Raw genomic sequence first — 55517 nt, forward strand, 5'->3', positions numbered from 1 at the left:
AAGGTCGACCCCTATCCCGGTCCCAGCGGCGAACGCGCCGACTGGTGGTGGTACACACCCTTCGAACCCAAAGCACCACCGAGCAGCAACTAACCCCCGCCGGGCGCCGTCAATACCTATTGACGCACAAGGCAGTTGGTCGACATCGATGGCTCTGTTGACGCGCCCCGGAACACGGTCCTGATTCCGCAGGCACGTCGGTGCCAACGCATCGCGCCCAAGATGCCGCGGCTGATCACGTCAACCGCCGTTGACGCGCGATAGAGCGAGTACCCCACCCCAGACCGCCGACCAATCTCACACAGCCGCAGGCGAGTAACAGTGCTTACGCTGGGTAATCCGTGGGTTCAGAAACTGCTCGGAGGAGACATATGCGTCGGCGGCTGCCGCAGTGGGCGATGACGGCAATGGCGATCGGCGGCGCGACGCTGCTCGTGAGCGGCTGCGAGGCGCAGGTCTGGGGCACGCCACCGGCCACCGACAGCGCCCCGCAGGCGACCTTCCAAGCCCCGCAAGCACCGCAAGCGCCACCACCCCCGCAGGCCCCACCGGCGGCGCCCTTCGACGGACTGGAGGCGCGCGTCCAGCAGGCCACCGCCGACATGGACGCCAACGGCGCCGACGTCGCGATCGAGGTCCTCGACCGCACCACCGGCCAACGCGTCTCCAACGGCAACGGCAGACCCTTCCCGATCGCCTCGGTGGTGAAGCTGTTCATCGCCGACGATCTGCTGCTGCGGACATCCGAAGGCGACACCGAGCTCTCCCCCGCCGACCGCAAATCCCTCGACGTCATGCTGCGCTCCTCCGATGACAGCGCCGCCCAGATGTTCTGGGACCGCAGCGGCGGCAACGCCATCATCGGCCGCATCGTCGACCGCTACGGACTGACCGGCACCACCGCCCCCTACAACGGCCACTGGGACGTCACCCAGAGCACCGCCGGCGACCTCGTCACCTACTACGCCAAGCTGCTCGACGGGTCCGGCGGTCTCCCCAAGGAGCAGGCCGACATCATCATCGGCAACCTCGCCCAGTCCACCCCGACCGGAACCGACGGCTACCCGCAGCGGTTCGGCATCCCCGACGGCCTCAACGCCGAACCCGTCGCCGTCAAACAGGGCTGGTTCTGCTGCTGGAGCGGCGCGAACCAACTGCATGTCTCCACCGGAGTCGCCGGCCCCGACCGCCGCTACGTGATCGCGATCGGCTCACTCGATCCCACTGACGCCGCCACCGCCCGCGAACACGTCACCGAAGTCGTCCAGACGATGTTCCCCGGCGGCAAGGTCTGAGCGGAGAGCTCAGCGGCGCGGCGTCGTCGTGATGTGCACGTGGTCGTAGTGGCCGTAACCGGTCGCCTGCGGACCCGCCGGCGTGTAGTACGTACCGCGCCAAATCACGTCCTGGATCCCGAACCGGCCCGGGTCGCTCAACGCGAACGCAAGAATCTCGTTGCCGAGCGCGATGCCCTCGGGGCTCTCCGGGTTGGGAATCATGATGTCGATCGCCAGACCGCTGGGATGCCACGGCTTCGAGTCGGGACGCACCCCGCCGATCTCCGATATCTGGGGGAACCGCGCGCTGACCGCCCTGGCGGCCATGATCGTGTTCGGCTGCAGCCCCGCCTCCGACGCGACGCCGACCGGCAGCGACTCCGGCAAAGCCGCGGCGGGCGGCGGGGCGACATCGCCGGGCGGCACCCCGGGCATCGCGGCGATCACCGGAGCCGGCGCGCTCTCCACCGCCGCCTGCTGCTGCGGTGTCAGCGCCGCGTACTGCGCCTCCGCCGCCGCGATCTGACGCAGCAGCTCACCCAACTTGGCCTGCAACTCTGCGCGCACTGCGGCGGCGGCCTCGGCCGCGGCGTCGGCATCGGCGGCCGACTTCTCCGACCCCCGCGCGGCGGCGGCCGCACGCTCCCGTGCGGACTGGTAAGACGCCATCTGGTCGGCTGCCACCGTGGCCACCGTCCGTCGCACCGACAGCTGATCGATGAGGTTCTGCGGCGAGGTCGCCGTCAGTACCGCCGCGGCCTGCCCGCCGCTCCCACTCATGTAGTGCATGGCCGCCACCCGGTTGACCGCCTCCTGGAACGGCGCGAGGGCGGCGTTCGCGGCTTCCAGTGCCGCCAGGTCGGCGCGGTGACGCTCGTCGGCCGCGGTCTGCTCGGCCAGCTTGGCGTCCGCGTCGCGCTGCGCCGCGGTGAGGGCTTCGCGGCTCTGCACCGCCCGCTGGGACAGCTCGGTGAGTTTGGCCATCGCGTCGGCCGCCGGATCCGCCTTGACGTCGCCCAGCGATACCGAGACCACCAGGGCCGCGGTCGCGAAACCACACAACGTTCGACGGAGGCAGGTGCGAACTCCGGTCACGCGGATAGTCACGATCCTTCGCTCTTGCGGCCCGTCCCGGCCCGGCTGTCGATGTCCCGGGCAAGGCTACGAACTGACACCGAAGATGTCCACCCAGCAAACGCGAGTCACCCCACCGCCGACGACGATGGTGGCGCCGAACCACCGTGCGTCTTACCGGCTTTCATGATCCGGATGATCTCCTCGCAGTCGGCCGCCGACGGCTGACCCATCGCCGGGGTGTAGCCGTACACCTCGTGCAACGGCACCGCGCTGGCGCGACCGTCGAGGATGTCCACCGAATCGGTGCCGATCAGGCCCGGATGGTGCACCCCGCACGCCTCGGCCACCTTGACCAGATCACGACGCAGCGTCTTGATGTAGTTCGCGACCCGCTCGGCCTTCACCTCCGGCACCAGACCCCGCGCCAGCCACGCGTTCTGCGTGGCCACCCCGGTCGGGCACGTGTCGGTGTGACACTTCTGCGCCTGGATGCAGCCGATCGCGAGCATCGCCTCCCGCGCGACGTTGACCATGTCGCAGCCCAGCGCGAACGCCACCACCGCGTTGTCCGGCAGCCCGAGCTTCCCGCCGCCGATGAACGTGACCCGCTCATGCAGCCCGCGGTCGGCGAAGATCCGGTACACCTGCGAGAAGCCCAGCTGGAACGGCAGTGACACCGAGTCGGTGAAGATCAGCGGCGCCGCACCGGTGCCGCCCTCACCGCCGTCGATCGTCACGAAGTCCACCCCGCGGTCGGTGTCGCACATCAACTCGGTCAGCTCGTACCAGAAGTCGAGGTCGCCGACCGCCGCCTTGATCCCCACCGGCAGCCCGGTCTCGGCGGCCAGCAGTTCGACCCAGTCCAGCAGGCTGTCGGTGTCGGAGAACTCGGCGTGCCGCGACGGGCTGACGCAGTCGCGTCCGGCCGGGATGCCGCGCGCCGCCGCGATCTCCGCGGACACCTTCGGTGCGGGCAGCAATCCGCCCAGGCTCGGTTTGGCGCCCTGGCTCAGCTTGATCTCCAACGCCCGCACCGGCGCCCCGGCCACCACGTTCTTCAGCTTCTCCAGGCTGAAGCGGCCTTCGTCGTCGCGGCATCCGAAGTAGGCGGTGCCGATCTGGAAGATCAGGTCCCCGCCGCAGCGGTGAAACCGCGAGACGCCGCCCTCGCCGGTGTTGTGCAGGCATCCGGCCATGGCGGCGCCCCGGTTGAGTGCCTCCACGGCGTTGCCCGACAGCGATCCGAAGCTCATCGCCGAGATGTTGACCACCGAGTCCGGCCGGAACGCCAGGCGACGGCCGCGCGCGGCGCCCAGCACCTTCGCACTCGGCAGGTCCACCTCGTGCCCGGCCGTCGGCGTCGACGCCGGGCCGTTACGGCCGAACGTGCGGTGCTTGATCACCGGGTAACCGCTGGTGTGCTCGACGTCGTTGTCGGTGCCGAACCCGAAGTAGTTGTTCGCCTTCTTCGACGACGCGTACACCCACCGCCGCTGGTCGCGGGTGAACGGGCGCTCCTCGTCGTTGGCGGCGACGATGTACTGCCGCAGCTCCGGGCCGACCGATTCGAGCAGGTACCGCGCATGCCCGACGACAGGAAAGTTGCGCAGCAACGCGTGTCTGCGCTGGAAGAGGTCCCGTACGCCGACCGCTGCGACCGCCGAGGCGGCCGCTGTGGCGAGACCCCGAACGGCCCGGCTCATGGCCGCAGGGTTTCCGGGCGGCCCGAGACCGAAACCCCGTCAGATCGGCCCGACGCGTCCGGTCAGCCAGCGGATCGTGCGGGCCTCGCTGTCGCGGTAGGGCTGACCGTCGGGCCGCAGCAGGTCGTGGAACCAGACCTCCGGCGTCGACGTGTACGGCTTCTCCCAGGAGTCCCATGGCAGGTGGGTCTGGGTCTTACCGCGCATGAACCCCCAGTTGTAGGCGCCGACGCCGAGGCGTTTGGCCAGCGGCAGGATGGCCTCGATCGTGCTGCCGAACTCGCGGGCGAGGTACTCGGTGCAGATGATGGGCCTACCGAGGGGCCGCAGTTCGTTGATGCGCGTCTCGAATTCGCCGGGATCACCGTAGTTGTGGAACGTGATCACGTCGGACTGGTCGAGCTGGGTCCGGACGATCGCGCTGCGGCGCGCGGGATCGGCCCATTCCCCGTCCCACACCCCGCTGGTGAGCGGGTGGATGACGTCGACCTCGCGGGCCCAGCCGAACACCTGCGGCAGCAGTTCGGCGACCCGGTCGAGTTTGTCCCTGCGCTCCACGTGGCGGTACTGCGGGGCAGGGTTGTCGGGTTCGTTCCACAGGTCCCAGCCGAGGACGCGCTCGTCGTCGCGGAACTGCTTCATCACCCCGACGACGTAGTCGCGCATGATGCGCCGGTACCGCGGGTCGGCGATGTAGTCGGCACCGGGCCCCTGCACCCAGCCGGAGTTGTGCACCCCGGCTCGCGGGTCGCGTTGCCTGCCGAGTTTGGGGTGCGGATCCCAGCACGAGTCGAACAGCACGAACAGCGGGCGGATGCCGTGCCGGGCGGCGGTCGCGACGAACTGTTCGAGCCGGCGCTGGAAGCCGTTGCGGTCCTGCGCCCACAGCTGGTCGTGCAGGAAGACCCGCATCGTGTTCAGACCCATCCGGCGGGCCAGCAGCAGTTCGCTGTGGATCCGGCGCCGGTCGAACGTCGCGCCCTGGAACATCTCGAGCTGGTTGATCGCGTTCGAGGGAATGTAGTTCGCTCCGACGAGCCAGCCCTGCTGCTGGTACCAGGCGTTCGCGCGGGCGGCCGACCACCGGCCCGATGCCGCCGATGCGGTCGGCAACTTGGACGCCGCCACTGACGCCGCGATCAGCGCGGGCAGGAACAGCGCGCGTCGGCGGGCCAGGACGCGACGGCCCGGGTCGGCCGGTGTTTCGGGTGTGGAAGTCAAAGTGCAGCTCCGGATCCCAGGTGATGGCGGTGAGCGTCGGCTCGACGGAAGGAGGCAGCGCAGCGCCCGCCCTCTTTGTCGTACCCGGGGGGTGGGGACGCTACAAATCGGTGATCATGAAAATGCGCTAAAACCCCTATGGCGCAGGCGATTCGGAAAACCGGTGTGTTCTTTCTCACTGCCGACCCCGAAACCGGCCGCTTCATGATTCGGGTGCTCGGAGGCGGATCGAGGCGGTAACGTGAGCAAACACGCATCGGGGCGTGTCGCCATTGGGGAGCCGTTGATGCACTGGTTGAGCAAGTGGTGGAATCAGCCTGACCACTTCGACTGGCTCAGCGGTTATCTGCAGACCCGCGGTTTGGCCACCCCGCTGCGCCGGGCGTTGGCCGTCGTCGCCGCGTCGCTGGCGTTGGTGCCGATCAATGCGCTGTGGGGCCCGACGTGGGTGGACCGCCGCATCGGGCTGGTGCTCGCGGTGGCGGCTTCGCTGGCCGGGGTCAGCCTGGCCGTACTGTGGCTCAAGCGGTGGCCCACCAAGACCGAGTCGATCGTGTTCGCCGCGGTGGGCAGCGCAACCATCGCGGGCGGGTGTCTGTGGCAGGCCGAACCGCTGATCGGGCTGATGTCGTGCACTGCCCTCGCAGTCTCCGGCGGGTACATCGCGTTCTTCCACACCGCCCGCTACATGTTGCTGAACTTCCTGCTGGCCGTGCTGGTCGGGGCGTGGCAGGCCTACCAGGTGGCCGTCCAGGGGCAACCCGTGTTCGCGCTCACCGGATACTTCCTGGTCCTGGAGCTGAACCTCGGGGTGCCGTTCGCGATCCAGGTCGTGGTGCGCGCGCTGGGCACCGACCTGCTGCGCTCGGACCGGGATCCGCTGACCGGACTGCTCAACCGGCGGGCGTTCACCCACGCGGTGGTCGGGCGGCTGGTGGCCCGCGCCGACCGGGCCCACCTGGCGGTCGCGCTCCTCGACCTGGACCGGTTCAAGTCGATCAACGACCACTACGGGCATGCCAGCGGGGACACCGCGCTGGTCGACGTCGCCGAGGCGTTGACGGCGGCCTGCGCCGAGACCGCGCTGCTGTGCCGCATGGGCGGTGAGGAGTTCCTGATCGCCGACATCGTGACCACGCCCGCGCCGACCGCGTGGGCCGAGCGGCTCTGCGCCGCGGTGCACTCCACCCCGTTCCGGCTCACCGCCAGCGTCGGCACGGCCACCGTCCCGTTGCGGGAAGCCATGCCCGACGCGGCCGACGAGATCTTCCAACGGCTGATCACCGAGGCCGACACCGCGATGTACGCCGCCAAGCGGCGCGGCGGCAACCAGATCCAGCACGCGGGCGACGCGCGGGCGGCTAGCTGAGCGCCGCTGTCCATCGCAATGTGTCGCCGATGTTGGTGACGATCCAGTCGGCGGCCGAGCGCGGGTCGTGGGTGGCGATGAACGCGTCCTCCTGGGTGGCCCAGCGGTCCCAGTGCGCGGCGAAGACCTCCCCGTCGCGCCGCAGCGCGCGGCGTTTGCGCTCGTCGTCGGGCGCGTCGACCCAGATGCCCTGGTCGGCGAGCGCGCGGTTGGGTGCGGTCAGCGCGCCGACGCCTTCGACGATGATCCGCCGGTCCGGGTCGACGGTGCGCCACCCGCCGGGGGCGTCGGTCGCCCAGTCCCAGGTGCGCCACCGGCCGGGCCTGCCCACGGCGCGCGGTTCCAGCAGCGCCACCCGGACGTGGTCGACGGCCCACGCCAGCCCGCCCCAGCCGGGATAGATGTCGTCGAGCGCGACGATCACGCTCGACTCCCACGCCAGGCTCAGCCGCGCGGCCAACGTTGATTTGCCCGAACCCGACCGGCCGTCGACCAGCACGGTGCGGGCGCCGCGCTCGGAGAGGCGGCGCGCGAGGTCATCGACTTCCAATGAAGTTCCAGTGGCCGGTGGCGACGGACACCGCTATCGCGGTGGCGGCGATGCCGACTCCCGCCAGTACCAGACCGGTCTCGCGGGTCCCGAACCGCGACGGCCGGGCCCAGGTGCGGGTGGGATGGGCGCCGAAACCGCGGGCCTCCATCGCCGTGGCGAGCATGGAACCGCGGCGGATCGCGAACACCAGCAGTGCGAAGGCCTGACCCGCGGCGCGGCGGACGCGGTTGTGGTCGGCGACGCCGCGGGCGCGGCGCGCGTAGCCGAGGTAGTTCCAGTCCTGGCGCAGCAGGCCGACGGTGCGGACACCGGCCAGCGCACCCAGTACGAACCGGGCGGGCAGCCGCACCACCTGGCCGAGGCCGTCGGCGAGTTCGGTCGGATCGGTGTCGATGAACAGCAGCACCGACGGCAGCGCGATGGCCAGCACCCGCAGGAAGGTCGCGATCGCGAGGCTGATGGAGCCGTCGCTGACCGTGATGAGCAGGAACTGCCAGTGCACGGTGCCGCTGCGCTCGCCGTAGAGCAGGATCGTCAGCGCGGTCAGCCCCGCCGCGACCATCAGCAGGGCGCCGCGCACCAGCACCGCGCGCCACGGGATCCCGAGCGCGAGGACCAGCACCAGTTCGAGGGCCACCGCGGTCAGCGCCGACACCCAGTCGAGGCTGGCCACCAGGCCGAGCGCGATCACCAGCGCGGCCGCCAGCTTCGCGACCGGGTTGATTCCTGGCTGGGTGGTGTCGACGGTGGTCACGGCGCCACCGGGGTGCGGGTGGGCATCTCGATGCGGCGCTCCCCGAGGACCGCGGCGAAGTCGAGGTCGTGGGTGACCGCCACCACCGCGGTGCCGTCGTCGGAGAGTTCGGCGAGCAGCCGGACCAGCTCCGCCCAGGTGTTGCGGTCCTGACCGAAGGTCGGTTCGTCGAGGACGACGATCTCCGGCCGGGTGGCCAGCACCGTGGCGACCGAGAGCCGCCGCTGTTCACCGCCGGACAGTGTGTAGGGGTTCGCGTCGGCGAGGCCGACCAGGCGCAGCCGTTCCAGCAGCGCATCGCAGCGCCGGGTCACCTCGGCCGCGTCGGCGCCGAGGGCGCGCGGGCCCAGCGCCAGTTCGTCGCGCACGCTGCCCGTGAGGAACTGGTGTTCGGGGTTCTGGAAGACGCTGCCGATGCGGGTGAGCAGTTCCCGGGAGCGCCACCGTGCGGGCTCCCGACGGTCGGCGGCGGGGGCGAATCCGTCGTGCGCGCGGAGCAGGCCGCCGCGGGGTGGGATCAGCCCGCCGAGGGTGAGCGCGAGCGCGGTCTTGCCCGCGCCGTTGGGGCCGGTGACGACGTTGACCGTGCCCCGCGGGATCTCGAAGTCGAGTGCCGCGCCGCGGGGACCGCGCGGGTGGCCGGCCGACAGTCCGGCCGCTTCGAGCAGGGGCGTCCCGGGTGTACCGGTGCGTTCGACGGACGGCAGCTCCGCGCCGGGCACCCACACCCCCATCCGGCTCAGGGCGGCACCGTCGCGGGTGACGATCTGATCGGGTGGCCCGTCGGCCACGACCTCGCCGCCCGCACCGAGCACGATCACCCGGTCGACGACGGGCAGCCACACCCCGGTGCGGTGTTCGACGACGATCAGCGTCGCGCCGGTCCGCCTCACGACGGCGGTGACCGCGTCGCGCACCTCGACCACGCCGGCGGGGTCCAGGTTGGCGGTCGGTTCGTCCAGCACGATCAGTCCGGGATCCATCGCGAGCACGCCGGCCAGCGCCAACCGCTGCTGCTGACCGCCGGACAGCCGGGCGGTGTCGTGGCGCAGCGGCAGATCCAGCCCGACGGCGCCCAGCGCCCGCCGCACGCGCGGCCAGATCGCGTCGCGCGCGACGTTGAAGTTCTCCATCCCGAACGCGACGTCGTCGCCGACCCGGGACAGGATCACCTGCGAGTCGGGGTTCTGCAGGACCATGCCGATGCGGTCGCGGCGCTGTGAAGGCGCCACCCCGTCGACGAGCAGACGGCCCGCTTCGTCACCGTCCTCGCGGCCGCCGAGCAGCCCGGCCAACCCCTTCAGCAGCGTCGACTTCCCCGATCCGCTGGCGCCGAGCAGCAGCACCCGCTCACCGGGTTCGACGGTCAGGGTCAGATCGCGCACCGCCCACGACGGGCGGCCGGCGTGCCGCCAGTGCCAGCCCTGCGCGGTGACGGCGACACCGCAGGCGGTCATGGCCGCGTGCCAGTCCTGCCCGACGAGAACGAGGACAGCGCACCGGTTTTCGCGAGCCCGCGGACCACGAACCAGGACAGTGCGCCCGCGATGACCGCACCGGAGACGACGCCGCAGACGGTGTAGATCGCGGCGAACGTGGGGCCCGAACCCGCGTACCAGAGCACGAGGTCGTTGATCGCCATGGCCAGCCCCGCGGCGGCCCCGGCCAGCACCGCGACCGGCAGGTTCCACGCTCGGTACAGGAAGATCGCGAACACGATCTCGGCGGCCAGGCCTTGCACCACACCGGATTCCAGCGTCAGCACACCCCACTGGTTGCCGACCAGCGCCGACACCGTCGCCGCGACGACCTCGCCGTACAGCGCCGCACCGGGTTTGCGGATCACCAGCGCGGTGAGCACGCCCGCGAACAGCCAGCCGCCGCCGATCAGGCCCTGCAGTCCGGGCAGCAGCGCCTCGAGCGGCGCCCCGAGCGGGTTGGAGGCGACATTCCACAGCACGAACACCAGTCCGGCGGCCACGGCCAGCACGCTGGCGACGACGATGTCGACGACCCGCCAGCGGTAACTACGGGTGGTCTTCAAGTCAGGACCCGGGACGGGTGGGGACACGTCGGTCATCAGTTTCACTCCCTACGCCGGCATTACCCGGTCAGGTTCATACGGTCGACGGCCGCTCAGCCGTCCTCTCAGCGCACTCGGTGTGCACTCCCGCGTGGGTTGTCGCTCCAAAGGTAGCGCGGCGTCGTGGCCGCTCACAACAGACGCATGTCGCAATCGGAAACGCCGAAGTGTCGGAAGTCGTGATTTACACCGCCGCGCCGCGGCGCCCAAGCTGTTCAGCGATGGCACGGAAGGCGGTTCGCCCATGACGATCGACGTCGCCGAACGGGAGGCGCTGCGGGAAGTGGTCCGGGACCTGCTGCGCAGCCGGTGCACCGAGGAGGACGTGCGGCGGGTGGCCGCCGGTGACGACGGTTGCGACCGCGACCTGTGGCGGCAGTTGGCCGAACAGGGTGTCACCGGGATCGTGATCGACGGCGCCTACGGGGGCGTCGGGCTCGGCCCCGCCGAACTCGAGGCGGTGGCCGAGGAGACCGGTGCGGCGCTGCTGCCGTCGCCGTTCATCTCCAGCGCGGTGCTCGCCGCGACGCTGGTGCAGGCCGCGGGTTCCGAGGACGACAAGCAGCGGCTGCTGCCCGGGCTGGCCGACGGCACCGCGATCGGGACGGTGGCGCTCACCGGACCGGCGGGCACCTGGACCGCCGAGGGCGTCGACGTGCGTGCCGACGCCGACGGCACCCTGACCGGCAGCGCGAACTACGTGACCGACGGTCAGGCCGCCGACGTGCTGCTGGTCGTCGCGCGGGGGCCCGAAGGGGTCGGCGTCTACGAGGTCGCCCCGGACGCCCCGGGATTCGAGCGGACCGCCGCGACGGTGTTCGACCCGACCGTGCGGCTGTCGACGTTCACCTTCGCGGGCACGCCGGCCCGTCGGCTGGGCAGCGCGGGCTGGGACGCCGTGCAGCAGGCGCTCGACCTCGCGGTGGTCGCGCTGGCCGGGGAACAGGCCGGCGGCGCGCGACGGATCTTCGACATCACCGTCGAATACCTCAAGACCCGTATCCAGTTCGGCAGGCCGATCGGCAGTTTCCAGGCGCTCAAGCACATGGCCGCCGATCTGCTGCTGGAGGTCGAATCCGCCACCTCGGCAGCCCAGAACGCCGCGGCGCGGTTCGAGGACGACGAGGCCCGCGCCGGAGCGGTCGCGCTCGCCGGGTTCGCCTGCGCCGAGGCGTATGTGACCACCGCGATGCAGGCCGTTCAGATGCACGGCGGCATCGGCTTCACCTGGGAGCACGCCTGCCACCTGTACGTCCGCCGGGCCCGCAGCGGCCTGCAGCTGTTCGGCGACTCCGCATCGCACCGCGAACGCTACCTGCTCTCGAAAGGCGCATGAGTCATGAGCGACAACAATCTGCCCAGCGCCTTGCCCAGCGCCGAGGATCTGCGCACCGAGGTCCGCGAGTGGTTGGCCGAGAACTGGACCGGCGTCACTCTGCCCAAATCCGACGATCCGTGGGTCAGCTCCCCGGAGCGAATCGCCTGGCTGGAGAAGGTCGTCGCGGCCGGCTACGGCGCACCCACCTACCCGACCGAGTGGTACGGCCGCGCCTACCCGAACAAGCTGGCCAAGGTGATCGCCGAGGAGTTCCGTGCGGCCGACGCCCCGGGCGCCTGCCAGGACAGGTTCAGCATCCCGGCCAACACCACGCTGGCCTTCGGCACCGATCGGCTGAAATCGGATCTGCTGCACGAGTTCCTGACCGAGAAGTCGCGCACCTGCCTGCTCTACAGCGAACCCGGCGCCGGTTCGGATCTGGCCGGCGTGCGCACCACCGCGGTGCGTGATGGCGACCAGTGGATCATCAACGGCCAGAAGGTGTGGACCTCGGGCGCCAAGACCTCGCAGTACGCGCTGCTGATCGCCCGTACCGACTGGGATGTGCCCAAGCACAAGGGTTTGAGTTTCTTCATCGTGCCGATGAACCAGCCGGGCATCGAGATTCGGCCGCTGGTGCAGATCACCGGCGACGCGCATTTCAACGAGGTGTTCATCACCGACGCCAAGGTGCCCGACGCCTACGTGGTCGGCGGCGTCGGCAACGGCTGGCGGGTGCTGCAGACCGCGCTGGCCTACGAGCGCTCCATCATGGGTTCCGGAACCAGCCTGCACCGCAAGCAGTCCCGCGGGAACAGCCTGGTCGAGATGGCCCGTGCCCACGGCAAGCTGGACGACGCCGCGATCCGCAAGTCGCTGGCCGATGTGCTCGCGCTGCGAGAACTGAACAGCCTCAACAACGCCCGAGCCAAGGCCGAGGCCAAGCAGGGCACCGCCAGCCCGGTCATGTCACTGGGCAAGCTGGCGACCTCGCGCATCCTGCACAGCGAGGCCCGACTCAAGACCGACATCATCGGCGCCGAAGCGCTGCTGGCCGGACCGGACAACGCCGCGGCCGACGAGGTGAACTTCCTGACGCTCAACGCGTTCTTCACCTCGATCGGCGGCGGCACCGATCAGATCCAGCGCAACATCATCGGCGAACGGGTGCTCGGGCTGCCCAAGGAACCCGAGGTCGACCGCGACATCCCGTTCCGCGACGCGCGCCGGAACTGACGCCGATGAGCGACACCTACGACCCGCCGCTCGCGGGCATCCGGATCCTCGATCTGTCGTCGGGTCCCATGACCGCGATCGGCCGCCTGCTCGCCGATCTCGGCGCACACGTGACCGCGATCGACCTGGCCGGGGTGACCCGTCGTGACGAGGTGGGTCCCCGGATGGGGTCGGTCGCGCTGGCCACCGCGATCAACCGCCTCGGGGTGGCCGCGGTCGCGGTCGATCCGGCGACGGAACAGGGTCTGCGGCAGTGGGACGAGTTGCTCGGCACCGCCGACGTCCTCATCGAGGACACCCGACCCGGCTCGCTCGCCGACGGACTGCTGGCCGTCGACGAACTGCGCTTCGCCCATCCCGGACTGATCGTGTTGTCGCTCAGCGATTTCGGCCGCGACACCGAGTTCCGCGGCTGGCAGGCCACCACCCCGGTGCTGCACGCGCTGACCAGTGAGCTGTCCCGTTCGGGTGTCCCCGGTCGCGAACCGCTCGTCCCGCCCGGCGAGCAGTTGCCGTACCACGTGGCCGCCGCGCAGGCGGGCGTGGCACTGCTCGGGGTGCTGCTCGACCGGTTGCGCACCGGCGCGGGCGATCGCATCGACTTCGCGATCATCGAGGGTGCGATGCAGGCGCTCGACCCGCCGTTCGGCACGATGGGCACCGCATCGGCCGGGGTGCCCACCGCCCAGCAGCAGCGCAACGTGGCGGCCGAGCGGTTGCGGTACCCGATCGTGCCGTGCGCCGATGGGTTCATCCGCATCTGCCTGCTGGCAAAACGCCAGTGGCACGGCATGTTCGAGTGGATGGGCCGGCCCGAGGAGTTCGCCGACCCCCGGTTCGAGAACATCGTGGACCGGCTCACCTCGGCACCGCTGTGGGCGGCCATCGAGACGTTCTGCTCGGACAAGACCCGCGAGGTGGCCGAGCGCGAGGGGCAACAGCACGGTGTCCCGACCGCCGCGGTGCTGGACATGACCGAGGCGCTCACCGCCGAACAGGTCACCGCCCGCGGCTTCTTCGGCGACGTCGAGTTCGCGCCGGGCCTGGTCGGTCCGGTCCCCCGCGGTGTCGTCGAGATCGACGGCTGCCGGGCGACGCTCGACCGCGCCCCCGAGGTCGGTGGACCCGTCGACGCGTCGATCCTCAAGCAGCGCAAACGAACCGACCAGGGGCTGCCCCTGGAGGGTCTGCGGGTCCTCGACCTCGGCGTGATCGTCGTCGGCGCGGACAGCGGCAGGCTCTTCGGCGATCTCGGCGCCGACGTCATCAAGATCGAGAACGCGGCGTTCCCGGACGGAATGCGGCCGAGTCGCCGTCCGATGAACGCGAGCTTCGCTGCGGGACATCGCAACAAGCGGTCGATCGGTATCGATCTGCGGTCCGGGGAGGGTCAGGCCGTGGCGCACCGCCTGGTGCGGGAGGCCGACATCGTGCTGACCAACTTCAAACCCGGGGTGGCCGCGGGTCTGGCCATGGACTACGACACCCTCAAGTCGGTCAACCCCGGCATCGTCGTCGTCGACAGTTCGGCGTTCGGTCCCACCGGGCCGTGGGCGCAGCGCCTCGGCTACGGCCCGCTGGTGCGCGCCGCCGCCGGATTCACCAAACAGTGGGTGTACCCGGACGCCCCGGACGAGTTCTGCGACACCGTCACCGTCTACCCGGACCACGTCAGTGCCCGCATCGGGGTGCTCGCGGCGCTGAGCCTGCTGGTGCGCCGCGAACGCACCGGGCTCGGCGGTGCGGTGAGCGTCGCGCAGTCGGAGGTCATGCTCAGCCATCTCGCCGCCGAGATCGCGGGTGAGGCACTCGTGCGGGCGGGCCACGAGCGGTCCGACGGACCGGCCCACGACGCCCCGTGGGGTCTGTTCCGCGCCGACGGTGACGATGCGTGGGTGGCCGTCACCGTGCGCGACGACGCCGACTGGCAGGCGCTGTGCCGGGTGCTCGACCGTGCCGACCTGGCGGGCGATGCGGAGCTGGGCACCCGGATCGGGCGGGACCGCAACAGGTCTCGCATCGACGCCGCGGTGACCGAATGGACGTCGCAGCGTTCGCCGCGCGCGGCCATGGAGCTGCTGCAGTCGGCGGGTGTGCCCGCGGGTGCGGCCATGCACGCCGCCGAACTGCCCGGGTGGGAGTTCTTCGCGCAGCGCCGCGCCTTCCGTGAGGAGCTGCATCCGCACGGCCGGGAGCCGTATGTGCTGGAGAACGCGCAGCTGCACGCGCAGCGCATCGCCGATCCGCCGCTCGGTCAGGCGCCGCTGCTGGGTCAGCAGACCGGCGAGATCGCGACCACGCTGCTGGGGTTCGACGATGCGGAACTGCGGGACCTGCTCGCGCGCGGTGTGCTGCAGACCGCGCCGCAACCCTGAGGACGTCCTCGGTCCACGCCCCTGAGGCCGGTCCGTACCATTGCGGCCAAACGGACCGTCGGACGAGGTGTCGTGGAACTCGACTTCACGCGATTGAGGTATTTCGTCGCCGTCGCCGACGAACTCCACTTCAAACGTGCGGCCGACCGGCTCCGCATCACGCCGCCGCCGCTGAGCAAGCAGATCAAGCTGTTCGAGCGGGAACTCGGCGGGCCGCTGTTCGAGCGCAACTACCACGAGGTGCGGCTGACGCCGCTGGGTGAACGGCTGCTCGGTCCGGCCCGCGACCTGCTCCGGCAGGTCGACGAGTTCACGGCGACCGCGGCCCGCGCGCTGCACGAGGCGCCTGCGCTGCGGATCGGCGCGACCGCGTACGCCCCGTCGGATCTGCTGACCCAGGTGGAGGCGGCCGCGGCGGAGCTGCCGAACCCGTCGGTGTTCAGCGTGCCGGGGTCGGCGGCCGAGGTGATCGCCAAGCTGGTGTCCGGGCATCTCGAGATCGGCGTCATCCACCTGCCCGCCAAGGACAATCGCCTCGCCCACCGGGTGATCGCGACGTATCCGGGTGCGGTGGCGGTCCGGTTCGACGATCCGCTGGGCGCCTACGACACCGTGACCGTCGAGCAACTCCGCGACCGCGAGGTGGTGATCGACTTCGCCCGGCCCAACCCGGTCGTGCTCGCCGCGCTGACCCGCCAGCTCAACGCCCGCGGTGTGCACCGCATCGTCCGGACCACGACCAATCAGCGCGGCGGGGAGTTGGAGATGGCCGCGCAGGTGGCCAACCGGCATCTGGTCGCGATCATGAGCTACGCGCCCGCATCGGCGATCGGGCGCATCTTCTCGCCGCCGGAGTTCAAGCTGATCCCGATCGACGGGAAGACATGGCCGGCCGCCGAGATCGCGCTGGCGTGGTCGCGGGAGCGGGCGCAGGCGATGCCGGAGATCGAGCGGGCGGTGGACCGGTTGGCGGACGCGGTGGCGCGGGTGCGGTCAGTCGAGTCCGCGGGCGGCCAGCGCATCGGCGAACCCGTCGGCGGTGCGCAGCGCGGAGACCACGACCGGGGCGACCACGATCCGCGGTGAGAACCGCAGCCCACGGGCACGGCGGGCCTCCTCGACCTGCCGCACGGTCTCGATCATCAGCGGGATCGCCCGGATCGTCAGCGCGAGTCCCAGCGCGACCTGCTCGACCGGGAACCCGAACCGCGCAGAAGGCCGCATGGCCCGCGTCATCGCGGTCAGCATGTCGGTGGTGCGGGTGCTGAACGTGACCGCCGCGGCCAACGCCACCGACAGCGTCAGGATCCCGCACACCACCAGCGCGCGGCGCCAGTCAGTGAACAGCAACTGGAAACCGAAGATCACCAGCACCACCCAGAACACCGGACGCAGCTGTGACACAACGACTTTCGCCGGCATCCGTGCGGCGGCGAGGACGCCGAGCACCCCGAGCACCGCGACGCCGAGGTGCACCGGCGTGTCCACGAACACCGACATCGCCGCGATCAGGGCGCCGAGGCCGAGCAGTTTGACCCCGGCGGGCAACCGGTGCAGCAGTGAGCGCCCCGGCCGGTAGACCCCGAGCACCGTCATGCCATCAACTCCCGGTAGGCCGGCAGCGCGACGGCGGGCACGTCGTCGGCGCGCACCTCCCCGTCGTCGAGCACGATCACCCGGTCGAAGTCGTCGACCAGGGTCAGGTCGTGGGTGACGACGATCAACTGGGTGTCCAGGGTCGCGAACGCGGCGCGCAGCATCGCCGCGTTGCGCAAGTCCAACAGCGTCGTCGGTTCGTCGGCGACCACGATGTCGGGTTCGGTGACCAGCACCGACGCCAGCGCCAGCAGCTGCTTCTGACCACCCGACAGCAGGTGGGCGGGGTGGTCGGCATGTCCGCCGAGACCGAACCGCTCGAGCACCCGTCGGGTCCGCTCGGCACGCTCGTCGCGGCTCAGCCCGTGCCGCGACAGCGACAGTTCGATGTCCTCGGCGACGGTCGGCATGAGGATCTGCCGGTCGGGATCGGTGAACACGAAACCGACCCGCCTGCGGACCTTTCGGGTCGCACGGCGGGTGTCCAGTTCACCCACCCGCACGGTGCCGCGGTCAGGCAGCACCAGACCGTTGATCATGCGCGCCAGCGTCGACTTGCCGCTGCCGTTGGCGCCGAGCACCCCGATCCGGCGTTCGGCGAGGGTCAGCGAGACGTCGCGCAGGACGGGGCGCTCGCCGTAGGAATGCGACACCCCGTCGAAGACGACACCTTCGGTCACTTGATGAGTCCGGGCCGGGCGCGGTGCACCTGCGCCGCCACGAACGCCGTCACCACCGCCTTGGCGACGTCGCCGGGCACGTAGATTCCGTTGGTGGACAACGCCGCCCACCACGACAGGTCGGTGCGCAGCATCAACCCGACGGTGCCGAACGCGTAGATCACCGCCATCCCGCCGACGACGTTGCTCACGATGCCCAACCACACCCGGTAGCGCGGCATCATCCGCGCGGTCAGCGCCCCGATCACCACCGCGGCGGGCAGCCACCCGACGAAGAACCCCGCGGTCGGCGACGACAGCGACACCAGACCGGTGCGGGCGCCGGCCAGGATGGGCAGCCCGGCGATCGCCAGGATCGCGAACAGCGCGACAGCCAGCGCACCCTTGCGCGGCCCGAGGATCGAACCGGCGAGCATCACCCCGAGCGTCTGGACGGTGATCGGCACGCCGCTGGGGCCGACGGTGATCGTCCCCGGCAGGCCCAGCGCCGCGATCAGCGCGGCGAACACCGCCGCCTGGGCGAGGTCACCCGCCGTCACGACCCGCCGCCGGGGTGCGTCCACCTTCCCGTCCATGCGGGAGATTATGGCCGTGCCTCAGCGCGGCACGTCGGGCGGTGTGATGCTGCGAGGGATGAGCCCCAGGCCACGGACGTGTTCGGCGATCGCGCCGAGGTTGGTCGTCCACACGTCGTCGTGGTCGAGGACGTAGCGCATCAGATCGTCGAGTTCGGCCGCCCGCGAGGTCCGGCCGGTGAGGAACGGGTGGTTGGTGAGCACCCAGCAGCCGCCCGCCCGGCGCAGCCCGTCGAACTCCAGCTGCCACAGCTCTCGTGCCTTGCGCGGGCTCTCGATCAGGCCGCTGCCGGAGATGTCGGGCAGGAAGCAGTACTGCTCCCAGTCGTCGAGCGCCCACTGGATCGGGATCTCGACGAGGGACTGCCCCGCGCCCGGAGTTACCGCCAGCTCGTAGGGATGGTCGGCGTCCATCAGGCTCGAGTCGTAGAGGAACCCACGTTCGGCGAGCAGCGCGGGCGTGCGCCACGACAGATCCCACATCGGGGCCCGGTAGCCGACCGGCCGCACCCCGGCGACGTCGGCGAGCGCCGCGAGGCCGCGGTCGATGACGTCGATCTCCTCCTCGAGGGTCAGCGCCGTCGGCTGCTCGTGCAGGTATCCGTGGTGGGCGATCTCGTGACCGGCGGCGACGATGCTGCGGATCGCCTCGGGGTAGCGGTCGGCGGTGTGGCCGGGCACGAAGAACGTCGACGGGATCTGGTGACGGTCCAGCAGATCGAGGATCCGCGGGATACCGACCAGCGGACCGTAGGCCTGGTGGCTCATCACGCTCATCCGCGCGCCGACGGCCTCGTTACCCCACAGCACCGCCGACTCGGCGTCGACGTCGAACGTGAACGCCGCCGCGGCGACTTTTCCCTCGGCCCAACGCAATTCGCTCATCGGTCGGCCATCAGCGTGACGAGTTCGTAGGCCAGGTTCGCCCCGGCCACCGCGGTCACCTCGGCCTGGTCGTAGGCCGGCGCCACCTCGACGATGTCGGCGGCGACGATGTTGAGCCCGCGCATGGCCCGCAGCACCGCGACGAGTTCGCGGCTGGTCATACCGCCGATCTCGGGGGTGCCGGTGCCGGGGGCGAACGCCGGGTCGAGCACGTCGATGTCGATGGACACGTAGACCGGATGCTCACCGACCCGCTCCAGCACCCGCTCGATCACCCCGTCGACGCCGATGCGGTCGATGTCGCGGCAGTGCACCACGGTGAACCCCAGTTCGGCGTCCTCGAGCAGGTCCGCCCGGTCGTAGAGCGACCCGCGGATCCCGACGTGCGCGGAATGGTCTTTGACCAAGAGCCCCTGTTCGGAGGCACGCCGGAACGGGGTGCCGTGGGTGCACGGGGCGCCGAAGTAGGTGTCCCACGTGTCGAGGTGGGCGTCGAAGTGCACGAGCGCCACCGGACCGTGCACGTCGTTGACCGCCTGCAGGGCGGGCAGCGCGATGGTGTGGTCGCCGCCGAGCAGCACCACCCGCTGCTCCGGCCGGGTCAGCAGCCCGCGCACCCCGGCGCGGATCTCGTCGACGGCCGCGGTGATGTCGAACGGGTTGGCGGCGATGTCGCCCGCGTCGACCACCTGCGCCGCGGCGAACGGCGCGACGTCGAGCGCGGGGTGGTAGGGCTTCAGCAGACGCGACGCCTGCCGGATCGCGGCCGGGCCGAACCGCGCGCCGGGCCGGTAGGTCACCCCGCCGTCGAACGGCACACCGACGACGGCGACGTCGTAGTCGTCGACCTCGTGGCGCTGCGGTAGCCGCGCGAACGTCGCGATGCCCGCGTACCGCGGCACCGCCTGCGCGTCGACCTGTCCCAGGTTCCCCGACGCGGACTGTACGTACTGCACGTGCGCTCCCTCTGTCGTCATGCTCTCCCCCTCGTCGATCCGCCGTTGCACGAGATCACCTGTCCCACCACGGCTTCGAGATCGAAGTCGCAGAGCAGCTCGACGGCGGCGGAGACCTCGTCGGCGTTCCCGATGCGGCCCAACGGAATTCCTGCCGCGTACCGCTGATGCATGGTCGGCAGATCGACGCCCGCCGCGTCGGCGTCGACCTGCAGCTGCGGGGTGTCGGTCACCCCGGGCGCTACGGCGTTGACGATGATCCGCTCGTGGGCCAGTTCGCGGCCCAGCGTCTTCACCAACGAGATCAGGCCGGACTTCGCGGCCGCGTACGCCGTCGCCTCCGGCCAGCCGGTCAGACCCCACTCGCTGGTGATCACCACGATGCGCCCGCCGCCTTCGGTGCGCATGTGCGGCAGCACGGCCTGGATGAGGAAGAACGTGCCACCGAGGTTGGTGTCCACCACCTTCCACCAGTCGGCGTCGTCATGCTCGAGCAGCGGGGCCATGGTCATGTAGGCGTGGTTGGCGACCAGCACGTCGAGGCGTCCGGTCCGCTCGGCCACCGCGGCGGCGATCCGCACGCATTCGTCGGGGTCGGAGACGTCGCCCGCGACGGTGAAGCCGCCGAGTTCGTCGGCCAGCGCACTGAGCGCGTCGCTGTCGCGGAGGTCGTTGAGTGCCAACCTCGCTCCGGCCGCGGCGAGGCGGCGGGCGTGGGCGGCGCCCATGCCCTGCGCGGCGCCGGTGACCAGGGCGACGCGTCCGGTCAGGTCGGTGGTCATATGACGGCTCCCGCGTTGACGTTGACGATGTCGCCGGTGCTGAATGTCGCGTCGCAGACGAGGTATTCGACGCAGCGGGCGACCTCACGCGGTGTGGTGAGTCGCCGCAGCGGCAGCGTGTTCAGGTATTCCGGTGTGCGGCAGGGGTTGTCGGCCGCGAGCAGCGGGGTGTCGGTGGGGCCGGGCGCCACCGCGTTGACTCGTACCCCGCGGTCGGCCACCTCGGCGGCGAGGCTGCGGACCAGACCGATGACCGCACCCTTGGCCGCCGCGTAGTGCGCGTCGTCCTCACCACCGCCGACGGCCAGCTCGCTGGCGACGGCCACCAGGGTGCCGCGAGTCTCGATCAGGTCGGGCAGCGTCGCCCGCGCGATGTTCAACAGGCCGCCGAGGTGTACGCGCAGCATCGTGTGCCAGGCCGTGCGGCTGATGTCGCTGACCGGGATCATCTCGTAGTGGCCCGCGGAGTTGACCACCGCGCTGACCGGGCCGAGCGCCCCGCGCAGCTCGGCGACCGCGGCCTCGACTGCGCCGCGGTCCGAGATATCCACCGCGACCGCGTGTTCGACGTTAGAGGCCGGGTTGCGGTCCAGGCAGGCGACGGTGTAGCCGCGCTCCTGCAGCGCGTCGACGACCGCGGCGCCGATCCCGCTGGCGCCGCCGGTGACCAGAGCGACGCTCATCGGTTGTCCACCCGTTCGTCTCTGGCCTCGTCGCTGGCCTCGATGTCATCGATCACCGACGTCGCCACGATGCGCGACCGAACCGCCGCGTACAGCGCGGTGCCGAGCACCAACAGCACCACGACGCCGATCCACACCGACCAGTCCAGGTAACGCTCCTCGAACGCCACGCGCGGCCACGCGATGTTGACGAACTGCAGCACCGCCCACGCCACGGCGACCGCCGCGACCGGCAGCGTCCACGCGCCGAGCGAGAACCGGCCCGGGGTCCACCGGCGGCGCAACAGCACCACGAGGAAGCCGATCAGCGGGAACAGGAACGCCAGGTAGAAGCCGCCGGAGGTGAAGTTCACCATCAGCGTGTAAACGTCACCGGCGACGATGGAGAGACCGAACAGCGCGGCGCCGACCACGGTCGTGATCAGGATCGGGACGGTGGGGATGCGGGCCTGGCCGCGCAGCCGGGCGAGGGTGGCCGAGGCGGGTAGCGCACCGTCGCGGGCGTAGGCCCAGATGACCCGCGAGCCGGACGTCTGCAGCGCCAGGAAGCTGGCCAGGAAGCCGATGACGAACAGCACCTGGACCGGTTTGGCGATGCCCGCGCCGAGCGCCTGGGTCAGCGTGTCGTAGACCGGGTCGTCGATCGCGCCTTCGGCGACGGCGTCGAGGTCGGGGACCGCCAGGATGATCGCGAGGCTGGAGTAGGCGACGACCAGCGCGATGAAGGCGAGCGAGAACAGCACCGCCTTGGGCAGGTGGCGCCGCGGCTCGTGCACCTCTTCGGCGATGGAGCCCGCACTCTCGAAGCCGACGAACGAGAAGCCGATGAACGCCACCGCCAGCAGGAACGGGCCGGACAGATAGGTCAGGAAGTCGACGTCCGGCCCGCCGCCGGTGAACAGCACCGACAGCGGCTGGTGGCGGTGGAACAGCAGCAGCCACGTGCCCAGGCCGACCGAGCCGATCACCTCGGCGACGATGCTCGCGGTCATGAACGCCTTGAGCGCGCCCCGACCGATCAGGTTGACCGCGGTGCCGCCCAGCAGGATGACCAGCGCGATCACCGCCTGCGTCCCGCCCGAGGGCGCCTCGATGCCGACGATGTTGGCGACGAAGCCCGCCGCCCCGAGCGCCACGGTGGCCATGGCGATCACCAGCGTCCACATGTAGGCCCAGCCGGCGAACCAGCCGTAGCCGTTGCCGAGCAGCCGCCGCGACCACTGGTAGATGGACCCCTCGAGCGGCCAGCGCGACACCAGCTGCGCGAACACCAACGCGACCAGGAACTGGCCGCCGAACACCAGCACGAAACCCCACCAGAACGAGGGTCCGGCGGCGCTGAGCGCCAGGCCGAAGATGGCGTACAGCGCGACGATCGGGGAGATGAACGCGAACGCGAAGGCGAACGCCGACCACAGCGAGAACTCGCGACGCAGTGCCTGCGGCTGCTCGGGGTGAAGCGATGACGACATGGTGCTGACTATCACGGCAGGTCATCGCATCCGCCAGACGAGGCGCGGAAGACGTGGCGATCCCACCGGGCGGCCGCGTCGCATTGGAGGATCGCACAATGCCGACGGCCTGGGATGTGACGTCGGCGTTACGCTCGTCCAATGACCGTCGGCACCGGCGCCCCGACCCTGCGCGCACTGCTCGACGCGTTGCGCCTGGGTGTCGCGGTGCCCGACGACGTGGACGGTGACGGGGGCACGGCGCTCGACCGCACCGTCAGCTGGACCCACATCACCGAGATGCCCGATCCGTCGCGCTACCTGCGCGGCGGGGAGCTGGTGTGCACGGTCGGGCTGAGCCTGCGGACCCCGCGGGACTGCCTGCGGTTCGCCGATGCGCTGGCCACCGCCGAGGTGGCCGGGGTGTGCTTCGGGATCGGTGACGGCCACGACGAGGTGCCCACCGCGCTACTCGACCGGTGCCGCGGCCACGGGCTGCCGGTACTGGTCGCCGCGCCGAGCGTGCCGTTCAGCACGGTGAGCCGGTTCGTCGCCGAATACGAGATCGGCGCGGAGATCGCCACCGCAAGGGCGACGTACGCGCTGGTCCCGGAACTGCTGTCGTCGATGCGGCGGCACGCGTCGGCGCGGGAACTGCTCGACACGGCGGGCGAGATCCTGGGCTGCCGCTTCCTGCTCGACGACGACGGCGGCCCACCGACCTGGGTGGGTGGCGGCAGCCCGCCGGAACCGGCGCTGCTCGACCTGATCGCCCGGTTCGTGCGGGCCACCGAGGGCGAACGCGACGTCGAGGCCGCGCTGGCGCGGGAACGGGTGGGGCAGCTGCTGTCTTTGGTCGAGCGGCGGATGCTGCTGCCCGGTGCGCTGAGCCAGCTGCTGGACTGGCCGGGTTTCGCGGCGGGCCGCGTCATGTGTTCGGCGTGGCCCGCGGGTGCGGGGGCCCTGCTGTCGATGGCGGTGCCCGACGCGTTGGTCGGCGACGCCCCCGATCTGTGCCTGATGTTGACCACCGAACCGCTGGACGCGGCCGACGACCTGTCACTGCCGTCGGGGCACTCGGCGCTGGTGGCCACCACCGAGATCGGGTCGGCGATCGGGCAGGCCCGCATCGCGCTCGACCTGGCACAGCGCCGCGGCCGTCGCGTCGGACCCGATCAGCTCAGCACGCTCGACAGCCTGCTCGAACAGCTGCCGCCCGCCCAGCTCGCGCCGTTCCGGCAGCAGCTCATCGATCCGCTGGCCGACATGGACCGCCGCCGCGGCACCCAGCACGTCCGCACGTTGCGGGCGTTCCTGGCCGCCAACGGATCGCTGGCCGACACCGCCAAGGATCTGTACCTGCACACCAATACGGTGCGGCACCGGTTGGCCCGCATCCTCGAACTCACCGGACGCGACCCGCTCAATCACCACGATCAGGCGGCGTTCGCGATCGCGCTGCACGCGGTCGGCCGAGACGGCGGGCGCTGATCCGAAGTGGACGTGACGTCCCGCGCGCAGGGCCCGGCACATACGGTCATGGGGTGAATTTCGACGAGTACCGCGCCCACGACGCGACCGGGCTGGCCCACTTGGTGGCCGATAAGCAGGTGACCGCGGCCGAACTGCTGGAGCTGGCCAAGGCGCGCGCGGCGGCGGTGAACCCGCGGATCAACGCGATCGTGCGGGAGGTCCCGACTGTCCCCGACCGGGAGTTCACCGGCCCCTTCGCCGGGGTGCCGTTCCTCATCAAGGACCTCGCGCAGGACTACGCCGGGCTGCCGACGTCGGCAGGGTCGCGGGCGCTGAAGTCGGTGTCGGCCGCCAAGCACGCGGCGGTCGTGCAGCGGTGGATCGACGCCGGGCTCAACATCTTCGGCAAGACCAACACTCCGGAGTTCGGGGCGAAGGGCATCACCGAGCCGGAGGCGTGGGGTCCGACGCGCAACCCGTGGGATCTGGCGCGGACGCCAGGCGGATCGTCGGGCGGTTCGGCGGCCGCGGTCGCGGCGGGTGTGGTGCCGTGCGCGGGCGCGAACGACGGCGGCGGCTCGATCCGGATCCCCGCCGCCTGCTGTGGGCTGGTCGGGCTGAAACCGGGCCGCGGGCTCACCCCGTCGGGTCCGGCGGTCGGCGAGTCGATGCACGGCGCGGCGGTGCAGGGGGTGGTGTCGCGGACGGTGCGCGATACGGCCGCGATGCTCGACGTGATCAAGGGCGGTGAGGCCGGCGGGCCGTATGTGCCTGCGGTGCCGTCGGATTCGTTCGCGTCGCACGTCGGGGCGGACCCCGGGCAGTTGCGGATCGGGGTGCGGGTGCCTGCGGCGATCACGCCGACACCGGATCCGGAGGCGTACGCGGCGGTGGCGGCGACCGTCAAGGCGCTGACGGACCTCGGCCATCACGTCGAGGAGTTACCGGTCGCGCCGTTCGACGATGCGGCGCTCGCCAAGGACTTCCTGCTGACGTGGTTCGTGTACACCGCGTGGGAACTCGCAGAGGCCAAACGGGTTTCGGGTGCGGGTGACGACGCGTTCGAGCGGGACACGCTCATCATCGCGGCGCTCGGTCGGGCGACGAGCAGCGTGGACTACGTGGATGCGGTGCAGCGGCGCCATGAGCACACCCGCCGGTTGACGACGTTCTTCGAGTCCTACGACCTGTTGTTGACGCCGTCGCTGGCGACGCCGCCGCCGAAGATCGGTGAGTTCGATCTGCCGGTGGCGCTGCAGCGCGGGTCGGACGTGCTGATCAAGACGCGGACCGCGCGGCTGTTGCGTTATACGAAGATCGTCGACGACATGGTGGACAAGAACCTCGGGTGGGTGCCCTACACCCAGTTGGCGAATCTGACCGGGCGACCGGCGATCTCGCTGCCGTTGCACTGGACGAAGGTCGGTCTGCCGCTGGGTGTGCAGTTCGTCGCGCCGCTGGCCGGTGAAGCGCTGCTCATCCGGTTGGCCGCGCAACTGGAAGAGGCGCTGCCATGGAAGGACCGGTTCGCGCCGGTCTGAGCTATTCGGTTCCGAACTGGGCTGAGCGCAGCCGATCGAGCGCCCGTCCGTCAGTGAGTTCGTCTCGACTCTCGGGATGATTCCAGTAGTGGCGTGCCATCCAGTACAACGCGGCGCCGCTGTCGCCGTAGCGGTCAGCGTTCGCCACGACGAGGTGTCCGCCGTCTTGAAGGACGAACACGATGGGGTTTCGGGCTTGCCTTCTGGCTTGGTCGGTGACGTCGACGATGTCTTCCCAACGGACAGAACGTTCCCGGAACATGTCGGCGTGCGTGATGCCGTCCGTTCCCAACCGAAGATAACCGGGTTCGCGACTGCGGAGCAGCGCCGCCAGGCTGACAACGGATAGCACGAGAAGAGCCACCATGAGGTACCGCGTGACACCGCCGTTTCCGGCGGCGAAGGGCAGGTTTTCGGTGCCCCGCACAAGCATGGCCACATAGCACGCCGAACCGACTACTCCCCCGGACAAGGCGATTCCGTATGACCACGCGACGGCAGGCTTGATTCGCACCGTCGTACCTTCAGCACTTCGCTGTGCATGGGTCTCGGCGAGTGGCAGCAGGGTGTAGCCGAGTGCTGCGACAAGGCCACAGAAGAACACGCCGAGTCCGGCCGCTGTCACCGCAGCCAGGAGTGAATTGTTCCCAATTGCCAGGACTGTCTGAGCCACGCTGTACAGCGCCGCGCCGATGCAGATCAGGATGCCCAGAATCGCCATCGGCGAAAGCCCAGTTACCCAGCGAGAGGGACTGGGCGGCGAACTCATGCGCCGCATAGCACGGTACCCACCTTGGTTCCAATAGATTTCATCCACTCGCCGGCGGCATATCCGGCACCCACTGCAAGAACAGGCACGGCTCCCGGAATTGGGACGAATGATCCGGCCGCCACAGCATGCTCAGCAAATTACCTGCGCGCAGGACCTCTCGACGACACGAATTGGCCCCAACAACCAGCTGCGGGTCCGGTCGTCCGCGCAACTGGAAGAGGCGCTGTCGTGGAAGGACCGGTTCACGCCGTTCTGAATTACGTCGCGAATTCCGCCTTGCGCGCCGCACCTACACCATGGTTGTGAATCACGCACCGTGCCGCACAACCACAGCCCTGGTGTAGGCCGGGAGCGCAAGACGTCAACCGCGGAGGCGTTGCCGGAGCGTCGCCGCGCGCAGCGTCAGGTGGTTACGCTCGGCGACGTTCTGCGCCGCCGCGGCGGCCTCCACGTAAAGCTCTGTCGCAGTCGCCAAGTCCCCCGCCCGCTCGTGCGGGTACGCCGCGGCCGCCGCATACCGCGGCAGCCCGGGATCAAGTTCACCCAGCGCCGCCAGCCCCGCACCTGGACCGTCCGCCTCGCCGAGAGCGACCGCCCGGTTCAGCCGCACGATCGGGCTGTCGGTGAGCCGCACCAGTTCGTCGTACCACTCGACGATCTGCACCCAGTCGGTCTCGTCGGTCGTCGGCGCATCGGCGTGCAGCGCCGCGATCGCCGCCTGCGCCTGGTACTCGCCGAGCAGGTCCCGCGCCAGCGCCGCCTGCAGAATTGAAACCCCCTCGGCGATCAGATCCCGCTGCCACAACCGGCGGTCCTGTTCGGCGAGCGGCACGAGGCTCCCGTCGGCGCGGGTCCGCGCCGACCGGCGCGCGTGGTGCAGCAGGAATAACGCGAGCAGTCCCGCCACCTCGGGATCGTCGGTCATCGAGGCGAGTTGCCGCCCCAACCGGATCGCCTCGGCGGCCAGGTCGACGTCCCCGCTGTGCCCCTCGTTGAACACCAGGTACAGCACCCGCAGCACGGTGTGCAGATCACCGGGGCTGTCCCACCGCACCCCGCTCACGGTGCGTTTGGCCCGGCTGATCCGTTGCGCCATCGTGCTTTCCGGAACGAGGTAGGCCTGCGCGATCTGTTTCGTGGTGAGCCCGCCGACCGCCCGCAGGGTCAGCGCGACCGCGGATGCGGACGTGAGCGCCGGGTGCGCGCACAGGAAATAGAGCCGCAGCGTGTCGTCCACCGTGGCGGCGGCACCGGGCGCGGGTTCGGCGGCCACCCGCTCCTCCCGCGCCCGCCGCGCCGCATTCGAGCGGGCGAGGTCGACGAACCGGTGCCACGCGGTCGTGATCAGCCAGCCCTTCGGATCGTCGGGTGCCCCCGACGGCCACGTCTCGACGGCCTTGATCAGCGCATCCTGCACCGCGTCCTCGGCGGTGGCGAAGTCGGCGCCGCGCCGGACGAGGGCCGCCAGCACGCCGGGGATGAGGTCACGCAGCGGGGCCTCGTCGAGTGCGCGAGCAGCCACTATTCGGTGACGGTGGACGGCACGCCCATGAACGGGCGCAGCTCGAGCCACTCGTGGATGGGCTCACCGCCCGCACCCGGTGCGGCCGACAGCTCACCGGCCAATTCGATTGCCCGCGAATAGGAGTCGACGTCGATGATCATGAACCCCGCGATCAGATCCTTGGTCTCGGCGAACGGTCCGTCGGTGACCGGCGGCTTGCCTGCCCCGTCGTGGCGGACCCAGGCGCCCTCCGCCGATAACGCCTGGCTGTCGACGTACTCACCGCTGTCCTTCAGTCGGTCGGCGAAGTCCTCCATGTACTGGATGTGCGCCCGGATCTCCTCCGGCGTCCACTGGTCCATTGGCACGTCGTTGACCGCCGCGGGGGCACCCCGGTAGTGCTTGAGGAGTAGGTACTTGGCCATGCTGTCTCCCTCCGAAATGGCGACCCTAGTTGGTCGCTCACCCCTGGGACGGAGTCATGCCGAGATTCTCGACATGGGGCCGGAGGTGGATTACCGAAGCGCCCGACCGGGTAACAGGTCGGCATGACATCTGCCGACGAGAATGTAACGCCCGAGGACGCCACGAAAGAGGACGAGGCGCTGGCCCCGGCGACGCCCGGGGCCGAGGCGCTACCCCTGCCCGAGGACGAGGTCGACAAACCCTCGGAGGGTTAACCGGCGCGGATCGCCGGCAGCACGATGGTGTCGATGACCCGCCGCACGAAGGCCGCGTCGACCGACTGCCCGCCGATCACGCGCAGCAGACCCAGCGCCGTGACGACGTCGGTGATTATCGAGTAGTCCCGGTCCGCCGGGATCTCGCCGCGTTCGGCGGCCCGCGCCAACACCGCCGTGAACGTGCGCCGACCCTTGTAGAGCATGAGATCGTCGAGCGCCGCGGCCAGTTCCCGGTCGTGTGCCGCCTCCAACGCCACGCGCAGCACCAGGTCGGTGGTGACCATGTCTGTCTCGCTGTGCTTCGCGCGCTCGACGATCGCGTCGAGGTCACCCTCGAGGCTTCCGGTGTCGGGGGCGTCGTCGGTGAGCAGATCGGGCCGCCAGTACACCAGCGCATCGGTCATCAACGCCGCCTTCGACGACCATCGCCGGTAGATGGCCGCCTTGCCCACCCCGGCGCGGGCGGCGATGTCGTTCATGTTGGTCGCGTCGTAGCCGCGCTCGGCCAGCGCCGCGAGCGCGGCGTCGAGAATGGCCGGATCGCGGGTCCGGTCCAACCGCCCCTCCGTGCGCTGCCGCAGCAGGGGCCTGGACTCAGCCATGGCTCACAGATTAGATCCACCTGCACCGATGTGGAATGGGAGCGACGGCGCTGCTGTTGGAATCCCTCGTGGCTACCCAGGATCTGTTCCGACCGCTGACCGTCGGCACGCTGACCGTGCCCAACCGCTTCGCGATGGCACCGATGACGCGGCAGGCCTCCCCGGGCGGCGTCCCCGGAGCCGATGTCGCCGAGTACTACCGGCGGCGCGCCGCGGGCGGTGTCGGGCTGATCATCACCGAAGGCGTCCGGTTGCCGGATCCGACCGCGGGTCACCCGTACTCCATCCCCACCCTCGCCGGTGACGGCGTGCTCGCCGGTTGGGCGCGTGTCGTCGACGCCGTCCACGCCGAGGGCGGCACCATCGCCGCGCAACTGTGGCACCAGGGCGCCGAACGCGCCGACTCCGACGGCGTCGCGCCGGTGAGCCCCTCGGGCGTCGACGGACTCGGCAGGCCCAAGGGCCGCGCCCTCGAGACCGACGAGCTCCCCGCCGTCGCCGACCTGTTCGCCCGCAGCGCGCACACCGCGAAGCAGATCGGCTTCGACGCCGTCGAACTGCACGGCGCGCACGGCTATCTCCTCGACGAGTTCTTCTGGGAGCGCACCAATTCCCGCACCGACGGCTACGGCGGCAGCCTCGCCGCGCGGACCCGCTTCCCCGCCGAGGTGGTGGCCGCCGTGCGCGCCGCGGTCGGCCCGGACTATCCGGTCATCTTCCGCTTCTCGCAGTGGAAGGGTCTGGACTACACCGCGTCGATCGCCGACGATCCGGCGCAGCTCGAGCAGCTGCTGGCCCCGTTGGTCGAGGCGGGTGTGGACGTGTTCCACCCCTCGACCCGCCGCCATTACGTGCCCGCGTTCCCCGACCACGACCCGGAGCTGAGCCTAGCCGGGTGGACCAAGAAGGTCGCCGGACTGCCGGTGATCGCCGTCGGTTCGGTCGGCCTGGAGACCCAGTTCCGCAGCGAGAAACGCGGCCAGGTGATCCAGCCGGCATCGGTCGAGCGGCTGGTCGAGCAGTTCGACGCCGGCGAGTTCGACATCGTGGCGATCGGCCGGGCACTGCTGGCCGATGCGGGTTGGGTGAACCGGCTGCGCGACGGCGAGCTCGCCGGATTCGGCGGCTACGACCCCGAAGTGGCACTGGCCGCACTGGCCTGATCCGCCTACGGTGACGTTCATGTCACCTGCCGTGCGCCTCGACGACCTGCCGGTCACCGACACCGATGTCCTGGTCGTCGGGGCCGGCCCGACCGGCCTGATGGCCGCGCTGGTGTTGGCGCGCCGCGGTGTGCCCGCGATCCTCGTGGACCGCAAGGCCGGCCCCACCCGGGAGTCTCGCGCCCTGGCCGTACAGGCCCGCACGATGGAGGTCTACGACCAACTCGGGTTGGCCGATGCCGTCTTGGCAAAGGCCAACTCCGCGTTGCGGATTCAGGTCGGCGGCTCACCCCGGGGCGTGGGGCCGAACCTCTCGGGCTTCCAGATCGGGGCGACGCCCTTCCCCGGGGTGCAGATCTTCGAACAGAGCCATAACGAGGAGTTGCTCGGCGGTGCGCTGACCGCCGCGGGCGGCGACGTGCGCTGGCAGCACCGGCTGGTCGATCTGCAGGACCGGTCCGCCGCCCCCGACGGCCGCGTCGAGGCGTTGGTCGAAGGTCCCGACGGGGCGCTGCTGCGGGTACGGGCGCGTTGGTGCATCGGGGCCGACGGCGCCGCGTCGGCGGTGCGCCGCGAGCTCAACCTGCCGTTCGAGGGCCGCACCGACGATGCGACGTTCTGGGTCGCCGACACGCGGGACGTGCGCGGTGTACCGGACGACGCGGTGAACATTCGGTTCGGTGAGCGGACGTTCGTGGCGGTGTTCCCGCTCGGACCCGCCGGGCACGTCAGGCTGGTGGGCCTGGCGGCAACCGATACGTTCACCCAATACGAGGCGCTCTCGGCCTTCGTCACCGAGTTCGGGCTGCCCCATGGCCCGGTGGACTGGTTTTCGTCGTACCGGGTGCACCACCGGGTGGCGTCGAAGTTCCGGGTCGGATCGGTGTTCCTCGCCGGCGACGCCGCCCACGTGCACTCCCCCGTCGGCGGTCAGGGGATGAACACCGGACTGCAGGACGCACACAACCTGGCGCAGCTGCTCGCCGATGTGGCGCAACACCGGATCGACGGGCGGGCGCTGGACCGGTACGAGCGGGAACGCAGACCGGTCGCGCTGACCCTCGTCAACGTCACCGACCGCGCCTTCACGGTCATCGGCCGCCGCGGACCCTCCGCCGCCGTGTTGCGGAAGACGTTGGGCGCGTTGGCGTTCGGGTTCTTCCCGGTGGTCAACCGCACACCCCTCGGCGCGCGGATGGGTGGTTACATCGGCCAGTACCGCATCCGCTACCACTTCCCGGGCACTGGGGCGTCCTGGGCGAGCGATCCCGTCGTCGGTCTGCGGTTACCGCCGGTGGGCGGCAACCTCCGCGCTCTGGACTCCATGGCGTGGCAGTGGCACACCTACGGCACGGGCCGGGTGATCCGGCCGGAGGGTCCGGCGTGGATCGACGGCCCTCGGGATTTCGGCGCCGACACCCGGGGTGCGCTGCGGTCCGACCGCCTCTACCTCGTGCGGCCGGACCAGTTCGTCGCGGCATCGATCCCGTTGCGCGGCAACGCTGCCGACGCATCCGTTGTCAACGAGGCGTTAGCGGCTCACCACGTCGTGCACGGATAGCCGTCAGACGATCCTCGCGACCATCTTGCCGGCCGTACCGCCTTCGAACATCGTCGGGAACGCCTCGGGAATCGCCTCCGACCCGTCGATGACGTGTTCGGTACAGCGCAGCTCGCCGGTGCGCGGCTGACGGGTGTCGCGGCGCACCGATGTGGGTAACCCCCCAAGTCGTTGCGTGCCAGAGGAAGGACCGTTCTTGTCCGTGTCAGGGTCACCGCCGGTGAACGCCGAGGCCACGCCGTCGGCCGCCGACGAACCGATGACCATCCGGCAGCGGAACCTCGTGTTCCTGGCCGTGGTCCTCGGCATGCTGCTCGCCGCTCTGGACCAGACGATCGTCGCGACCGCCTTGCCCACCGTCGTCGCCGACCTCGGCGGCGCCGGACACCAGGCGTGGGTGGTGACGAGCTACCTGCTGGCGTCCACGATCGTGACCGCGATCGTCGGCAAGCTCGGCGACATCTTCGGCCGCAAGAAGGTCTTCCAGGTCGCGATCCTGCTCTTCCTCGCGGGTTCGGTGCTGTGCGGGCTCGCGCAGTCGATGGGCATGCTCGTGGCCGCACGCGCCCTGCAGGGCATCGGCGGCGGCGCCATCACCGTCACCGCCGTCGCGGTGATCGGCGAGGTCATCCCCCTGCGGGAACGCGGCCGGTACCAGGGGGCGCTGGGTGCGGTGTTCGGTGTGACCACCGTGATCGGCCCGCTGCTGGGCGGCTTCTTCACCGACCACCTGACCTGGCGGTGGGCGTTCTGGATCAACGTCCCGATCGCCATCGTGGTGGTCGGCATCGCGGCGGTGGCGATTCCCGAGATCGCCAGGACGGCGCGGCCGGTGCTCGACTACGCCGGCATCGTGCTCGTCGGTCTCGGCGCGGCGGGGCTGACCCTGGCCACGAGTTGGGGCGGCACCACGTACGCGTGGGGGTCCCCGATCATCATCGGGCTGTTCGCCGGCTCCGTCGCGGCGCTGGTCGGGTTCGTGTTCGCGGAGAAACGCGCCGCCGAACCCATCCTGCCGCTGCGTCTGTTCAGCAACCCGGTGTTCACGGTGTGCTGCGTGCTGTCGTTCGTCGTCGGTTTCGCGATGCTCGGCGCGCTGACGTTCCTGCCGACCTACATGCAGTTCGTCGACGGCGTCTCGGCCACCGCCTCGGGTCTGCGCACGCTGCCGATGGTGCTCGGTCTGCTGGTCACGTCGCTGAGCAGTGGTGTGATCGTCGGCCGCACCGGCCGGTACAAGATCTTCCCTATCGCGGGGACGGCGATCATGGCGCTCGGCTTCGTGCTGCTGTCACAGATGGGGCCGGGCACCTCGACGCTGGTGCAGTCGCTGGACCTGCTGGTGCTCGGTGCGGGCATCGGGCTGAGCATGCAGGTGCTCGTGCTGGTCGTCCAGAACACCGTGGACTTCACCGACCTCGGCGTGGCCACCTCCGGGGTGACGTTCTTCCGGACCATCGGCAGCTCGTTCGGTGCGGCGATCTTCGGCTCGTTGTTCGCGAACTTCCTCGACGACCGGCTGCCCGAGGCGATGGCCACCAGCGGCGCCCCACCTGAGGCGGCCACCTCACCGCAGGCGCTGCACCGCCTGTCGGAGGACGTCGCCGCCCCGATCATCAACGCCTACGCCGATTCGCTGAGTCAGGTGTTCATCTTCGCGGCGCCGTTCGCGATCGTCGGGTTCGTGCTGGCGCTGTTCCTCAAACAGGTGCCCCTGCGCGACGCGGCCGCCAGCGGCAGCACCGACCTTGGCGAGGGCTTCGGCATGCCCACCCAGACGTCGCCCGAGAAAGTACTCGAGGTCGCGATCGGCCGGCTGCTGCAGCGCAGCCACGGGATCGACCTCGAATCGGTGGCCCGGACCTCGCGCAGCAGGGTCGACATCGCGCGGCTGTGGGCGCTGATCCAGATCTACCGCCACACCGCGGTGATGGGGACCGCCGACCTCAACGCCATCGCCGACGAGCGCCGGGTGCCCCGCCAGATCCTGGAACCGACCTTCGGTCGCCTGGTCGCGACCGGTTACGCCACCCGCACGGGCGACTTCCTCACGCTGACACCCGCCGGCGCCACCGAGGTCAACGCGGCGCGCGACGTCATCGCGAAGTGGCTCACCGACACCCTCGCGCAATCCGAGGAGTTCGGTGGCCGACCGGACCGCATGCAGGTCCAGGGCGCGCTCGACCGCGTCGCGCGGGGCGTGCTGCTCGAACAGAGCGCGGGCGACAACGAGACCCGGCCGATGAAGCTGGGCGCCCCGCCGCCGCCGATGGTCGAACCGCCGACCACCCGGCTGCGCGCCCCCGCGGCGCCGATCCTCATGGACCCGCCGACCCGGCCGTTCCGTGCACACCCGCCGGCACCCAACCGGCCGCCCTCGCCCCGGCCGCCGCGTCGCTAGATCGCGGCGGTCACCACAGCACGGCGATGGCCGCCGCGCCGAACGACAGCAGGCCGATGACGTAGAACACCGGCCGCGCCACGACCTCGTCACGCTTGCGCTGGCGCGCGTTGCTCATTCCGACCAGGCCGGCCAGCACCAGGAGGATGACCAGCTTCACGCCGATCTTGGGGTAGTTGAGGTCGATCCCGGCGGGCCACGGCGCCGCCAGCGCGAGGCCGGTGACCAGTGAGACCAGGACGCCGTAGTCCATCAGACGGGTGGTCCGGAAACGCCGCGCCACCGCCTCGGCAGCCCATGAACCGAAGGTCAAGGCGAAGCCGACGATGTGGATCAGCACGACCGCGTCACGCAGGAGCTGCATGCGCGCAACCTATCACCCGAGCCCCGGGTCCCCACGGCGGCGCTAGCAAGGTGCTAACAATTGCTAGCACTTGGGTACACTGGGTGTCATGCATAGTTCGCCGATCACAGTTACCGGCCGACTGCTGCGCCAGATCCGTCGCGCCGTCGATGCCGCGGTGCACCAGACCCCCGACCACCGAGAGCCCTGCCGCGACGAGGTCGAGATCGTCGAGCGCGAGCTCACCCGATGCTGACCAGGCTCAACCCAGCGAGTCGAGGAACTTGAGCGCCACGGTGTGCAGTTTGGTGTTGGTGTTCTGCGACTCCTTGACCAGCCGCTGAAACGCCTCGTCCTCGGAGCAGCCGTGCACCGCGCGCAACGCGCCCTTGGCCTGATCGATCGTCGACCGAGAGGTGAGCGCCTCGCGGAGCTGCTCGATCGTGTCGCGGGAGCGCTGCCAGTGCCGGGCGTTGGTGATCAGCAGGCTGGCGGTCTGCATGTACAGCCGCACCAGCGCTTCGTCGAACGGATCGAACGCGGTCGCGGTCGTGCTGTACGCGTTGAGCGACCCCACCAGCTCGGGGTTGTCGCCTACCCGGTCGACGAGCAGCGGCACCGACAGCGTCGCGGTGATCGCGCACTCACGCGCAGCGGCGACGAATTCCGGCCAGCGATCGTCGTCGGCGGCCATCACCGCACGCACCGGGCGACGCACATCCGCCGCCTCCAGGCAGGGGCCGCGGCCGGAGTCGTACTGGACCCGGTCGAGCGGCAGCACGCGGTCATCGGTGCAGGCCGCGGTGCGGGGTCTCGGATCGGCCAGCACGCTGATGCTCACGGCGTCGGCGTCGGCAATCGCCTCGGCGCCCGATTCGGCCACCTGCTGCAGGAGCTCGTCGAGTGGACGTTCACCCGAGAACAGCGTCTGCAGCGACTCGATGGCCTCGCTGACGCTCTCCAGTCGGTCGATCTCGTCGGGACGCTCGTCCGTCATGGCGGCACACCATCCTCTCCGCCGGTCCGCGTTTCAGACCGAGATGGTAACCATGGACTGACGTGGGCGAAAGTTTCCAGGACTCGCCGTCACGGATCGGTAGCACTTACAGCTCGGTGACCCGCCCATTCTCGACGCGCCAGCTGCGGTCGAGCCGGACGTTCTGCAGCATCCGACGGTCGTGCGTCACCAACAACAGAGCGCCCTCATAGCTCTCCAGCGCCTGCTCGAGCTGTTCGATGGCGGGCAGATCGAGGTGGTTGGTCGGCTCGTCGAGCACCAGCACGTTGACGCCGACGGCCTGCAGCAGCGCCATCCCGGCGCGGGTGCGCTCCCCGGGTGAGAGCTCGTCGACCGGCCGCTCGACGTGGTCGGCGCGCAGCCCGAACTTCGCCAGCAGGGTGCGCACGTCGGCGGTGGTCCAGGACGGCACCGTCTGTTCGAAGCGGTCGACGAGCCGTTCGCAGCCGGTGAACTCTGCTCGCGCCTGGTCGATTTCGCCGATCGCGACGTTGGCGCCCAGGCTCGCCCGGCCCGCGTCGGGCGAGCGACGTCCCAGCAGCAGCCGCAGCAGTGTCGACTTCCCCGCCCCGTTGGGTCCGGTGATGCCGATCCGTTCCCCGGCATCGATCTGCAGCGACACCGGTCCGAGGACGAAATCGCCTTGCCGCACAACGGCTTCGTCGAGGGTGGCGACGACCGCACTGGATCGCGGCGCCGCCGCGATCGTGAACTGCAGCGTCCACTCCTTGCGCGGTTCCCCGACCTCCTCCAATCGGGCGATCCGGCTCTCCATCTGCCGGACCTTCTGCGCCTGCTTCTCACTGGACTCGGTGGCCGCGCGCCTGCGGATCTTGTCGTTGTCGGGCGCCTTGCGGATCGCGTTGCGGACCCCCTGGCTCGACCACTCACGCTGGACGCGGGCGCGCGCCACCAGGTCGGCCTTCTTCTCGGCGAATTCTTCGTACTGTTCGCGCCGGTGCCTGCGGCCGACCTCCCGCTCCTCGAGGTAGCTCTCGTATCCGCCGCCGAACACTTTCGTGGTGTTCTGCGCCAGATCCAGCTCGAGAACGTGGGTCACGCTGCGGGCGAGGAACTCCCGGTCATGGCTCACCAGGACGACCCCACCGCGCAGATCACGGACGAAGTCCTCGAGCCGGGCCAGGCCGTCGAGGTCCAGGTCGTTGGTCGGCTCGTCGAGCAGCACGATGTCGAAGCGGGACAGCAGCAGTGCCGCGAGCCCGACCCGGGCCGCCTGCCCACCCGACAATGCGGTCATCGGTGTCGAATGCGGTTGCACCGCATCGGTGTCCAAGCCGAGGTCGGCCAGCACTGCGGGCAGGCGCTCCTCGAGGTCGGCCGCCCCGGTGGCCAGCCAGTGATCCAGGGCGACGGAGTACGCCTCAGCCGGATCATCACCGGCGCCTTGGGGATCCGCCAACGCTTCGGCCGCCCGCTCCATCGCCTGGGTGGCAGCGGCGCATCCGGTGCGGCGTGCGATGTAGGCGGCGACGGTCTCCCCCGCCACGCGCTCGTGCTCCTGGGGCAGCCACCCGACGAACGCGTCGGCGGGTGCCAGGCTGACCGAACCCTCGAGCGGTGCGAGGTCACCGGCCAGGATCCGCAGCAGGGTGCTCTTGCCCGCGCCGTTGGCGCCGACGACGCCGACCACGTCACCGGGCGCCACGGTCACGTCGAGCCGCTCGAACAGGGTGCGGTGGGCGAACCCGCCGGCCAGGTTCTTCGCGACGAGGGTTGCGGTCACGCGCTCATCGTCCCATTGCGCGACGCCGGCTCTCCGGTCAGTGGGTGACCGCGAGAGCGGGCTGGGACGCACCCGAGAGGCTGTGCAGCGGGCCCGTCATCCGGGCGAGGATCGGGCTCACGGCGGCGATCCCACCGAGGACGGCCGACACGACGATCGCCCCGAGGACGCCGTGCGACTGGGTGGCGACCCCCGCCGCGGCGGTGCCGATCGCGCCGCCGCCGAGCATCGCGCTGTTGAGCCAGCCGAACGCCTCGGTGGCCAGGTGTTCGTCGACCTCGACGGAGACCATGTGGAACAGCGCTGCCATCGCCGGCGCGAATCCGACGCCGGAGACGAACAGGCTCGCGAACCGCAGCACCGGGTCGTCGAGGACTCCGAACAGCGCGACCCCGACCACGACGAGCGCCAGCGCCGCGACGACGCCGACCAGCCCGATCTGTCGATGGCCGAAGGCCAACCCGCCGAGCAGCGATCCGACGCTCGCGAGGGCGATCGCCACCCCAGCCGCGACACCGTGTCCCCCGAGGGCGGCGACGACGCCCACCTCCAGCGCCGTGAAGGCGGCGACCAGGCCGAGTGTGGCCACCATCGCCATCACCACCGCCCGGTTCAGCAGCACGCGACCGAACGTGGTCTTCTTCGTCGCGGTCTGTGGCCGGAGCTCACCCGCTCCGAACAGGAACCACGCCGTCCCGAGCACGGTGATCGCTGCCGACGCGAGCAGGGGCAGCGCGGTCGACACCGACGAGGCGAGCACGGTCGCGGCTACCGGACCGACCACCCAGATCAGCTCCTGCGCGGTGGTGTCGAGCGCGAACACCGCCCGCACCGAATCCCGCGGCATCATCTGCGGGTAGAGCGCGCGGACCACCGGCATCAGCGGCGGCACCGACAACCCGACCAGCAGGCCCAGGGCCATGAGCGCCGCGGGCGACCATCCGGACCAGGCCAGCGCGAGCAGGCTGACGCCGTTCACCGCGGCCGAGACCACGAGCGTCGGGACCATGCCCACGTTCCCGGCGAGCCGCGCGGTGATCGGCATCGCCACGGCCTGACCGACGCTCACCCATGCGGCGACGGCGCCGGCCACGGCGTAGGACCCGGTCAGACCGTGCACGCGCAGCAGGATCGCCAGCGGCAGGATGCCGAGCGGCAACCGGGCGAACAGCTGCGAGGCGGTGATGTTGAGCACCCGCGGCGTCCGCATCACCTCGCGATACGCGCGCATCCGCAACTCCCTTCGACCTCGCACCGGCAACCGGATGACTATACCGTCCGGACGGTACAGTTCCGAATCGCTGCGTCAGGCCCCGTCGTAGGGTGGCCCGATGACCTCAGCGCGGGAACGCATCCTCGACGCCTACGAGGATCTGCTCGCCGTCGAGGGCGAGCGGTACGCGACCCTGGAGGCGGTGGCCGCCAAGGCCGGCGTCTCCAAGGGCGGGTTGCTGTATCACTTCCCTGCCAAGGATCAGCTCGCCGCCGCGCTGTGTGAGCGGTTCGTCGCGTTGGCCGCTGAGGACACCGACCGGATGCGCACCGACCCCGAGGGCCCGGCCCGGTATTACGTGCGGTCCTCGCACTACGCGGGCACACCGCTGGACCGCGCGCTGATGGCGGTGTCGCGACTGCAGCAGTCCGGCGACGAACGGGCCAGAGAGGTCATCGAATCCGCGTCCGAACAGTGGTTGGGAATCCTGCAGGAGGCGCTCGGCAGCCGGGAGGCCGCACGGGCGGTGAAGTTGATCGGCGACGGGCTGTACTACCACGCGCTGCACAGCGCACTCGGCGGGCGGCCGGAGACCGCGCGGACCGACGAGGGGCTGTTGCGGGTGGTCGACCGGATCACCGACGTCCCCGACGCGGAGTGACCCGTGTGACTGGAGTGAATTCTGGGGCCTTTGGGTACAGAATGGCTACCAAGATCACCCCGGCCGAGGAGCGGACGTGTTCGTCGACAATGCCGCGCGGGTGGCGACGGTGCTCGCCACACTCGCCGCCCTCGCGCTGATCGGCGCCCCGACCGCGTCCGCCGCCGCGAAGTGTCCGGATGTCGAGGTGATCTTCGCCCGCGGCACCGACGAGCCGCCCGGCATCGGCGTGGTCGGCAAGGCCCTGGTCGACACGCTGAAACCGATGGTCAAGGGGAAGTCGGTCAACACCTACGCGGTGCGATACCCGGCGTCGTGGGACTTCGCCCAGGTGGGTGCAGGCGCCACCGACGCGAGCCTGCGGGTGCAGACGACCGCGGCGAAGTGTCCGGACACCGCGATCGTCCTCGGCGGCTACTCGCAGGGGGCCGCGGTCATCGACGTCGTCGCGACCTCACCGGTCGCCGCGCTGGGGTACCGCGCGCCACTCCCGGCCGCCGCCGTCCCGCACGTCGCGGCCATCGCGGTCTTCGGCAACCCGTCGGCGCGGATCGGTCAGCCGCTGACCCGGATGAGCCCGGACTTCGGCGCGCGCACCGCCGACCTGTGCAACACCAACGACCCGATCTGCTCGCCGGGCCGCGACTTCGACGCGCACGTCACCTATCCGCAGTCGGGTCTGGTGAAGCTGGCCGCGCAATGGGTGGCCGCCCATGTGCGCGGCGCCCAGGCCAGCGACTAGCGCAGCTGGGCGTCGAAGAACGTCAGGATGCGCTGCCGCCTACGGCGACGAATGATGCAGTCCCACAATGCGTTCCCCCACGTGCACCACCAACCGAGGTCTTCTGCCGTTTCCCGGCCGCCGCGAACGCGAGGTTTGAAGATCCGGTGCACCGTGCACGCACCGGTATGCCCGCCACCACCGGCGCCTCACTGCCCGACACGCCCTCGGCCCAGACCCTGGGCCGCGCACTGCGTCTGCTCGAACCGGCGCGCCGGCTGATCAACCCGAAGGTCTACGGCACCGAGAACCTGCCCCGGCGGTCGGTGCTCCGCCGGCTCACCGGACCCGAGCGGCGCCGTTGACGCGCGCGGTCTCGTTGGATGCGCTCGGCGCCTGGGTGATCAAATGCAATCCGGGCGTCACGCCCGTGGCACCGATGCGCGCGGCGGGTGCGGCGAAACCGTCGTGGTGCGTCGCCGACAACTACCGCGTCCGGCTCATCCGCGCCGGGCAGCGGGTGCTGTTCTGGGTGTCGGCCCACCCTCAGCGCGGGTTCTGGGGTGCGGGCCGGATCACCGGCGAGGTCACCACCGACCGCGACGGCGGGCTGCACGTACCCGTCGAGATCCCGCTGTTCGATGCGCCGGTGACGGCCGCCGAACTGCGCGCGGTGCCGGGCCTGGAAACGCTGGAGGTGCTGCGCTCGCCGCAGCAGTCCAACCCGTCATGGGTCAGCCGGGCGGAGCTGGCGCTGCTCGACCCGCTACTGCCTACCAGCCGGCGTTGCGGGCCAGGTCGATCGCGTACTGGCTGACGAACGTGCCCGCGCTCGGCGCACCGCCACCGCACGATCCGTCGGACTCGCCGGGCCGCTTCACCCACAGGTACGCATCGGCGTGCGGAGCCGCGGTCGCGGTGGTGGGCGGGGTGCCCAGCGCACGGCCGGGCGGGTTGCACCACGAGTCGCTGTCGACGGGCCCGACGCCGTTGCGCGAGGTGTCGATCACGTAGTTCGACCCGCCCGTCATGTTCGAGATCGTCTCGCCGTAGCCGATCGACTCGTCGGTGGTGAAGAAGTTCGCGGTGTTGAGGCTGAAGCCGCGGGCCTTCTGCACGCCGACCTGGTTCAGCCGTCCGGCCATCACATCGGCGGGCACCCAGCGGGGATGCCCGGCGTCGACGTAGACCGCGGTGCCCGGGTTGCGGGTCAGCGTGTCGACGGCGTAGCTGATCAGCTCGATGCGCTCCTGCTGCTGCCCCGGGGACAGGCAGTCGATCATCGCCAGCGCGTCGGGTTCGAGGATGACCGCGGCCGGACCGCCGCCGATCGCGCCGGCCACGCCGTCGATCCACGACCGGTACGCCCCTGCTGATCCGAACCCGCCCGCGGCGTAGCTGCCGCAGTCCCGGTTGGTGATGCCGTAGAGCGCCAGGATCGGGATCGTGCCCGCGGCCTGCGCGTCGGCGATGTACTTCGCATCCACCGACGGTGTGGACAGGTGGTCCATCCAGTACGCGGTCGGGGTGTTGGCGACCCGGTCCAGCAGCGGATCGGGGTTGCCGGCCAGCGCCCGCATGGCCTTGGAGGCCGGGTTCACGTAGAAGGGCCGCCCGACGAGCGGGTTGGCGTCGCTGACCAGCTGCACGGCCGGTACGGGGTCGACGTTGACGGGCTCGGCGAGGGCGCCCACACCGGCGACGGCCGCGGCCGTCAGGAAGGGGGCGAGCCACCGCGCGGCGGTTCCAGCGGCGAAGGACATCACCCGAGGGAACTTAGCGGGGCTCGGCACCGCGCTCCAATCCAGGGTGACGGCCACTATGGATGCCATGGGCGATGTCGAGGTCATCACCAGCCGCGCGGTACCGCTCGGCGGACCGCGGGCGATGACGGTGCGGCGCACGCTGCCGCAGCGGGCGCGCTCGACGATCGGGGCGTGGTGCTTCGCCGACCACTACGGTCCCGACGACGTCGGCCGCACCGGCGGCATGGACGTGCCGCCGCATCCGCACACCGGTTTGCAGACCGTCAGCTGGCTCTTCGAGGGCGAGATCGAACACCGCGACAGCAGCGGGGTGCACGCGCTGGTCCGTCCCGGCGAGCTCAACCTGATGACCGGCGGCCACGGCGTCGCGCATTCGGAGGTGTCGACCCACACCGGCCGGCAGGCGACCGCCACCCTGCACGGCGTGCAGCTGTGGGTGGTGCTGCCCGACCATGCCCGCGACGTTCCCCGGCGGTTCGACCACACCGTGCCCCCGCCGGTCCGCGTCGACGGCGCGACCGCCCGGGTACTGCTCGGCACCTTCGCCGGCCACACCTCCCCCGTCGTGCCCCATACCCCGCTGCTCGGCGCCGAGTTGGTACTCGATCCGCGTGCCGAGGTCGCTCTCGACGTCGCGCCCGAGTTCGAGCATGGTGTCCTCGTCGACCTCGGCCCGGTCCTGCTCGACGGCACCGAGCTGGTGCCCGCCGAACTCGGCTACATGGCGCCGGGCGCCGAGCGGCTGACGCTGACCAACCCCGCAGACCAGCCTGCGCGGGTGATGCTGCTCGGCGGGGTGCCGTTCACCGAGCCGGTGCTGATGTGGTGGAACTTCATCGGCCGCACCCACGACGAGATCGTCGGGTACCGCGCCGAGTGGGAGGCGCAATCCGAGCGGTTCGGACAGGTGCGCGGCTACGACGGCCGGGTGCAGCGCCTGCCTGCGCCGCCGATGCCGGGCGGGCGGCTCAAACCGCGGCTGAACCCGCCCGCCGGTGGCGATCCCAGCGCGTGGGGATGACGCGCCGGGAAGCAATTCCGCGGATCTACGTTGCAGCTCCCATGGAACTCGAACATCAGATCGCGCTCGTCACCGGTGGTACGTCGGGCATCGGGCTGGAATCGGCCCGGCTGCTGGCCGCCGAAGGCGCCGAGGTCGTCATCTCGGGCCGCGATCCCGAACGCGGTGCCCAGGCAGCGCAGAGCCTTCGCGGCAAGGTGCGCTTCGTCCAGGCGGATATGACGGACCTGGAGTCGGTGCGGCAGTTGGCCGACGAGGCCGGGGCCGTCGACATCCTCGTCAACAACGCGGGCGTCTATCCCGCCGCGTCCACCCTCGAGCAGGACCTCGCCTCATACGACGCGATGTTCGGCACCAACGTGCGCGGCGCCTTCTTCCTGGTCGCCGAGGTGGCCAGGGGGATGGCCGCGCGCGGACGCGGCGCCATCGTCAACATCACGTCGCCGGCGGGTGACAAGGGCTTCCCCGGCACCTCGGTCTACGGTGCGACGAAGGCGGCGCTGGCATCGCTGACCCGCACCTGGGCCGCCGAGTTCGGTCCCAATGGCGTTCGGGTGAACAGTGTTTCGCCCGGACCGACCAGCACCCCCGGCGCCGAGGACCTGGCCGAGTTCGTCGCCGACCTCGCCAAGACGTTGCCGCTCGGACGTACCGCGCGGCCGGAGGAGATCGCGCAGGCCGTGCTGTTCCTGGCCTCGCCACGTTCGAGTTTCGTGACCGGGTCGACGCTGTACGTCGACGGCGGCGGCTCGGCGATCTAGTCCCGCCGCCGCAGCCGCACCACCACCGCCTTCGACACCGGCGTATTCGACTTCGCCGCAACGTGATCGAGCGGGATCAGCGGATTGGTCTCCGGATAGTAGGCGGCGGCGTTACCCCGCGGCGTCCGGTACGGCACCAGCCGGAAGTCCTCGGCGGTCCGCTCCTCGACGCTCCCGTCGACCGTAGGCCACTCGGATATCAGATCCACCCGCTCCCCGGCCGTGAACCCGGCGGACGCGATGTCGTCGGGATGGCAGAACACCACGCGCCGACCCCCTTTCACCCCGCGGTAGCGGTCGTCGAGACCGTAGATCGTGGTGTTGTACTGGTCGTGGCTGCGCAGCGTCTGGAGCACCAACCGGCCCTGCGGCACCGGGACCCACCGCAGCGGGTTCACGACGAAGTTGGCCTTGCCGGTCGCGGTGGCGAACCGCCGCTCGTCGCGGGGCGGGTGCGGCAGCACGAACCCATCCGGCTGCCGGACGCGGGTGTTGAAGTCGGCGAAGCCGGGGATCACCCGGGCGATGGAGTCCCGGATCCGGTCGTAGTCGGCGGCGAACTCCGCCCACGGCACCGGGTGATCGGGACCGAACAGCGCGCGCGCCAGCCCGCAGACGATCGCCACCTCACTGCGCACCTGATCGCCCGGAGGCTTGAGGCCACCCCGGGACAGGTGCACCACTGACATCGAATCCTCCACCGTCACAACCTGTTTGCGGCCGTCGACGACGTCGCGGTCGGTGCGACCCAGCGACGGCAGGATCAGCGCGGTCCGGCCGGTCACCAGGTGGGACCGGTTGAGTTTGGTGGACACCTGCACGGTCAGCGCGCACGTGCGCAGCGCGGCTTCGGTGACCGCGGTGTCGGGGGTGGCCGATACGAAGTTGCCGCCCATCGCCATGAATACGCCCACCCGGCCGTCGCGCATCGCGCGGATGGTGTCGACGGAGTCCAGGCCGTGGGCGCGCGGGGTGGTGATCCCGAATTCGGCGTCCAGCGCGGCCAGGAACGTCTCGGGCGCCTTCTCGTAGATGCCCATCGTCCGGTCACCCTGCACGTTGGAGTGTCCGCGCACGGGGCACACGCCGGCGCCCGGTTTGCCGATCATGCCTTGCAGCAGAAGCAGATTGGTGGCGTCCTGGATAGTTGCCACCCCGTGGGTCTGCTGGGTCAGTCCCATCGCCCAGCACACGATGGTCTTCGACGATGCGATCAACGCCTGCGCGGTGTCGTCGAGTTGCGTGCGCGTGAGCCCCGTGGCCTCCACGACGGTGTCGAGGTCGACGGCCCTGATGTGTTCGGCGTAGGCGTCGAAACCCGCGCAGTACTCGTCGATGAACGCGCGGTCCAGCACCGTTCCGGGGTTGCGGTCCTCGGCCTCGAGCAGCAGTTTGGCCAACCCCTGGAACAGCGCCTGGTCGCCGCCGATGCGGATCTGCAGCAGCTCGTCGGCGATCGCGACGCCGTCGCCCACCACGCCGTGCACCTTCTGCGGGTCCTTGAACCGCAGCAGCCCCGCCTCGGGCAGCGGATTGATCGCGATCACCCTGGTGCCGTTGGCTTTCGCCTTCTCCAGCACCGACAGCATCCGTGGATGGTTGGTGCCGGGGTTCTGCCCGGCGATCAGGATCAGGTCGGCGTGCTCGAGGTCGGGGACCGACACCGAACCCTTGCCGATACCGATGCTCTCCTGCAGTGCGGTGCCGGAGGATTCGTGGCACATGTTCGAGCAGTCGGGCATGTTGTTGGTGCCGAAGCAGCGGATCAGCAGCTGGTAGACGAACGCGGCCTCGTTCGACGTCCGGCCCGAGGTGTAGAACGCCGCCGCGTCCGGCGAGTCGAGAGCGCGGAGTTCGGTGGCGATCAGGTCGAAGGCGTCGTCCCAGCCGATCGGTTCGTAGTGGGTCGCACCCTCGCGCAGCACCATGGGGTGGGTCAACCGGCCCTGCTGGCCCAGCCAGTACTCGGTGCGGCCCAGCAGGTCGGCGACGGCGTGGGTGGCGAAGAACTCGGGGCCGACCCGCCGGGTGGTCGCCTCTTCGGCGACGGCCTTGGCGCCGTTCTCGCAGAACTCGGCGTGCTTGCGGTGTCCCGGAGTCTCGGGCCATGCGCAGCCGGGGCAGTCGAACCCGTCGCGCTGGTTGAGCCGCGCCAGTGTGCGGGCGGTCCGGGCCACGCCCATCTGCTCCACCCCGCGCCGCAGCGAGACAAGAACCGCGGGAACGCCTGCGGCATAGCCTTTCTCGCCGGTCACCACCACGTCGTTCTCGTCGAAGTCGTATCTTGTGGTGTCCGCCGGCGTCACGCGTGGACCGTACGGAACACGCGCATCCCGGGACAAGTGTTTGCTGTTCGCGATCCGGAATGCTTCGATAGGCGACACCTATCATCCCAGTGAGGCGTACATGCACGGCAACGTGCTGATCCAACAACTCGAGTACCTGGTCGCGCTCGCGCGGGAGCGGCACTTCGGGCGGGCCGCCGCGGCGTGCCACGTCAGTCAGCCGACGCTGTCGGTGGCGATCCAGCGGCTGGAACGCGAACTCGGCGTGGTGATCGTGCGGCGCGGCCGCCGGTTCGAGGGGTTCACCGACGAGGGCACCCGGGTGATCGCCTGGGCGCGCCGCATCCTCGCCGAGCGTGACGACCTGCTCGCCGACATCGACCGGATGCGGGGCCGGTTGACCACCACCGCGCGTATCGGTGCAATCCCGACGTCGGTGCCGGTCAGCCCGCTGCTGACCGCGCGGTTCCTCGAGCGCAACCCGGCCGCGGCGGTGCGGGTCGAGGCGCTACCGTCACGCGAGATCGTCCGCAGGCTGGCCGATTTCGACATCGACGCCGGGTTGACGTACCTCGACGAGGAAGTGCCCGTCGGGTACCACCGACTCGAGCTGTACCGGGAACGCTATGTCCTGCTGGCACCCGCAGGCGACTTCGGCGGGGACGACGGACCGGTGGCGTGGGCGGATGCCGCCGCCCTGCGCCTGTGCGCGCTGACCCCGGAGATGCGCAACCGCCGGATCATCGACACCCAGATGGCCGCGGCGGGCGCCCGCTTCGCCCCGGTGGTCGAGGCCGACACGGTCGGCGCGCTGTACTCCCATGTCACCGGTCTGGGTCTGGCCACGATCGCCTCCCACGCGTGGTTGCACGCGTTCGGTGTCCCGCCGGGGTTCGCGGTGCGGCCGATGGCCGACAACGGGCCCGGCCCGACGGTGGGGTTGGTGACCCTGGCCCGGGAGCCGAACGCGATCGTCGCCGAGGCGCTGGCCGGCGCCGCGGCCGACGCGGGGATCGCCGACGCGGTCGACGCCGCGTTCCGTAGGCTCGTGGTCTGATGACGATGAGTACAGACGTGACCGGCCGGGTGGCCGCGCTGCGGCGCTATCCGGTGAAGTCGATGCTCGGCGAGTTGTGCGATTCGATCGAGGTGACCGTGCTCGGCGTCGGCGGTGACCGGCGCTACGCCTACATCGACCACGAGACCGGCCGGGTCGCGACCGCCAAGAACCCCCGCCTGTGGCGGCTGCTGCTGCAGTGCACGGCGACCACCGGCGCCGACGGGGTCGAGGTGACGCTGCCCGACGGCCACACCGTACCCGTCGGCGAATCCGCCGGACCGGTCTCCGAACTGGTCGGCCGCGGCGTGCACCTGGCCGACGAGCGGTCCGCAGGCGCGGTGGTCGAGCGGTCCGATCCGATCGACGTGCTCACCCACGGCCTCGACGCGGAGATCGAGGCGGCGCTGCTGGAGATCGCGCAGAGCACGCCCGGCGGCGCCTTCGTCGACGATGCGCCGGTGCACCTGATCACCACGGCGACCCTCGACGCGATCGGCCTCGACCCGGAGGAGGCGGTGCGCTACCGCCCGAACCTCGTGATCGAGACGCCCGCCGGGACGCCGCCGTTCCTCGAGAACGACTGGGTCGACGCGACGATCCGCGTGGGCGAGGTCGAGCTGCGCGGCACCATCCCCACCCCGCGCTGCTCGGTGCCGACCCTGGAGCACGGCGCGCTGGGCCGCTCCCCGCAGTCGGTGCGCTACCCGCTCGAGCACAACCGGGTTGAGGCGGGCGATTTCGGCCTCAATCCCTGTGCGGGGCTCTATGCCGCGGTCATCACCGGGGGCACCATCGGCGGCGGCGACGAAGTCCGCATCGCCTGACCTACGCGCGAGCAGTCACAGATTCGGGTGATTCGGGCTCGCGCAACGCGATTCTGTGTCTGCTCGCGCAGGGCGCACTCAGCCCACGAACTCCCGCAGCGCGCGGGCCATCGCCTCCGGCTGGTCCTCGGGGATCAGCGTCCACGAGTCGTCGACGACCACCTTCCTCGCATCGGGGAACAGCGCCACCAACCGGTCGGCGTGCGCGAGCGGCATCATCCGGTCTTCGCGCGCCCACACCACCAGCACCGGACGGTCGAAACCCGCCAGCCCCGCGGACATTTCGAGCAGCCGCCCGCGTGAGGGCGAACCGGTCGCGAACTTGCCCAGATCACGGCGGATCTCGGCGCTCTCGACGGTGGGCCGGAACCACTCGTCGAACAGCGCGTCGGGCAACCCGGCTCGAGCCAACCCGCCGTATGCCTGCTTGCTGTGCCGGAAGAACCGGGTGCCCAGCATCCGGCTCAGCACCCAGACGCCGCCGGGCAGCCGACACAGCAGCGCGGCGGGCCGCGCGGGTTTGGGCGGGAAGTTGTCGAACGCCTCGCAGGAGGAGAGCACGAGCTTCGCGATCCTCTTGTCCCGCCCCTCGGTGATCACGAATTGCCCACCGCCCCAGTCGTTGAGGACCAGGGTCACGTCGGAGAGATCGAGCGCGTCGAGGAAGTCGGCGAGGATGTTCGCCACCCCCGTCTGCGTGAGGTCGGCATCGGGATGCATCGGCACCGTGTGCGCGCCGAACGGCAACGTCGGGGTGATGCACCGATAGCCGCCCAGCAGTGGGATGACCTTGCGCCACTGTCTGCCGTCCATGAGCAGACCGTGTCCGAACACCAGGACGGGACCGTCCCCGCCGGTGTCCTCGTAGTTGATGGATCCGGACGGTACGTCGACCGACGGCATATCGGTCACCTCCTAGATAGATCGTTCTAGTCAGGCCGACGATATGCTGTCGTGGCACGTCGAGCAAGAGGGAGATCCGATGGCAGAGCCGAACACCAGGACCCGCATCCTCGACGCGACGGCCGAGCTGTACCGCCGTCAGGGCATGCCCGCCACCGGGCTCAAGCAGATCTCGGCCGCCGCACAGGCGCCGTTCGGCTCGATCTACCACCACTTCCCCGGCGGTAAGGAGGCCATCAGCGTCGAGGTCATCCGGAGGGAAGGCGTGCGGTACGGCGAGTTCGTCGGCGCACAGCTGTCGGACATCGATCCGCTCGACGGCATGGCGGAACTGTTCGCCAGGGCCGGTGCCGATCTCGCGGCGCAGGACTACAGCGAAGCATGTTCGATCGAGACGATCGCGCTGGAGGTGGCGAGCACGAACGAGCGGCTGCGCGTCGAGGCCGCGGATGTGTTCGAGAGCTGGCTGACGGGCCTGGGCGCATGGTTCGGCCAACTCGACCTGTCGGAGGACGAGTGCCGCCGGTTGGCGATGATCACGCTGACCGCGCTCGAGGGCGCCTTCGTGCTGTGCCGCACGATGCGCTCGGTCGAACCGATCGTCGCCGCCGGACACGGGGTGCAGGCGGCGGTGCACGCCGCGGTTCGAAACCACCCGTAACGGGCATCTACGGGGCATCCCCGACTTAGAGGAGTGTCCCCATGTCCAGTCGGACCGTCGAACGCCGGTCGGCCGCGACGTTGTTGCTGCCGGTCGCAGTGAGTCTGGCGACGGCGGCCACGCTGTTCGTCAACTACCTCGCCAACGGGTTGCCGATCAACGGACAGACCACCGGCGACGTCACCCGCCGCTTCGAGGTGTACTTCGTCCCGGCCGGCTACGTGTTCTCGATCTGGAGCGTCATCTACCTCGGGCTGATCGCCTACAGCGTCTACCTCAGCCTGAGTTCCGCACGCGGACACCGCGACAGCGGCGCGGCCCGCGTGATCGCGCCCTGGTATCTCGTGACCGCCGTGGCCAACTGCACGTGGCTGTTCGCCTGGCACCACAACCGATTCCCGCTGAGCATGCTGTTGATGGTCGTGCTGCTGGGGTCGCTCATCGCCATCTACCGACTGCAGGCGATGCGGCCCGCCACCTCGCGGGTCGAGTTCTGGACGGTGCACATCCCGTTCCGCGTCTACCTGGGCTGGATCTCGGTGGCGACCATCGCCAACGCGACGATCACGCTCGACGATGCGGGTTGGTCCGGGTTCGGGCTCTCCGAACCGACGTGGGGCGCGATCATGGTGGTGGTCGCCGGCGCGCTCGGTTTGACGGTGGCGTACCTGCACCGCGACATCGCCTATGCGCTGGTGTTGATCTGGGCGCTGATCGGCATCGCGGTGCGCCTGCACGAGTCGACCCCTGTGCTCGTCGCCTCGCTCACGGGTGCGGCGGCGCTGGCGGTGAGCGTGGTCGTGCTGGCTCAGCGCCGGAATCGCGGCAGTTCGGTGGCCAGCTCGTCGAACACGGCCTGATTGAGGCCGAACGCGATCCGCACCTCGTCCACCACGCGGTCGACGTCGGCGGCGGCGAGACCGAGACCGTCGAGGCGGTCGCGATACCGATCCTTGTACGGTTTGACCCGCATCGGGAATGCGTAGAAAGCCAAACCCGCACCGCGCAGGCCGAATTCGCGGTCGAGGATTCTGCCCATGGCCTGTCCGCCGGACAGGTCGCCGAGGTAGCGGGTGTAGTGGTGGGCGAGCACCGCACCGCCCCAGGACGCCTCGGCGATCCGGTCCCGATAGCGTTGCGCCGCCGGTGAATCGATGTCATGGCCGGCTCCCGGCGCCCAGTGCCGCAGGTCGGCGTCGATGGCCGGTAGCCGCTCGAGCGCCGGATCGTGGATCGCGGCCGCCAGTGGATCGGCGCGGTGGGCACGGACGGTGTCCTCGAGCGCCTCGTAGATCATCCGCAGCCGCAGCAGGTATTCGGCGTACCCCGCTGCGTTGACCCGGCCCGCGAGCAGTTCGGTCACGAAGGGTGACTGTTCGGCGGCGTCGTGTTCGCTTGCCGAACCCTCCTTCATCGCGACGGACAACGGCCGGATGGCCTCGGCGGTGCTCGGCCGCATGGTGGCTCCAGTGGTCGGCGGACGGGTGGGCGTCGGACGTCAGCCTAGCGGCCGCATAGCAGAGCACCTGCTCTGTTATTGTGCGTGCGTGCCCCGCCCACGCGTCATCGACCTCGACCCCTTGCTGGATGCGGCAGAGCAGCTGGCTGCCGAGTCGGGGCCGCGCGCGGTGACCATCCGCGCGCTGTCTGCCCGCACGGAGGTGTCCAACGGGGCGATCTACCACGCCTTCGGATCGCGCGGCGGCCTGCTGGGCCGGGTCTGGCTGCGCGCTGCCCGGCGGTACCTCGACGAGCAGCGAAAAGCGCTCGACGCGAACACCTCCGCGGTGGAAGCCGTGGTCGCGGCGGCGGACTGCCCCGCCACATTCCTCGATCGTCACCCCGCCTCGGCGCGCTACCTGCTCGCGCTGTCCCGCGACGAGTTGCTCGGGTCCGGCGAACTTCCCGCCCCGCTGGCCGACGAACTGCGAACCCTCGACGCCGAACTCACCGCGCTGCTGGTCGACCTGACCGAACGCATGTGGGGCCGTCGCGACCGGAACGCGGTCGCGGCGATCCGCACGTGTGTGGTCGAACTCCCGACGGCCCTGCTCATCCACGGGCCTCAGCCACCCGGCCTGGCCGCCCGCGAACGCCTGGCCGCCGCGGTCCGCGCGGTGCTGGCGCTCACTCCGCCGACACCGAAACCGACAGTGAAGGAACCGATATGACCGCCCCCGTCAGCCCCAACCTCAAGATCTGGAACACCCTGCGGAAGGTCCCGCTGGGGAAGTGGTTCTTCAGCCAGGCGGTGTGCGTCAAGGCCCCGTTCTTCCGGACCGTCCACCCGACCGTCGAGGAACTCCGCGCCGGCTACTGCCGGGCAACGGCGCCGAATCGGCGCGGGGTGCACAACCATCTGGGATCGTTCCACGCGATCGCCTCGTGCAACATGGCGGAACTGGCCGGCGGTTTGATGACCGACGCCACGGTGCCCGCCACGCACCGGTGGATCCCGGTCGGGATGACCGTCGAGTACAAGACGCAGGCGCGGACCGCGGTCACGGCCACCGCGCGGCTGGACTCGATCCCCGAATTCGACGACGCGCCAGTCGAACTCGTCGTTCCCGTCGAGATCAGCGACGCCGAGGGCACCGTCTTCGTGACCGCCCGCATCACGATGCGGGTCTCACCCAAGCGCCGCTAGCTCGGGACGTTGATCTTCAGCGTCGCCAGCGCGGCGGCACTGAGCCGGGCGAGCTCCTCAACCTCCGCTGAAATCAGTGAGGCAGAGAACAACTCGGTCATCCGCCGGTTCGTCGCCGCCTCGGCGTCGTCGTAGCGGTCCTTCTTGCCCGCGCCATCGGCGAACGGCTCCGGCCAGCCGAACATCGCGGCGTACTTCGGCCCTTTGTTGAGCATGTGCGCCTCGATCGGCGTGATGCCCGACAGCGACAGGGCGTTGAAGTGCAGCCCGGCGCGCAACTCCCGCAGCACGAACATCACCTGCAGCGTCCGGGCGGGGGTGTCGTCGGCGAGCGGCATCGCCCGCCAGCCCGCGTACAGCGGCAGCCCGGCGATCGGTGTTGCCGCGATCAGCTTCTCCCCCAGCTCGGCGATACGCGCCAAACCGTCTGCGCCGCTGAGGTACTTGCGGCCGAAATCGGCGGTCTGGTCCCAGTACACCTGCGACGCACCGGCCGCCCCGCGCACCTTGACGCCCTCCTCCCACAGCGCCGCCAACCCCGTCGGCTCGAACACCGCGAACACCGCGGCGACCGTCGCGCCGGTGGCTTCGCCCAGGACACCGCCGCGGCCGGCGACGTAGCCCGCGAGCGGGTTCTCGTAGCCGGCGGCCACGCTCGCGCCGTAGGTCTCCGGATGCAGCATGAACACCGCGACGGCCTTCTCGATGGCCGCGCCGGCGGTCGCGACAGCGTCGGTGATGTCGGAACTGGTCATATCGAGAGGGTAGGGCACAGCTCCGTCTAGGCACCCTCGCTGTTGGTGCACGATCAGGAGCGCTCACCGCTCGTAAACGTGCACAAGTCGCCGTACAGCCCGTAGCCCGCATCCCGGTCGCTGGTCTCCGAGACGATCCCCCGGCTCCGAGGACGCGCCAAGTTCGACCTCGAGATCGTGGGGAGGACCATCGTCGAGGTGCTTCGAGTGCCGCCCGGCGGCTGGTGCGGGGCGCCCGTTGAGTCTGCGAGGTCGCACGGTCGCCGTATGAGTCATCCCGCACACATCGGGTACACCGCGGAACACAAGGAGGTGTCGTGAAAGAGGTGTGGGAAGTCGTCGTGGCAGATCTCTACGACCGAGGCGATCCGAGCAACGGTGCAGAAGAGCGATCCCTCGTCCAGAGCTCGGAGGGCGAGGCGCGGCGTGTATTTGCCGACAGGACAGCCGAAGCTTCCGAGCATGGGCATCAGTACGTGAAATTGCGATGCAACGGCAAGGACGTTGAGTCGTGGCCACAGGCCACCGGGTGGACTGTCTAGCGCGGACTGCCCGAAGTCGGGACAGTCAGTCGCGTCGTGGTTGTACCCGGTGAGCAGCATGTGGCCGGCGTCGACGACGAGCATGTGGCCGGTCACGCGCTTGGCCAGGTGCGAATCCAGGAACACCGCGGCGTCGGCGACCTCACCGAGCTCCAGCAGCGCCACGCCCTTGGTGGGGTTGAAGTGCTTGGCGCCCTGGCGAGCAGAACCCTGTGAAGAGGTAGTCGTGCCGGTGTGACAGTGACAACGCCTGGCCGGTTCTCGGGGCTTTCGGTCAGGGAATATCTCGCTGCGTCGCAGTCGTTGGTGGCGGGGTGACCGAACACGCAGAGCTGAGCCCCACCGACTGGGTCCGTGATCAGACCCAGCGCATCCTCGAACAAGGCACCACCGATGGCGTCGAGGTCTTCGACCGCCCGGTCGTCCTGTTCACCACCACCGGCGCCCAGTCCGGCAAGAAGCGGTACGTCCCGCTCATGCGGGTCGAGGAGAACGGTCGCTACGCGATGGTCGCGTCCAAGGGCGGCGACCCCAAGCACCCGAGCTGGTACTTCAACGTCAAGGCGAACCCCTCGGTGACGGTCCAGGACGGGGACACGGTCTTCGAGGGCGTCGCCCGCGAGATCGGGGGCGACGAACGGGAGCACTGGTGGGCGCTCGCCGTCGCCGCGTATCCGCCCTACGCCGAGTACCAGACCAAGACGTCGCGGCAGATTCCCGTGTTCCTCGTCGACCCGGTCTAGATATCCAGGTCGGCCGGCAGCTCGATGTCGGCCACGGCCAGGTTCTCCTCGAGATGCGCGAGCGAGGAGGTGCCCGGGATCAGCAGCACGTTGGGCGCCACGTTCAGCGTCCACGCCAGTGCGATCTGCGCCGGGGTGCGGTTCAGTTCGGCCGCAACACGTTTGATCGTCGGATGTCCCAGTACCGGGTTGTCGGCGACGAATGCCGACCCCAGCGGGAAGAACGGCACGAACGCGATGTTCCGCTCGATGCACAGGTCGAGCACCGGCTGGGCGCTCCGCTCGGCGAGGTTGTACGCGTTCTGCACGCACACGATCTCGGCGCGCTCCAGCGCGATCTCGAGGTGGGCGCGGGAGATGTTGCTCAGCCCGATTCCGGCGATCAGACCCTCGTCGCGGGCGGCGACCATCGCGTCGAGTTGCCGGTCGAACAGCGCACGGTCGACCGCGGCACCGCCCGCCTCGTCACCGAACACCCGCAGGTTCACCGCCGCGAGCCGGTCGACACCCAGGGTCGCCAGGTTGGCCTCGATGTCGCGCCGCAACTCGTCGGGTTCCTGGGCCGGCAGCCAGTTGGCCTGATCGTCGCGCACGGCGCCGACCTTGCTGACCAGCGCCAGGTTCTCCGGGTACGGATGCAGCGCCTCGCGGATCAGTTCGTTGGAGACGTTCGGCCCGTAGAACTGGGCGGTGTCGATGTGGTCGACACCGAGTTCGACCGCGCGGCGCAGCACCGCGAGCGCCTGGTCGTGGTCGCGGGGCGGCCCGAACACACCGGGGCCGGGCAGCTGCATGGCGCCGAAGCCGACGCGTCGCACGGTGAAGCGGCCGAGGGGGAACGTCTTCGACATGGCGGAGCCTTTCGTAGTTACTTCGGTCTCTAACTATCTGTCATCAAACTATATGAAGGCTGATAGTCTGGTCAACCGATTCCGAGGAGTTTTTCCGTGTCCGACCAGCAAGCGACTGACCGAAACGCGGCCGCCGCGCTCGCCGACGCGTTCGGCCGTGCGGCCAAGTCGGTGGTCCGGACCTTCGACGAGCGCCTCGGCGACAGCGGCGTGTCCACTCCCCGCTCCAAACTCCTCTCCGAGATCGAACGGATGCAACCGGTCCGGTCCGCGGAGGTCGCGCGGGCCGTGGGCGTCACCCAGGCCACCGCCTCCAGTCTGGTGGACGCGCTGGTGCGGGAAGGTCTGGTCGCCCGCGCACCCGACCCCGACGACCGCCGCGCCGTGCGGTTGACCACCACTGTCGCCGGCCGGGAGCAGGCCCGCGCCTGGCGGGGGCAGTACACCGAGGCCGCGCACGCGATGTTCTCGTGCCTCGATCCCGACGAGGTCCGGCAGCTCACCGCGCTGCTGACCAAGCTCGGCGACGGCCTGGCCTGACCCGCCGGTTACTGTGTGAATTCATGACTGCAGCACCAGACGCGTCGCCGCTCGAAGCCCGGGTCGGCCACTTCTACCAGATGGACACCACGTATCTGGTGGGCCGCGAGAAGGTCCGCGAATACGCGCGTGCCGTGCAGGACTACCACCCGGCGCACTGGGACGTCGACGCCGCGGCGAAGCT

60 protein-coding genes and 1 riboswitch (1 of these 61 running past the window's edge) are annotated in these 55517 nt (G+C 70.3%); of the genes, 29 read left to right on the plus strand and 31 right to left on the minus strand.

Annotation, left to right across the window (positions count from 1 at the left end; genetic code table 11):
* Together AU194_RS32565 and AU194_RS11565 are read left to right on the plus strand one after the other, a co-directional pair.
* Positions 1-93: hypothetical protein (locus tag AU194_RS32565; RefSeq protein WP_231743313.1), on the plus strand; the 93-nt coding region annotated here is incomplete at its 5' end.
* 278 nt (positions 94-371) lie between these two features.
* Positions 372-1295 (plus strand): serine hydrolase, encoded by a 924-nt coding sequence (locus AU194_RS11565; RefSeq protein WP_059089392.1) that lies wholly within the window; start codon positions 372-374, stop codon positions 1293-1295.
* Positions 1296-1304: 9 nt separating this feature from the next.
* Here the strand turns inward: AU194_RS11565 and AU194_RS11570 are convergent, their stop codons facing one another.
* From AU194_RS11570 to AU194_RS11580, 3 genes are all read right to left on the minus strand, one after another.
* On the minus strand, positions 1305-2372 hold the full coding sequence (locus AU194_RS11570; protein WP_059089393.1) for a hypothetical protein: 1068 nt from the start codon (positions 2370-2372) through the stop codon (positions 1305-1307).
* Between the two features lie 107 nt (positions 2373-2479).
* The gene (locus tag AU194_RS11575) at positions 2480-4057 is read right to left on the minus strand and encodes an FMN-binding glutamate synthase family protein (RefSeq protein ID WP_059089394.1); all 1578 of its coding nucleotides are present in this window, start codon (positions 4055-4057) and stop codon (positions 2480-2482) included.
* Between the two features lie 39 nt (positions 4058-4096).
* Positions 4097-5233 (minus strand): cellulase family glycosylhydrolase, encoded by a 1137-nt coding sequence (locus AU194_RS11580; protein WP_059089474.1) that lies wholly within the window; start codon positions 5231-5233, stop codon positions 4097-4099.
* A gap of 331 nt (positions 5234-5564) precedes the next feature.
* Here AU194_RS11580 and AU194_RS11585 point away from each other — a divergent pair, with 331 nt between their 5' ends.
* The gene (locus AU194_RS11585; RefSeq protein ID WP_059089395.1) at positions 5565-6647 is read left to right on the plus strand and encodes a diguanylate cyclase; all 1083 of its coding nucleotides are present in this window, start codon (positions 5565-5567) and stop codon (positions 6645-6647) included.
* Here the strand turns inward: AU194_RS11585 and AU194_RS11590 are convergent.
* The 4 genes from AU194_RS11590 to AU194_RS11605 all read right to left on the minus strand — a co-directional run bounded on the left by AU194_RS11590 (position 6640) and on the right by AU194_RS11605 (position 10034).
* Entirely contained in the window at positions 6640-7197 is a 558-nt protein-coding gene (locus AU194_RS11590; RefSeq protein ID WP_059089396.1) for an aminobenzoate synthetase, read from the minus strand. The genes AU194_RS11585 and AU194_RS11590 overlap by 8 nt on opposite strands.
* Positions 7184-7954, minus strand: a complete 771-nt coding sequence (locus AU194_RS11595; RefSeq protein WP_059089397.1) for an energy-coupling factor transporter transmembrane protein EcfT — start codon at positions 7952-7954, stop codon at positions 7184-7186. Before AU194_RS11595 ends, AU194_RS11590 begins: the two co-directional genes overlap by 14 nt.
* Positions 7951-9411, minus strand: coding sequence for an ABC transporter ATP-binding protein (locus tag AU194_RS11600; RefSeq protein ID WP_059089398.1), 1461 nt, complete (start codon positions 9409-9411; stop codon positions 7951-7953). The genes AU194_RS11595 and AU194_RS11600 overlap by 4 nt, the downstream gene beginning before the upstream one ends.
* Positions 9408-10034: an ECF transporter S component gene (locus tag AU194_RS11605; protein WP_059089475.1), complete on the minus strand. Its 627-nt coding sequence runs from the start codon at positions 10032-10034 to the stop codon at positions 9408-9410. The genes AU194_RS11600 and AU194_RS11605 overlap by 4 nt, the downstream gene beginning before the upstream one ends.
* Positions 10027-10138: riboswitch (TPP riboswitch) on the minus strand. (Overlaps the previous gene by 8 nt.)
* Positions 10139-10281: 143 nt before the next feature.
* Here AU194_RS11605 and AU194_RS11610 point away from each other — a divergent pair.
* The 4 genes from AU194_RS11610 to AU194_RS11625 all read left to right on the plus strand — a co-directional run bounded on the left by AU194_RS11610 (position 10282) and on the right by AU194_RS11625 (position 16052).
* Positions 10282-11373 (plus strand): acyl-CoA dehydrogenase family protein, encoded by a 1092-nt coding sequence (locus tag AU194_RS11610; RefSeq protein ID WP_059089399.1) that lies wholly within the window; start codon positions 10282-10284, stop codon positions 11371-11373.
* 3 nt (positions 11374-11376) lie between these two features.
* The gene (locus AU194_RS11615) at positions 11377-12591 is read left to right on the plus strand and encodes an acyl-CoA dehydrogenase family protein (RefSeq protein WP_059089400.1); all 1215 of its coding nucleotides are present in this window, start codon (positions 11377-11379) and stop codon (positions 12589-12591) included.
* A 5-nt stretch (positions 12592-12596) separates the two neighbouring features.
* Positions 12597-14966: a CoA transferase gene (locus AU194_RS11620; protein ID WP_059089401.1), complete on the plus strand. Its 2370-nt coding sequence runs from the start codon at positions 12597-12599 to the stop codon at positions 14964-14966.
* Positions 14967-15038: 72 nt separating this feature from the next.
* On the plus strand, positions 15039-16052 hold the full coding sequence (locus tag AU194_RS11625; protein ID WP_082698604.1) for a LysR family transcriptional regulator: 1014 nt from the start codon (positions 15039-15041) through the stop codon (positions 16050-16052).
* On the opposite strand, the gene AU194_RS31165 is transcribed toward AU194_RS11625, so the two are convergent.
* From AU194_RS31165 to AU194_RS11665, 8 genes are read right to left on the minus strand one after another with little or no spacing between them, the layout of a single operon-like run.
* Positions 15960-16562 (minus strand): energy-coupling factor transporter transmembrane protein EcfT, encoded by a 603-nt coding sequence (locus AU194_RS31165; protein ID WP_082698605.1) that lies wholly within the window; start codon positions 16560-16562, stop codon positions 15960-15962. The two genes, AU194_RS11625 and AU194_RS31165, sit on opposite strands and share 93 nt — an antisense overlap.
* The gene (locus AU194_RS11635; RefSeq protein ID WP_059089403.1) at positions 16559-17242 is read right to left on the minus strand and encodes an energy-coupling factor ABC transporter ATP-binding protein; all 684 of its coding nucleotides are present in this window, start codon (positions 17240-17242) and stop codon (positions 16559-16561) included. The genes AU194_RS31165 and AU194_RS11635 overlap by 4 nt, the downstream gene beginning before the upstream one ends.
* Positions 17239-17817, minus strand: coding sequence for a biotin transporter BioY (locus AU194_RS11640; RefSeq protein WP_059089404.1), 579 nt, complete (start codon positions 17815-17817; stop codon positions 17239-17241). The genes AU194_RS11635 and AU194_RS11640 overlap by 4 nt, the downstream gene beginning before the upstream one ends.
* Positions 17818-17838: 21 nt before the next feature.
* Complete coding sequence (locus tag AU194_RS11645) at positions 17839-18702, minus strand: polysaccharide deacetylase (protein WP_059089405.1); 864 nt, start codon at positions 18700-18702, stop codon at positions 17839-17841.
* Positions 18699-19679, minus strand: a complete 981-nt coding sequence (gene speB, locus AU194_RS11650) for an agmatinase (protein WP_059089476.1) — start codon at positions 19677-19679, stop codon at positions 18699-18701. Before speB ends, AU194_RS11645 begins: the two co-directional genes overlap by 4 nt.
* Positions 19676-20440: an SDR family NAD(P)-dependent oxidoreductase gene (locus AU194_RS11655; RefSeq protein ID WP_059089406.1), complete on the minus strand. Its 765-nt coding sequence runs from the start codon at positions 20438-20440 to the stop codon at positions 19676-19678. Before AU194_RS11655 ends, speB begins: the two co-directional genes overlap by 4 nt.
* Positions 20437-21123: an SDR family NAD(P)-dependent oxidoreductase gene (locus tag AU194_RS11660; protein ID WP_059089407.1), complete on the minus strand. Its 687-nt coding sequence runs from the start codon at positions 21121-21123 to the stop codon at positions 20437-20439. The genes AU194_RS11655 and AU194_RS11660 overlap by 4 nt, the downstream gene beginning before the upstream one ends.
* Positions 21120-22595 (minus strand): APC family permease, encoded by a 1476-nt coding sequence (locus AU194_RS11665; RefSeq protein ID WP_059089408.1) that lies wholly within the window; start codon positions 22593-22595, stop codon positions 21120-21122. Before AU194_RS11665 ends, AU194_RS11660 begins: the two co-directional genes overlap by 4 nt.
* 141 nt (positions 22596-22736) lie before the next feature.
* Between AU194_RS11665 and AU194_RS11670 the strand changes: the two genes are divergently transcribed.
* Both AU194_RS11670 and AU194_RS11675 read left to right on the plus strand, forming a co-directional pair.
* A complete protein-coding gene (locus AU194_RS11670; RefSeq protein ID WP_197417603.1) occupies positions 22737-24065 on the plus strand; it encodes a PucR family transcriptional regulator in 1329 nt (442 codons plus the stop codon).
* Between the two features lie 53 nt (positions 24066-24118).
* Positions 24119-25588 (plus strand): amidase, encoded by a 1470-nt coding sequence (locus tag AU194_RS11675; RefSeq protein ID WP_059089409.1) that lies wholly within the window; start codon positions 24119-24121, stop codon positions 25586-25588.
* A gap of 1 nt (position 25589) precedes the next feature.
* Here the strand turns inward: AU194_RS11675 and AU194_RS31805 are convergent, their stop codons facing one another.
* The 3 genes from AU194_RS31805 to AU194_RS11690 form a co-directional block, all read right to left on the minus strand.
* Positions 25590-26309, minus strand: coding sequence for a PH domain-containing protein (locus tag AU194_RS31805; protein WP_197417604.1), 720 nt, complete (start codon positions 26307-26309; stop codon positions 25590-25592).
* A 412-nt stretch (positions 26310-26721) separates the two neighbouring features.
* Entirely contained in the window at positions 26722-27882 is a 1161-nt protein-coding gene (locus AU194_RS11685; protein WP_059089411.1) for an RNA polymerase sigma factor, read from the minus strand.
* Positions 27882-28289 carry a YciI family protein gene (locus tag AU194_RS11690; protein ID WP_059089412.1) on the minus strand — a complete coding sequence of 136 codons (408 nt, stop codon included), beginning with the start codon at positions 28287-28289 and terminating at the stop codon, positions 27882-27884. Before AU194_RS11690 ends, AU194_RS11685 begins: the two co-directional genes overlap by 1 nt.
* Positions 28290-28412: 123 nt before the next feature.
* Here AU194_RS11690 and AU194_RS32845 point away from each other — a divergent pair, with 123 nt between their 5' ends.
* The gene (locus tag AU194_RS32845; protein WP_255374829.1) at positions 28413-28544 is read left to right on the plus strand and encodes a hypothetical protein; all 132 of its coding nucleotides are present in this window, start codon (positions 28413-28415) and stop codon (positions 28542-28544) included.
* On the opposite strand, the gene AU194_RS11695 is transcribed toward AU194_RS32845, so the two are convergent.
* Positions 28541-29149 (minus strand): TetR/AcrR family transcriptional regulator, encoded by a 609-nt coding sequence (locus AU194_RS11695; protein ID WP_059089413.1) that lies wholly within the window; start codon positions 29147-29149, stop codon positions 28541-28543. The two genes, AU194_RS32845 and AU194_RS11695, sit on opposite strands and share 4 nt — an antisense overlap.
* 68 nt (positions 29150-29217) lie before the next feature.
* On the opposite strand from AU194_RS11695, the gene AU194_RS11700 reads away from it, so the two are divergent.
* Both AU194_RS11700 and AU194_RS11705 read left to right on the plus strand, forming a co-directional pair.
* Positions 29218-30312, plus strand: coding sequence for an NADH:flavin oxidoreductase (locus tag AU194_RS11700; protein ID WP_059089478.1), 1095 nt, complete (start codon positions 29218-29220; stop codon positions 30310-30312).
* 19 nt (positions 30313-30331) lie between these two features.
* Positions 30332-31873: an FAD-dependent monooxygenase gene (locus tag AU194_RS11705; protein WP_059089479.1), complete on the plus strand. Its 1542-nt coding sequence runs from the start codon at positions 30332-30334 to the stop codon at positions 31871-31873.
* Between the two features lie 3 nt (positions 31874-31876).
* Here AU194_RS11705 and AU194_RS31810 read toward each other — a convergent pair whose 3' ends face one another.
* Positions 31877-32020, minus strand: a complete 144-nt coding sequence (locus AU194_RS31810) for a hypothetical protein (RefSeq protein WP_157576039.1) — start codon at positions 32018-32020, stop codon at positions 31877-31879.
* A gap of 112 nt (positions 32021-32132) precedes the next feature.
* On the opposite strand from AU194_RS31810, the gene AU194_RS11710 reads away from it, so the two are divergent.
* Positions 32133-34274, plus strand: coding sequence for an MDR family MFS transporter (locus AU194_RS11710; protein ID WP_059089480.1), 2142 nt, complete (start codon positions 32133-32135; stop codon positions 34272-34274).
* Between the two features lie 10 nt (positions 34275-34284).
* On the opposite strand, the gene AU194_RS11715 is transcribed toward AU194_RS11710, so the two are convergent.
* Positions 34285-34638: a hypothetical protein gene (locus AU194_RS11715; protein WP_059089414.1), complete on the minus strand. Its 354-nt coding sequence runs from the start codon at positions 34636-34638 to the stop codon at positions 34285-34287.
* Between the two features lie 88 nt (positions 34639-34726).
* Between AU194_RS11715 and AU194_RS31815 the strand changes: the two genes are divergently transcribed.
* Entirely contained in the window at positions 34727-34873 is a 147-nt protein-coding gene (locus tag AU194_RS31815; protein WP_157576041.1) for a hypothetical protein, read from the plus strand.
* A 6-nt stretch (positions 34874-34879) separates the two neighbouring features.
* Here the strand turns inward: AU194_RS31815 and AU194_RS11720 are convergent, their stop codons facing one another.
* The 3 genes from AU194_RS11720 to AU194_RS11730 all read right to left on the minus strand — a co-directional run bounded on the left by AU194_RS11720 (position 34880) and on the right by AU194_RS11730 (position 38610).
* Complete coding sequence (locus tag AU194_RS11720; RefSeq protein ID WP_059089415.1) at positions 34880-35614, minus strand: ANTAR domain-containing response regulator; 735 nt, start codon at positions 35612-35614, stop codon at positions 34880-34882.
* Between the two features lie 106 nt (positions 35615-35720).
* On the minus strand, positions 35721-37379 hold the full coding sequence (abc-f, locus tag AU194_RS11725) for a ribosomal protection-like ABC-F family protein (protein WP_059089416.1): 1659 nt from the start codon (positions 37377-37379) through the stop codon (positions 35721-35723).
* A gap of 37 nt (positions 37380-37416) precedes the next feature.
* The gene (locus AU194_RS11730; protein WP_059089417.1) at positions 37417-38610 is read right to left on the minus strand and encodes an MFS transporter; all 1194 of its coding nucleotides are present in this window, start codon (positions 38608-38610) and stop codon (positions 37417-37419) included.
* Between the two features lie 100 nt (positions 38611-38710).
* On the opposite strand from AU194_RS11730, the gene AU194_RS11735 reads away from it, so the two are divergent.
* The 4 genes from AU194_RS11735 (at position 38711) to AU194_RS11745 (ending at position 40791) form a co-directional block, all read left to right on the plus strand.
* Complete coding sequence (locus AU194_RS11735; RefSeq protein ID WP_059089418.1) at positions 38711-39253, plus strand: TetR/AcrR family transcriptional regulator; 543 nt, start codon at positions 38711-38713, stop codon at positions 39251-39253.
* 76 nt (positions 39254-39329) lie between these two features.
* The gene (locus AU194_RS11740; protein WP_059089419.1) at positions 39330-39995 is read left to right on the plus strand and encodes a cutinase family protein; all 666 of its coding nucleotides are present in this window, start codon (positions 39330-39332) and stop codon (positions 39993-39995) included.
* 146 nt (positions 39996-40141) lie between these two features.
* The gene (locus AU194_RS31820; RefSeq protein ID WP_157576043.1) at positions 40142-40339 is read left to right on the plus strand and encodes a hypothetical protein; all 198 of its coding nucleotides are present in this window, start codon (positions 40142-40144) and stop codon (positions 40337-40339) included.
* A complete protein-coding gene (locus tag AU194_RS11745) occupies positions 40336-40791 on the plus strand; it encodes an EVE domain-containing protein (RefSeq protein WP_231743309.1) in 456 nt (151 codons plus the stop codon). Before AU194_RS31820 ends, AU194_RS11745 begins: the two co-directional genes overlap by 4 nt.
* On the opposite strand, the gene AU194_RS11750 is transcribed toward AU194_RS11745, so the two are convergent.
* Positions 40748-41737: a glycoside hydrolase family 6 protein gene (locus AU194_RS11750; protein WP_059089482.1), complete on the minus strand. Its 990-nt coding sequence runs from the start codon at positions 41735-41737 to the stop codon at positions 40748-40750. The genes AU194_RS11745 and AU194_RS11750 overlap by 44 nt on opposite strands.
* 58 nt (positions 41738-41795) lie before the next feature.
* Here AU194_RS11750 and AU194_RS11755 point away from each other — a divergent pair, with 58 nt between their 5' ends.
* Together AU194_RS11755 and AU194_RS11760 are read left to right on the plus strand one after the other, a co-directional pair.
* Positions 41796-42761 (plus strand): pirin family protein, encoded by a 966-nt coding sequence (locus AU194_RS11755; protein ID WP_059089420.1) that lies wholly within the window; start codon positions 41796-41798, stop codon positions 42759-42761.
* A gap of 41 nt (positions 42762-42802) precedes the next feature.
* Entirely contained in the window at positions 42803-43522 is a 720-nt protein-coding gene (locus tag AU194_RS11760; protein ID WP_059089421.1) for an SDR family NAD(P)-dependent oxidoreductase, read from the plus strand.
* Here AU194_RS11760 and AU194_RS11765 read toward each other — a convergent pair.
* Positions 43519-45828, minus strand: coding sequence for an FdhF/YdeP family oxidoreductase (locus tag AU194_RS11765; protein WP_059089422.1), 2310 nt, complete (start codon positions 45826-45828; stop codon positions 43519-43521). The genes AU194_RS11760 and AU194_RS11765 overlap by 4 nt on opposite strands.
* 100 nt (positions 45829-45928) lie before the next feature.
* Here AU194_RS11765 and AU194_RS11770 point away from each other — a divergent pair, with 100 nt between their 5' ends.
* Positions 45929-46864 carry a LysR family transcriptional regulator gene (locus tag AU194_RS11770; RefSeq protein WP_059089423.1) on the plus strand — a complete coding sequence of 312 codons (936 nt, stop codon included), beginning with the start codon at positions 45929-45931 and terminating at the stop codon, positions 46862-46864.
* On the plus strand, positions 46864-47691 hold the full coding sequence (locus AU194_RS11775) for an MOSC domain-containing protein (protein ID WP_059089424.1): 828 nt from the start codon (positions 46864-46866) through the stop codon (positions 47689-47691). The genes AU194_RS11770 and AU194_RS11775 overlap by 1 nt, the downstream gene beginning before the upstream one ends.
* 78 nt (positions 47692-47769) lie before the next feature.
* Here AU194_RS11775 and AU194_RS11780 read toward each other — a convergent pair whose 3' ends face one another.
* Positions 47770-48594, minus strand: a complete 825-nt coding sequence (locus tag AU194_RS11780; protein WP_059089483.1) for an alpha/beta fold hydrolase — start codon at positions 48592-48594, stop codon at positions 47770-47772.
* Between the two features lie 79 nt (positions 48595-48673).
* Here AU194_RS11780 and AU194_RS11785 point away from each other — a divergent pair, with 79 nt between their 5' ends.
* Both AU194_RS11785 and AU194_RS11790 read left to right on the plus strand, forming a co-directional pair.
* Positions 48674-49255 carry a TetR/AcrR family transcriptional regulator gene (locus AU194_RS11785; RefSeq protein ID WP_059089484.1) on the plus strand — a complete coding sequence of 194 codons (582 nt, stop codon included), beginning with the start codon at positions 48674-48676 and terminating at the stop codon, positions 49253-49255.
* A gap of 41 nt (positions 49256-49296) precedes the next feature.
* Positions 49297-50115, plus strand: coding sequence for a tryptophan-rich sensory protein (locus tag AU194_RS11790; protein ID WP_059089425.1), 819 nt, complete (start codon positions 49297-49299; stop codon positions 50113-50115).
* Here AU194_RS11790 and AU194_RS11795 read toward each other — a convergent pair.
* The gene (locus AU194_RS11795) at positions 50064-50714 is read right to left on the minus strand and encodes a heme oxygenase (biliverdin-producing) (protein WP_059089426.1); all 651 of its coding nucleotides are present in this window, start codon (positions 50712-50714) and stop codon (positions 50064-50066) included. The two genes, AU194_RS11790 and AU194_RS11795, sit on opposite strands and share 52 nt — an antisense overlap.
* An 88-nt stretch (positions 50715-50802) precedes the next feature.
* On the opposite strand from AU194_RS11795, the gene AU194_RS11800 reads away from it, so the two are divergent.
* Positions 50803-51426, plus strand: a complete 624-nt coding sequence (locus tag AU194_RS11800) for a TetR/AcrR family transcriptional regulator (RefSeq protein ID WP_059089427.1) — start codon at positions 50803-50805, stop codon at positions 51424-51426.
* Positions 51423-51902: a hotdog fold domain-containing protein gene (locus AU194_RS11805; protein ID WP_059089428.1), complete on the plus strand. Its 480-nt coding sequence runs from the start codon at positions 51423-51425 to the stop codon at positions 51900-51902. Before AU194_RS11800 ends, AU194_RS11805 begins: the two co-directional genes overlap by 4 nt.
* Here the strand turns inward: AU194_RS11805 and AU194_RS11810 are convergent.
* Both AU194_RS11810 and AU194_RS31825 read right to left on the minus strand, forming a co-directional pair.
* Complete coding sequence (locus AU194_RS11810; RefSeq protein WP_059089429.1) at positions 51899-52657, minus strand: hypothetical protein; 759 nt, start codon at positions 52655-52657, stop codon at positions 51899-51901. The genes AU194_RS11805 and AU194_RS11810 overlap by 4 nt on opposite strands.
* Positions 52658-52929: 272 nt before the next feature.
* On the minus strand, positions 52930-53364 hold the full coding sequence (locus AU194_RS31825; RefSeq protein WP_059089430.1) for a hypothetical protein: 435 nt from the start codon (positions 53362-53364) through the stop codon (positions 52930-52932).
* A 149-nt stretch (positions 53365-53513) separates the two neighbouring features.
* On the opposite strand from AU194_RS31825, the gene AU194_RS11820 reads away from it, so the two are divergent.
* Positions 53514-53942, plus strand: a complete 429-nt coding sequence (locus tag AU194_RS11820; protein WP_059089431.1) for a nitroreductase family deazaflavin-dependent oxidoreductase — start codon at positions 53514-53516, stop codon at positions 53940-53942.
* Here the strand turns inward: AU194_RS11820 and AU194_RS11825 are convergent.
* Positions 53939-54793: an oxidoreductase gene (locus AU194_RS11825; protein WP_059089432.1), complete on the minus strand. Its 855-nt coding sequence runs from the start codon at positions 54791-54793 to the stop codon at positions 53939-53941. The genes AU194_RS11820 and AU194_RS11825 overlap by 4 nt on opposite strands.
* Positions 54794-54889: 96 nt before the next feature.
* Between AU194_RS11825 and AU194_RS11830 the strand changes: the two genes are divergently transcribed.
* Both AU194_RS11830 and AU194_RS11835 read left to right on the plus strand, forming a co-directional pair.
* Positions 54890-55333 carry a MarR family winged helix-turn-helix transcriptional regulator gene (locus AU194_RS11830; RefSeq protein ID WP_059089433.1) on the plus strand — a complete coding sequence of 148 codons (444 nt, stop codon included), beginning with the start codon at positions 54890-54892 and terminating at the stop codon, positions 55331-55333.
* A gap of 23 nt (positions 55334-55356) precedes the next feature.
* A protein-coding gene (locus AU194_RS11835; RefSeq protein WP_059089434.1) for a fused (3R)-hydroxyacyl-ACP dehydratase subunits HadA/HadB crosses the window boundary here: on the plus strand, positions 55357-55517 show its beginning. Its footprint extends 871 nt past the window's final position; only the first 161 of its 1032 coding nucleotides appear in the window; it begins with the start codon at positions 55357-55359; its stop codon lies off the right edge, out of view.

The sequence above is a fragment of the Mycobacterium sp. GA-2829 genome, assembly GCF_001499965.1.
Taxonomy (GTDB): Bacteria; Actinomycetota; Actinomycetes; order Mycobacteriales; family Mycobacteriaceae; genus Mycobacterium.

Bases quoted from the DNA above. Each gene is read 5' to 3' on its own strand.
- AU194_RS11565 (WP_059089392.1), top strand. From the start codon at position 372: ATGCGTCGGCGGCTGCCGCAGTGGGCGATGACGGCAATGGCGATCGGC.
- AU194_RS11575 (WP_059089394.1), bottom strand. From the start codon at position 4,057: ATGAGCCGGGCCGTTCGGGGTCTCGCCACAGCGGCCGCCTCGGCGGTC.
- AU194_RS11585 (WP_059089395.1), top strand. From the start codon at position 5,565: ATGCACTGGTTGAGCAAGTGGTGGAATCAGCCTGACCACTTCGACTGG.
- AU194_RS11600 (WP_059089398.1), bottom strand. From the start codon at position 9,411: ATGACCGCCTGCGGTGTCGCCGTCACCGCGCAGGGCTGGCACTGGCGG.
- AU194_RS11605 (WP_059089475.1), bottom strand. From the start codon at position 10,034: ATGACCGACGTGTCCCCACCCGTCCCGGGTCCTGACTTGAAGACCACC.
- AU194_RS11610 (WP_059089399.1), top strand. From the start codon at position 10,282: ATGACGATCGACGTCGCCGAACGGGAGGCGCTGCGGGAAGTGGTCCGG.
- AU194_RS11615 (WP_059089400.1), top strand. From the start codon at position 11,377: ATGAGCGACAACAATCTGCCCAGCGCCTTGCCCAGCGCCGAGGATCTG.
- AU194_RS11620 (WP_059089401.1), top strand. From the start codon at position 12,597: ATGAGCGACACCTACGACCCGCCGCTCGCGGGCATCCGGATCCTCGAT.
- AU194_RS31165 (WP_082698605.1), bottom strand. From the start codon at position 16,562: ATGACGGTGCTCGGGGTCTACCGGCCGGGGCGCTCACTGCTGCACCGG.
- AU194_RS11640 (WP_059089404.1), bottom strand. From the start codon at position 17,817: ATGGACGGGAAGGTGGACGCACCCCGGCGGCGGGTCGTGACGGCGGGT.
- AU194_RS11645 (WP_059089405.1), bottom strand. From the start codon at position 18,702: ATGAGCGAATTGCGTTGGGCCGAGGGAAAAGTCGCCGCGGCGGCGTTC.
- speB (WP_059089476.1), bottom strand. From the start codon at position 19,679: ATGACGACAGAGGGAGCGCACGTGCAGTACGTACAGTCCGCGTCGGGG.
- AU194_RS11655 (WP_059089406.1), bottom strand. From the start codon at position 20,440: ATGACCACCGACCTGACCGGACGCGTCGCCCTGGTCACCGGCGCCGCG.
- AU194_RS11660 (WP_059089407.1), bottom strand. From the start codon at position 21,123: ATGAGCGTCGCTCTGGTCACCGGCGGCGCCAGCGGGATCGGCGCCGCG.
- AU194_RS11665 (WP_059089408.1), bottom strand. From the start codon at position 22,595: ATGTCGTCATCGCTTCACCCCGAGCAGCCGCAGGCACTGCGTCGCGAG.
- AU194_RS11670 (WP_197417603.1), top strand. From the start codon at position 22,737: ATGACCGTCGGCACCGGCGCCCCGACCCTGCGCGCACTGCTCGACGCG.
- AU194_RS31805 (WP_197417604.1), bottom strand. From the start codon at position 26,309: ATGGCGATTCTGGGCATCCTGATCTGCATCGGCGCGGCGCTGTACAGC.
- AU194_RS11690 (WP_059089412.1), bottom strand. From the start codon at position 28,289: ATGGCCAAGTACCTACTCCTCAAGCACTACCGGGGTGCCCCCGCGGCG.
- AU194_RS32845 (WP_255374829.1), top strand. From the start codon at position 28,413: ATGACATCTGCCGACGAGAATGTAACGCCCGAGGACGCCACGAAAGAG.
- AU194_RS11695 (WP_059089413.1), bottom strand. From the start codon at position 29,149: ATGGCTGAGTCCAGGCCCCTGCTGCGGCAGCGCACGGAGGGGCGGTTG.
- AU194_RS11705 (WP_059089479.1), top strand. From the start codon at position 30,332: ATGTCACCTGCCGTGCGCCTCGACGACCTGCCGGTCACCGACACCGAT.
- AU194_RS11710 (WP_059089480.1), top strand. From the start codon at position 32,133: ATGACCATCCGGCAGCGGAACCTCGTGTTCCTGGCCGTGGTCCTCGGC.
- AU194_RS11715 (WP_059089414.1), bottom strand. From the start codon at position 34,638: ATGCAGCTCCTGCGTGACGCGGTCGTGCTGATCCACATCGTCGGCTTC.
- AU194_RS31815 (WP_157576041.1), top strand. From the start codon at position 34,727: ATGCATAGTTCGCCGATCACAGTTACCGGCCGACTGCTGCGCCAGATC.
- AU194_RS11720 (WP_059089415.1), bottom strand. From the start codon at position 35,614: ATGACGGACGAGCGTCCCGACGAGATCGACCGACTGGAGAGCGTCAGC.
- AU194_RS11730 (WP_059089417.1), bottom strand. From the start codon at position 38,610: ATGCGCGCGTATCGCGAGGTGATGCGGACGCCGCGGGTGCTCAACATC.
- AU194_RS11735 (WP_059089418.1), top strand. From the start codon at position 38,711: ATGACCTCAGCGCGGGAACGCATCCTCGACGCCTACGAGGATCTGCTC.
- AU194_RS11750 (WP_059089482.1), bottom strand. From the start codon at position 41,737: ATGTCCTTCGCCGCTGGAACCGCCGCGCGGTGGCTCGCCCCCTTCCTG.
- AU194_RS11755 (WP_059089420.1), top strand. From the start codon at position 41,796: ATGGATGCCATGGGCGATGTCGAGGTCATCACCAGCCGCGCGGTACCG.
- AU194_RS11760 (WP_059089421.1), top strand. From the start codon at position 42,803: ATGGAACTCGAACATCAGATCGCGCTCGTCACCGGTGGTACGTCGGGC.
- AU194_RS11770 (WP_059089423.1), top strand. From the start codon at position 45,929: ATGCACGGCAACGTGCTGATCCAACAACTCGAGTACCTGGTCGCGCTC.
- AU194_RS11775 (WP_059089424.1), top strand. From the start codon at position 46,864: ATGACGATGAGTACAGACGTGACCGGCCGGGTGGCCGCGCTGCGGCGC.
- AU194_RS11780 (WP_059089483.1), bottom strand. From the start codon at position 48,594: ATGCCGTCGGTCGACGTACCGTCCGGATCCATCAACTACGAGGACACC.
- AU194_RS11785 (WP_059089484.1), top strand. From the start codon at position 48,674: ATGGCAGAGCCGAACACCAGGACCCGCATCCTCGACGCGACGGCCGAG.
- AU194_RS11790 (WP_059089425.1), top strand. From the start codon at position 49,297: ATGTCCAGTCGGACCGTCGAACGCCGGTCGGCCGCGACGTTGTTGCTG.
- AU194_RS11795 (WP_059089426.1), bottom strand. From the start codon at position 50,714: ATGCGGCCGAGCACCGCCGAGGCCATCCGGCCGTTGTCCGTCGCGATG.
- AU194_RS11805 (WP_059089428.1), top strand. From the start codon at position 51,423: ATGACCGCCCCCGTCAGCCCCAACCTCAAGATCTGGAACACCCTGCGG.
- AU194_RS11810 (WP_059089429.1), bottom strand. From the start codon at position 52,657: ATGACCAGTTCCGACATCACCGACGCTGTCGCGACCGCCGGCGCGGCC.
- AU194_RS11825 (WP_059089432.1), bottom strand. From the start codon at position 54,793: ATGTCGAAGACGTTCCCCCTCGGCCGCTTCACCGTGCGACGCGTCGGC.